This is a genomic window from Agathobacter sp., from assembly GCF_977054825.1.
In genome coordinates, this window is sequence record NZ_CDRTEH010000003.1 from 1 (window position 1) to 57,671 (window position 57,671).

Annotated in this window: 41 protein-coding genes (1 of these 41 running past the window's edge); 5 read left to right on the top strand and 36 right to left on the bottom strand. The window is 37.3% G+C overall.

Annotated elements, in window-relative coordinates:
• Positions 1-800 precede the first annotated feature (800 nt).
• The 11 genes from ACW6PM_RS04205 to ACW6PM_RS04255 all read right to left on the bottom strand — a co-directional run bounded on the left by ACW6PM_RS04205 (position 801) and on the right by ACW6PM_RS04255 (position 9,624).
• A complete protein-coding gene (locus ACW6PM_RS04205) occupies positions 801-1,406 on the bottom strand; it encodes a hypothetical protein (protein WP_456056306.1) in 606 nt (201 codons plus the stop codon).
• 11 nt (positions 1,407-1,417) lie between these two features.
• Positions 1,418-3,175: a DUF262 domain-containing protein gene (locus ACW6PM_RS04210; protein WP_456056307.1), complete on the bottom strand. Its 1,758-nt coding sequence runs from the start codon at positions 3,173-3,175 to the stop codon at positions 1,418-1,420.
• A gap of 19 nt (positions 3,176-3,194) precedes the next feature.
• Complete coding sequence (locus ACW6PM_RS04215; protein ID WP_456056308.1) at positions 3,195-3,407, bottom strand: hypothetical protein; 213 nt, start codon at positions 3,405-3,407, stop codon at positions 3,195-3,197.
• 280 nt (positions 3,408-3,687) lie between these two features.
• Positions 3,688-4,578 carry a hypothetical protein gene (locus tag ACW6PM_RS04220; RefSeq protein WP_456056309.1) on the bottom strand — a complete coding sequence of 297 codons (891 nt, stop codon included), beginning with the start codon at positions 4,576-4,578 and terminating at the stop codon, positions 3,688-3,690.
• Between the two features lie 27 nt (positions 4,579-4,605).
• The gene (locus ACW6PM_RS04225) at positions 4,606-5,373 is read right to left on the bottom strand and encodes a hypothetical protein (RefSeq protein WP_456056310.1); all 768 of its coding nucleotides are present in this window, start codon (positions 5,371-5,373) and stop codon (positions 4,606-4,608) included.
• Entirely contained in the window at positions 5,366-5,689 is a 324-nt protein-coding gene (locus ACW6PM_RS04230) for a hypothetical protein (protein ID WP_456056311.1), read from the bottom strand. The genes ACW6PM_RS04225 and ACW6PM_RS04230 overlap by 8 nt, the downstream gene beginning before the upstream one ends.
• Before the next feature lie 37 nt (positions 5,690-5,726).
• Entirely contained in the window at positions 5,727-5,978 is a 252-nt protein-coding gene (locus ACW6PM_RS04235) for a hypothetical protein (protein ID WP_456056312.1), read from the bottom strand.
• Between the two features lie 198 nt (positions 5,979-6,176).
• A complete protein-coding gene (locus ACW6PM_RS04240; RefSeq protein WP_456056313.1) occupies positions 6,177-7,337 on the bottom strand; it encodes a spermine/spermidine synthase domain-containing protein in 1,161 nt (386 codons plus the stop codon).
• A 615-nt stretch (positions 7,338-7,952) separates the two neighbouring features.
• Positions 7,953-8,210: a hypothetical protein gene (locus ACW6PM_RS04245; RefSeq protein WP_117997632.1), complete on the bottom strand. Its 258-nt coding sequence runs from the start codon at positions 8,208-8,210 to the stop codon at positions 7,953-7,955.
• Entirely contained in the window at positions 8,207-8,740 is a 534-nt protein-coding gene (locus tag ACW6PM_RS04250) for a hypothetical protein (RefSeq protein ID WP_456056314.1), read from the bottom strand. The genes ACW6PM_RS04245 and ACW6PM_RS04250 overlap by 4 nt, the downstream gene beginning before the upstream one ends.
• Before the next feature lie 191 nt (positions 8,741-8,931).
• The gene (locus ACW6PM_RS04255; protein ID WP_456056315.1) at positions 8,932-9,624 is read right to left on the bottom strand and encodes a Crp/Fnr family transcriptional regulator; all 693 of its coding nucleotides are present in this window, start codon (positions 9,622-9,624) and stop codon (positions 8,932-8,934) included.
• Between the two features lie 99 nt (positions 9,625-9,723).
• Between ACW6PM_RS04255 and ACW6PM_RS04260 the strand changes: the two genes are divergently transcribed.
• Both ACW6PM_RS04260 and ACW6PM_RS04265 read left to right on the top strand, forming a co-directional pair.
• Positions 9,724-10,440, top strand: coding sequence for a 4Fe-4S binding protein (locus tag ACW6PM_RS04260; RefSeq protein WP_456056316.1), 717 nt, complete (start codon positions 9,724-9,726; stop codon positions 10,438-10,440).
• A 67-nt stretch (positions 10,441-10,507) separates the two neighbouring features.
• A complete protein-coding gene (locus ACW6PM_RS04265; RefSeq protein ID WP_456056317.1) occupies positions 10,508-11,086 on the top strand; it encodes an HD domain-containing protein in 579 nt (192 codons plus the stop codon).
• A 142-nt stretch (positions 11,087-11,228) separates the two neighbouring features.
• Here the strand turns inward: ACW6PM_RS04265 and cobI are convergent, their stop codons facing one another.
• From cobI to purM, 9 genes are all read right to left on the bottom strand, one after another.
• On the bottom strand, positions 11,229-12,032 hold the full coding sequence (cobI, locus tag ACW6PM_RS04270) for a precorrin-2 C(20)-methyltransferase (protein ID WP_456056318.1): 804 nt from the start codon (positions 12,030-12,032) through the stop codon (positions 11,229-11,231).
• A gap of 19 nt (positions 12,033-12,051) precedes the next feature.
• Complete coding sequence (locus ACW6PM_RS04275; RefSeq protein WP_456056319.1) at positions 12,052-12,513, bottom strand: hypothetical protein; 462 nt, start codon at positions 12,511-12,513, stop codon at positions 12,052-12,054.
• A 78-nt stretch (positions 12,514-12,591) separates the two neighbouring features.
• Positions 12,592-14,292: a Y-family DNA polymerase gene (locus tag ACW6PM_RS04280; RefSeq protein ID WP_456056320.1), complete on the bottom strand. Its 1,701-nt coding sequence runs from the start codon at positions 14,290-14,292 to the stop codon at positions 12,592-12,594.
• A gap of 372 nt (positions 14,293-14,664) precedes the next feature.
• On the bottom strand, positions 14,665-16,095 hold the full coding sequence (locus ACW6PM_RS04285) for an NCS2 family permease (RefSeq protein ID WP_308669302.1): 1,431 nt from the start codon (positions 16,093-16,095) through the stop codon (positions 14,665-14,667).
• 94 nt (positions 16,096-16,189) lie between these two features.
• On the bottom strand, positions 16,190-19,255 hold the full coding sequence (locus tag ACW6PM_RS04290) for a bifunctional diguanylate cyclase/phosphodiesterase (protein ID WP_456056321.1): 3,066 nt from the start codon (positions 19,253-19,255) through the stop codon (positions 16,190-16,192).
• A 45-nt stretch (positions 19,256-19,300) separates the two neighbouring features.
• Positions 19,301-19,957, bottom strand: a complete 657-nt coding sequence (locus ACW6PM_RS04295; RefSeq protein ID WP_308669300.1) for an HAD family hydrolase — start codon at positions 19,955-19,957, stop codon at positions 19,301-19,303.
• Positions 19,947-21,221 (bottom strand): phosphoribosylamine--glycine ligase, encoded by a 1,275-nt coding sequence (purD, locus tag ACW6PM_RS04300; protein ID WP_456056322.1) that lies wholly within the window; start codon positions 21,219-21,221, stop codon positions 19,947-19,949. The genes ACW6PM_RS04295 and purD overlap by 11 nt, the downstream gene beginning before the upstream one ends.
• Before the next feature lie 42 nt (positions 21,222-21,263).
• On the bottom strand, positions 21,264-21,890 hold the full coding sequence (purN, locus tag ACW6PM_RS04305) for a phosphoribosylglycinamide formyltransferase (RefSeq protein ID WP_308669298.1): 627 nt from the start codon (positions 21,888-21,890) through the stop codon (positions 21,264-21,266).
• A gap of 35 nt (positions 21,891-21,925) precedes the next feature.
• Positions 21,926-22,951, bottom strand: a complete 1,026-nt coding sequence (purM, locus tag ACW6PM_RS04310; RefSeq protein WP_456056323.1) for a phosphoribosylformylglycinamidine cyclo-ligase — start codon at positions 22,949-22,951, stop codon at positions 21,926-21,928.
• Between the two features lie 300 nt (positions 22,952-23,251).
• Here purM and ACW6PM_RS04315 point away from each other — a divergent pair, with 300 nt between their 5' ends.
• Positions 23,252-24,097 carry a YitT family protein gene (locus ACW6PM_RS04315; protein ID WP_456056324.1) on the top strand — a complete coding sequence of 282 codons (846 nt, stop codon included), beginning with the start codon at positions 23,252-23,254 and terminating at the stop codon, positions 24,095-24,097.
• Between the two features lie 125 nt (positions 24,098-24,222).
• Here the strand turns inward: ACW6PM_RS04315 and serS are convergent, their stop codons facing one another.
• Both serS and glyA read right to left on the bottom strand, forming a co-directional pair.
• A complete protein-coding gene (gene serS / locus ACW6PM_RS04320) occupies positions 24,223-25,512 on the bottom strand; it encodes a serine--tRNA ligase (protein WP_456056325.1) in 1,290 nt (429 codons plus the stop codon).
• A gap of 55 nt (positions 25,513-25,567) precedes the next feature.
• The gene (gene glyA, locus ACW6PM_RS04325; protein WP_015516939.1) at positions 25,568-26,809 is read right to left on the bottom strand and encodes a serine hydroxymethyltransferase; all 1,242 of its coding nucleotides are present in this window, start codon (positions 26,807-26,809) and stop codon (positions 25,568-25,570) included.
• 270 nt (positions 26,810-27,079) lie between these two features.
• On the opposite strand from glyA, the gene ACW6PM_RS04330 reads away from it, so the two are divergent.
• Complete coding sequence (locus tag ACW6PM_RS04330) at positions 27,080-27,541, top strand: SpoVA/SpoVAEb family sporulation membrane protein (RefSeq protein WP_456056326.1); 462 nt, start codon at positions 27,080-27,082, stop codon at positions 27,539-27,541.
• Positions 27,542-27,570: 29 nt separating this feature from the next.
• Here the strand turns inward: ACW6PM_RS04330 and ACW6PM_RS04335 are convergent, their stop codons facing one another.
• From ACW6PM_RS04335 to ACW6PM_RS04400, 14 genes are all read right to left on the bottom strand, one after another.
• Positions 27,571-28,692, bottom strand: a complete 1,122-nt coding sequence (locus tag ACW6PM_RS04335; protein ID WP_456056327.1) for a YibE/F family protein — start codon at positions 28,690-28,692, stop codon at positions 27,571-27,573.
• Complete coding sequence (locus ACW6PM_RS04340; RefSeq protein ID WP_456056328.1) at positions 28,680-30,911, bottom strand: metallophosphoesterase; 2,232 nt, start codon at positions 30,909-30,911, stop codon at positions 28,680-28,682. Before ACW6PM_RS04340 ends, ACW6PM_RS04335 begins: the two co-directional genes overlap by 13 nt.
• A 141-nt stretch (positions 30,912-31,052) precedes the next feature.
• A complete protein-coding gene (locus ACW6PM_RS04345) occupies positions 31,053-31,280 on the bottom strand; it encodes a hypothetical protein (protein ID WP_308651345.1) in 228 nt (75 codons plus the stop codon).
• Between the two features lie 62 nt (positions 31,281-31,342).
• Entirely contained in the window at positions 31,343-33,376 is a 2,034-nt protein-coding gene (locus ACW6PM_RS04350; RefSeq protein ID WP_456056329.1) for a dockerin type I domain-containing protein, read from the bottom strand.
• 17 nt (positions 33,377-33,393) lie between these two features.
• Positions 33,394-36,117, bottom strand: coding sequence for a dockerin type I repeat-containing protein (locus ACW6PM_RS04355; RefSeq protein WP_456056330.1), 2,724 nt, complete (start codon positions 36,115-36,117; stop codon positions 33,394-33,396).
• 393 nt (positions 36,118-36,510) lie between these two features.
• Entirely contained in the window at positions 36,511-39,345 is a 2,835-nt protein-coding gene (locus ACW6PM_RS04360; RefSeq protein ID WP_456056331.1) for a dockerin type I domain-containing protein, read from the bottom strand.
• A 31-nt stretch (positions 39,346-39,376) separates the two neighbouring features.
• On the bottom strand, positions 39,377-41,032 hold the full coding sequence (locus tag ACW6PM_RS04365; protein ID WP_456056332.1) for an O-antigen ligase family protein: 1,656 nt from the start codon (positions 41,030-41,032) through the stop codon (positions 39,377-39,379).
• Positions 41,033-41,187: 155 nt separating this feature from the next.
• Complete coding sequence (locus ACW6PM_RS04370; RefSeq protein WP_456056333.1) at positions 41,188-42,966, bottom strand: dockerin type I repeat-containing protein; 1,779 nt, start codon at positions 42,964-42,966, stop codon at positions 41,188-41,190.
• Between the two features lie 147 nt (positions 42,967-43,113).
• A complete protein-coding gene (locus tag ACW6PM_RS04375; RefSeq protein WP_456056334.1) occupies positions 43,114-45,930 on the bottom strand; it encodes a dockerin type I domain-containing protein in 2,817 nt (938 codons plus the stop codon).
• An 82-nt stretch (positions 45,931-46,012) separates the two neighbouring features.
• Positions 46,013-49,036, bottom strand: a complete 3,024-nt coding sequence (locus ACW6PM_RS04380) for a dockerin type I domain-containing protein (RefSeq protein ID WP_456056335.1) — start codon at positions 49,034-49,036, stop codon at positions 46,013-46,015.
• A 163-nt stretch (positions 49,037-49,199) separates the two neighbouring features.
• The gene (locus ACW6PM_RS04385) at positions 49,200-51,791 is read right to left on the bottom strand and encodes a leucine-rich repeat protein (protein ID WP_456056336.1); all 2,592 of its coding nucleotides are present in this window, start codon (positions 51,789-51,791) and stop codon (positions 49,200-49,202) included.
• A gap of 16 nt (positions 51,792-51,807) precedes the next feature.
• Entirely contained in the window at positions 51,808-53,505 is a 1,698-nt protein-coding gene (locus ACW6PM_RS04390; protein WP_456056337.1) for a lectin like domain-containing protein, read from the bottom strand.
• A gap of 52 nt (positions 53,506-53,557) precedes the next feature.
• Positions 53,558-54,484, bottom strand: a complete 927-nt coding sequence (locus tag ACW6PM_RS04395) for a cohesin domain-containing protein (RefSeq protein WP_456056338.1) — start codon at positions 54,482-54,484, stop codon at positions 53,558-53,560.
• Between the two features lie 22 nt (positions 54,485-54,506).
• Positions 54,507-57,356: an Ig-like domain-containing protein gene (locus ACW6PM_RS04400; RefSeq protein ID WP_456056339.1), complete on the bottom strand. Its 2,850-nt coding sequence runs from the start codon at positions 57,354-57,356 to the stop codon at positions 54,507-54,509.
• Positions 57,357-57,586: 230 nt separating this feature from the next.
• Here ACW6PM_RS04400 and ACW6PM_RS04405 point away from each other — a divergent pair, with 230 nt between their 5' ends.
• Positions 57,587-57,671 carry the beginning of a helix-turn-helix domain-containing protein gene (locus ACW6PM_RS04405; RefSeq protein WP_055224894.1) on the top strand. It continues 287 nt past the right edge of the window, so the window shows 85 of its 372 coding nt (coding positions 1-85); the start codon lies at positions 57,587-57,589; the stop codon falls past the right edge of the window.

A 57,671-nucleotide genomic window follows, 5' to 3' on the forward strand; every position in this document is an offset into this window, starting at 1 on the left:
CAGTCACCGCCCTGGGAACCACCTGCGCGTACACCGGTTGGATTCTCTGCGGAAAATGCAAACGTTTTGGAGTTCTGGATCATACAATAGTTGTTCATATTCTTCTCCTCTCTGATCAAACCTGGATTATCTGAAATTATTGCTTACTACGCTATCGCGTTTCTCTATTCACTATAAATTCACTATAACATTTATCTCCCATGAAGTGACGGAATTACAGAATCATTTCGTCTGCGCCTTCTCATTTTCTTCCCGGATAATCTCCTTTATTCAAGCGCTTAAACTGATTATACCATAAATCTATGAACAAAGTTTATCTGTAAAGAAAATTGATACAGAGTTTTTCAAAATCGGTCCATCTGCTCCCCGCAGGAACTTCTTTCACCACAAATCATATTCATTTTTATCGAGGACAGTCCGGTTAACAAATTCCAACCCGAAAGCTTTGATTTTAGGTTGTCGCGGTACACTCGCGCAAAATAGGGGGACAATGGGGGGGGTACAAATACCATTCTCATTCCCCAAAAGCCTTGATTTTAAGCCATTTCAGACAAAAGTACGGATTCTGCCGTGGCAGATGAAAAGTACGCGTATCATAAAAATCTCCTATCCTAAAATGCCGAGTTTTGCAAGGTTTTATCGGTTTTTCCAGGCATTCATTATTTTTAAGTGTAAACTACACAATCGGCATATCTTTGCAAGGATTAGCATTTCACAGCCGTGTGTAGTAGTAAAATCGTAGTAGAAATCACGGTGTTTTACTAACACAATTTTAGGGGTTCATTTGAACACCCTTTTCCTCAAGATTTCTTTGGTAATTTAACATTAAAATTGCCACCAAGAGCAGCCGCTCCAATTCCAACTACGGTAACAGCAAACATACTTGCTATACCGATTGTTTTCCAATTAAATGCTCTTTTTTCAGAATCCTTCTTATCCGCAGTATTAACAATTTCCTTTTCCTGCTCTCTAATCTCTGTGTCCTTCTCACCAACCATCTTTAACACTTCAATTTCCTGCGTTCTTATTTTACTCTTTTCTTCTTCTGAAAGATTGGGGTTAGATAACCCTTTACTTAAGTCATCCAAAACTTGACTTGCTAATTGCGAATATTCTTTTCTACTTTCAGCTGCCGAATCTAATTCCTTATCCAGAATTCCATATACTTGCTTAATGCTTTCATCATCACTTGCAATGATTGTTTCTAGCATACCTTTGTATTCGATAGCTGTCGATTGAATTAATTTTGCAAGTTCTGGGAACTGAGCAATTACTTCTTTTGCAACTTCTGGTCTTAATTCATTTAATTTTGATGCATATCCAATCAATTCATTTTTGGAAATATTCTTAAAATCTGTTCTATCAAATAAGGATAGAACAGATTTTTCCATCGGTGTATATTCCATTTCTATTCCCCCTACATCAATTCCTTCTTTAATGCTTCAACAATCAATTCTTCTCTCGCACCCAAAAACTCCTCGAAATTACCAAATGATAAATCAACATCTGGAATAAAATGTTTCTCTTTATATACCTTAAGCTGATCTGGATTTGGGAATGCCTCTTTCAACCACTCGTCAAAGTCTTTGTTATTCTTCTCCTCATTAGGAGTGGCCTCCAACAACTGAAGATTTCCAAGATAATTAACATTCTCAATGTAATATGAAATCTTATCTTCTGGAATACCTTTCTTGGCAAGTTTCTTCGTTGTAAACTTGCTCTTTGGATAGATATGGTCGATATGGAAGTTGTTCTTTAAATCTGCCCAAGGATATAAAACAGATAACACAATCAGTAAATCGCCTGTACCATACTTTGTCCATAACAAGTTATCAATACTATCATCAGTAAACAAAATATCTCTGTTAGTTCCACGGAAGTAATCGGCAATTTTCTCATATGGAAACTTACCAGGATTATTATCAATAATGGTTCTCACAGGTTTTAATAATCCGTCAGGCATAAAACTAAAGACTCTATTAAGTAATGAAGCAATAAACCATTTCTTGACAAGTCTTCTATCCTCCGCATAGACACTTGATGTCACAAAGTTTGCCGGACTATCAATTGATTTAATGTAGTAGGCAATCGGAATAATCAAGTTATTTGATGTAATATTCTCTCTACTATATCCAAATGAAGATATCAGTTCTACCGCCATTCTGAATGCATTTGTAAGTTCATCCCAATTCTGCTCAATGACCAGCATATTAGAACGATTGAAATTATCGACCTTGAATGAAATATCTGAAAATCCGCTTAAAACAAGACAAGCTTTCAGAATGATATCCTTTCCTACATTAAATCCACGTCCAATCATATTAACTTCATCCATGAATTTATTTAGTTCTTCACGTGCGTCCCTCTGCTGCCATTGTGCAGTTGCAAATGAAAGTAACAAATCAGAATAACTTAATGTAGTACCACCACTATTTACTCGAATAAAAATATTCAAAACCTTATCGAGTTCTGTGCTTTCTTCCAAATAATAACTGATTGTTTGATTCTTCTTGATTACTCCATAGAGTTTAAATAAGGCTTTATTTGCAAAAATGAAATTAGGATGGGCATTCAGTCCATTTTTTATCAGAATCTCATTTACTTCATATTCTTCTTGAACATCAAGAATTTCCCCTACTTTATACCAAAAATATTTAGCATTTCCATTTGAATCCTTTTCTTTATTCATATTTTTAACTTCAGTATCAGTTAAAAAACTGAAATCATATGTCAAGTCGTTATCTTCCGATTCTGCTAAAACATTTAAGTATAGTTTTCTTGGTGGATATGCCTGTGGGTTATCCCACCTCTTATATGAAAGTTTATATGCATATGATCCCTTCAATCCAATATAAAGAGAAGTCATTCTTTGCTGTCCATCCAGAATTGCAATAATATCATCTGAACCGCTTATATTTGCCTTTGGATTGTGTCTACCTGTTCTCTGATGATAATCTCTCAGAAATTCATAAAAACTAAATTCCTTTGCTTTCTCCTTTGGTACTTTCCAAAAAAGAAATGCATTGATGGGATAGTCCATCATAAGGCTGTCAAAAAGTTTCTCTATCTGCTTTGTACTCCATACAAATTCTCTCTGAATCGATGGTAACAAATATTTCTTTGCATCAATATCTTTTATAACACTCTCTATAGTTAGAGCTGTCTGATATGCCATAACTGTACCTCCTAAACTTTTAATTCGAATTTATCATAATCTGTCTAACCTGGGCATTCGAAACACTCATTCGAATCTCGTCAGAAAGATTAATCTTCTTTACTTCTATTCCAAACTGCCGAACGCTTTCTGCAATAAATGATTTTCCATGTAAGTACTTTTCTACTTTATCATCTGCAACAACAATAATTTTTCTATATTGAAAACCTTTAGTTTTCTCCAATAATAGCATTTTCAAAATATCCTACGTTATCTTATGCTGGTGACCAACCTTCAAAACACCTATATGTGCAAAAATCTCACATATAATTCTTTCATCTTCTGAATATAAATCCGGCTCAATATGTATTCCAGAATAAAGTACCACTTTTGCATTTCACTCCATTTGACAGCCTAACCATCCTTCAACAATTGCTGCAACATAAGTTTCTGCATTCTGTTGTTCAAAAGAACTTGATTTGCAAGTATCTACCATTTTATTAACTCCAACTTTTTAGCGGTTTTCTGCGTAATTAATCTCTCCTGTTTCTATTATAACAGTTCCATATTCCATCAGAAATAACATTATCATTATAATCACTCAACGCAAAAGCTTCTTCGAACCATTGGTTTTGTATATCATGGAATTGTGTTATAGGATCATAATATCCAGATATATCACCGTTATTAAAACTATCCATAATCACTGCAACTCTCCTTTTCCGTTCCAACTTTTGGTTTTTATATAAGTAATCGATTATATGTATCATTGCTGCACGTTCATCTGATTCACAAAATTCAAATCTAAAATCTTCCAACTTGGAAACATAATCAATTAAAACATCATGTATATAATCATTCATTCCATATTTTATCACCAATGCATATAGCAAATAAACCGAATCACTATATTGTTTAATAACTAAATCTTGTGGAGACTGAAACAAAAGTACTTCCTTATCTTTCTCAGGAGATGCTAACCTCTTTCTACCGACTCCTGTAAATTTTAATAAATAAGAATCTAACAACTTGTTGTCTGATACATCAATCACAAAATTTGTTAATATTACTTCTTTGTTTTTATTTTCAATTTCCAAATCCATAAGTGCATAATCAAGACTATATACTTCAAACTCTGCTTTTTGCAATTTGCATTCATAGTATGTTATATAATCAAAAACGGATTCACCATTTAAATGTATTTCATTATCAGCATATTTATTATACTTCAGAAGGCAAATTCCCAATGATTTGGAATAACTTAGTAAGCGCCTATTATTTGCTCCATTTACTTCTTTTCTTATCTCATCTGCTATATATACTTCAATTTCAGACATAGGCATTGTAGGTAAATCCTGTGGTAATATGCTATACTCTCTGTGTACTCCATCTTCATTTTCACTATCTTCTATGCGAAATAACATTTTATATTCTCCCTGCTAACATCAGTATTATTCCTGTTCGTCCATATATTCCTTACGAATTTGAGACAAACTCTTACCAGATTCCTTATGAATCGCAAACTTATATGTTTCTACAGACTTCCAACCTGTAATTCTTTTAAGCCAATCCTGCATGGACATCTCTTCATCATTGATGGAAACATGACCATTTTCAAGAAGAGTCGCTTCTTCGTCGGTTCCTTTTGCAATAAGAACATCACCAGCTTTTACAACGCTCCACTCAAGCATATCTTTTATCTTCGGAAGAACAGTTCTCTCAATGGATCTGGAAGGCTTTTTCATTTCCTTAACCCAATTGTTAGGTTGCTCAATAATCTCAAACTTTGGTGCTGGTTCAGAATTTCCAATTCTAAACACCTTAATCTCGCAGAGAATAAATCCAACACCTTCGTCCGTATGATTATTGAGCCACTCAATTGCAGCACGATGTTCTGGTCTTGCTTTTCTTACAAGCCAAATTACCAAATCAGCAGACTTCCCGGATGCATAAGTAATTAACTTACCTAAATGGTCATGGTCAGTTTCTTCAAGCTGATTCTCAATAATAATCTTCTTACCTGTGTCTGCATCTATGGCAAATATATCTACATTAAAATCACCAACTGATGATTCTGTTTCTTCTATAGTAATGTCAATACCTACTTCATCACCTAGAATAGATATATTTTTTGTCAACCAAGGAGTAAAGTCATGCGCCTCGTGTGGCCATACTTCTCTTATATCTATTATTTCCTGTAATGTACCAAGGTTAATCATCGTATTCCCTCTCTAGCTTTATTTTTATTTCTGGGATAGTGTAAAGAAAATCTGTGACTGTTTTATCGACAGTTCCTCCGCCTAAATCTCCATGCATTTTCTTTTTTCTATTATCTTTGTATGTAATTGTCAGTTCATAGCTACAGCCATCACACACCTTGCATTCAATAATCTCCGTCCAAGGGCGATACAGCCATATTACATTCTGATAAAAATCAGCAACCCTATCCTTCTCAATATGTACTATTTCTTTATCAAGAACTCGTCTACTTGCTCTTGGATAAGCAAAATACTTAATCGTGCCGTTGGGGAACACTTCAAATGCCCATTGGTCTTCCTCTATTGATTCTGGATCATAGCATCCCCCAGTTTGACCAATAACGAAATCGTATCTTTACTATATCTTCAACAAGAAAATTCTCTATGCACCATTCATGCTCACAGTCTTTACGGAAACGATCTGGCTGTACACCACCAATAAATACTTCACAACCACCAAGTTTGAGATTACCTTTTTCCGCCTCTTCCATAGCTTCTGGAGCAGGATATCCATACATGATGGGAATAACATTATTCGATTTACACTTTGGACATATACATCCCATTGCGTCTCCTCCAATCAAAAAACATCCAGAACTCGCCCGAATGCCTATAAAACTTCGGTATGAATACGGGATGAATTCTTTATTTTACAATACTTTACCTCTTAAAAATGGTTACAAAATCACTGAATTATATTATATCATCCAAGCCTTATTTTTACCAGTAAAAAAGCACCCAAGCCTATGATTTATGCTTATTAGTTAAAATATAATATCTGTTCTGTCTATAAGTGAAATAATATTTTGCGGTTTCATGTAATAATCTATGTGTTCCGGCTTGGATATTTCTACATCACTTAATAGTCTGTGAATATAATTTTCTTTCCTTTTATCTGATGAAGTAAGTTTACTCTCATCTAACGGAGGAATTTCCATTTTGTTAGCTTCGGAAAATGCTTTCATTATCTCAATCCAAACACTACTTGATAACAATATTGCAAATGAATCTTCTATCCAATACTCGATTTTTGTTTTTCGAAGATTTCGTCCTATCTCTTTTACAGCAAAATATGGTGCAATGTCTTCTATGCCAATCCATATATCTACGAAACAATAATCATAAACTCCATCTTCAATATTGCGAAGATACTCAACTGCATCAGCTTTTACAATCGTAATCTTATCTTTGTTTTCGAACTGAGGCAAAATACATTTTTCAAATAAATCAATTACACTCTGTTCCAATTCAATTATGGTAATTGACTCAACATCTTCTTTTATGGATGCCATATAAGCAAAATATCCCATTCCACATCCAAGAGTAAGTACTTTTCCTTTTGCATTTTTTATTGGTTTCTCCATTGTAAACACTTCATTAGGCGACACCGACATCCAAGTGCTATTGATACTTTTTTGGAAGATAACTGGATATTTAAACTCCTCTGTAAAGCAACTTACTCGCGGTATGTCAACACAAAGTTCATCAATTCGCTTTGGAATATTATAAATATCCAATTCATAAGGACTCAAATCATGATATCTCAATTCATAATCGCCATTTGATTGATTAGCAAAATCAATGTTTTTTATATACGAATTTTTATTAAATTCTGCTACATCAAACACTTTACTCTCTGCTGCAATCCAGTTCATAAAGAATTCCATTACTTCTGGTTGATGCTCTAGGTGTGGTCCAACCATTGCTTCTATCATAAGCAGCATCATCACTCTATCAACAGAATACTCCGGCATTTCCTTTTGTATCACTATAGCTTTTTCCCTTAGTGCATCTGGATCCTCTGGTATAATTGAATTTGCTGCAATGTTATTTGTAATAATCACATTAACCATAGATGATACTTCTTTTATCTGCATTATCTGCATAAGTTTCTCAGCTATTCGTCTTGTATTTGAAACTTTCAAACAATCAACTCCTAACAGTTTTTTTCTATTTTACCACTAGGAGTCTTAGTTTTCCATCAAAATCTATCGAAGTCTTCCTGTGTTGCCAGTTCCTTATATACGCCCAACTATGTAATCCATGAAAAATCGCCCAGCCGACAGACTTCCACGTTGTTTTATTAGAAAAAAGGATATTAAAGAACTTTCTTTTGAAGTAATTCGAAATCGTATCCCATTAAAAAAACTCTAAAGAAAATATTTCAGCAACTTTATTTTTTTTGTCAATCAATTAGTCAATCAAAACTACAAGTTGGATTGTCGTCATATTTTAGAACCTGAAAGTAAACAAAATATTTCTATAATACGTCAATAAGTAATGCTAAATAGCCCACAAGCATAGTATTGTTGTCGCTTAACCATTGCAGGCAATCCACCATTAGCAGAACAGATTCTTCGGTTATTCCTGAGACGAAATGTCAAGGACTTTTTAGTATTCCCCTCATTTTGTTGCATGAAAAAAGCCACTGTAGATTTCAATTTCTACAATGGCTCTTAGGTCATTTGTATTCAATTCATTTTATATAAACTCAGGTACAACCTTGAATCTGTCGAGTTCGTTACATAGATGAAATTTTACTAGCCCTCTCCATATAATTCCGTACGATTCAATCTCGCTGTTTCCATAAACTTTTCTGGATTTATTTCTTCTGCAAAAGCTTTATCCATTGTTTCAGCAATAATTCTTGCAATCTCCTCAACTGTGCAATTCTCTGAGATAACATCTGCAAACTTGTGTGAATAACTATCAAATTCATCATTTGGTGCACAACTAGCAAGTAATCCGTAATAATCAAACTCATCAATATATTTTTTAATTACATCAAATTTATTCATTCTAAGTCCTCTTCTAAAATTGGAAACTGTTCTTTTTCTTCTACTGGCAAGGCTGCAATCTGTTTTTCATAAATTTGAAACGCAATACGTGGTAAAGTTTGGTTTGTATTCCGTTTCTCACCTTTCCCATATTTTCTTTTGATAACAGTTCCATCGGCAGAAACAAATGATGCATCCAAAGGCTTGAACACATCTCCTGCACTAATATTATCCATAGTGAATGAATCATCAGTAGAAGTAACAGACTCTGATGTTATAGTAATCTCATATTTTGTCTGCTTAATCTGAATCTCATATTCTTTTGCAGTAAGATAGTTTTTTGCTTCGACAGCATTATATCCGGATACATCTATCTCTGCACCATTTTGCAAATGATTTGCTACTGCGATGACATACTTTGGTGGATAGGTATTACCGTTTTCCCATACAAGCTCATACTTGGTACTCATATTGTGCCAAGGAACTCCATTCTCATCAATATATTTAATAGCCTCTGCTATAAATTGTCCGTCAACTTTTGGGACTGCCATAATAAGCACCTCCATTTAATGAATATACAGAGTTTATTATATCACTAAACGGGTGTTTTGACATCCACAATCATTAAGTGGCGCTAACACAAAAAATAGTCCTCTTGGTGCTATCCGGTGCGGCTCCATGTCAGTACTTAACACCTGTAGGAATATTGATGCAGTCACCTGGCTTCATTTCTACAGCTTGCCTAAATTGTATAGTTCTTCTTTTTGATTATACTCAATTGCAATTCGAAATGATTTCGATTTGTTTTTATAAAGCCCTCTTTTTGTAACTTTGATATCTCTGTAGACATTGCTGCACGGTCAATACAAAGATAATCTGCCAGCTGCTGCCGGTCAAAAGGAATATCAAAGGATAGCGACGAATGTCTGATAGATTCTGCCGACAGATATGATAATATTTTATCTCTCGTTGTTCGCTTTCCAACATGCGTGATCTTATCGTTCAGAATCAGTATCTTATTTGCCAGGACACTGACCAGATTACGGATAAGCCTCTGATGATGCTCACATGCATTTGGACAAGTAACCATAAGTCTTTTGACATTTAATAGAATAATCTCACAATCCTCATCTGCTACCACACTGATATTTAAAACGGCTCTCCGGCTTGCTGCATACGGCTCACCAAAAAAATCTCCTGCGTGACATTTTGACAAAATATTTCGATGTCCCCAGATGTCTTCTTGAATAATGAGGACGCAGCCTGACACCACAAGCCCCATTACTTCTGTAATATCCCCTGCTCTGAAAATATATGAATCCCGTTCTTTAGAAATTACTGTTGCGTTTACACAATGTAATATGGATAATATCTCGTTATCAGTTAGCCCTTTAAAAAATGGACAGTTTCTTAGAATAGGTAAATATTTTTCCAAAATAGTTCCTCCCTGTTGGAAATCAAACATACTAGTTGTATTTATAATACTATAATTCTAGCATAAACAAACGCTAAATACTATTGACGGAGGTTAAAAATGATAAGAAAGATTATAAAGATTGATAAAGAAAAATGTAACGGCTGTGGTGCCTGTGCATCTGCCTGCCACGAAGGCGCCATTGATATCATTAACGGAAAAGCAGAATTGGTAAGAGAACATTTCTGCGACGGGCTAGGAGATTGTCTCCCTGAATGCCCTACTGGAGCCATCTCATTTGAGGAGAGAGAAGCACCTGAATATGATGAAGAAGCCGTAAAAGAAGCACAAAAGAAAATAGCTGCCAAAAACCGGGCAATGACCTCTCACTCCGGCTGTCCTGGATCTAAAATCATGCAGATCAGACGGACAGAAACCCCTGAGCCTGCAAAAGCTTCTTCAACCGCAGATTCAGGATCAAAGCTTCAAAACTGGCCGGTACAGATCAAACTGGCTCCTGTTAATGCACCATATTTTAACGACTCAAAGCTTTTAATCGCAGCTGATTGTACTGCTTACGCTTATGCCGCCTTTCATCAGGATTTTATTCGAAACAAGGTAACTTTGATTGGTTGTCCTAAATTAGATCAGGTGGATTATAGTGAAAAGCTGACTGCTATTATTCAAAATAACAACATTCAAAGTGTAACTATTGTCCGAATGGAAGTTCCTTGCTGTGGTGGCTTGGAGATTGCGGCCAAAAAAGCTCTTCAAAACAGTGGAAAATTCATACCATGGCAGGTTGTAACAATAAGTATTGATGGAAAAATCATTTGACTTTTTCCCGTTAAAACATTAAAATAGTATAAATCATACAATACAGCTAGGAAAAGAGGAATATACAATGGAACACATCTCAAGAGAACAGGCCTTCGACCTACTTAAAGAATACAATAAAGACCCATTCCATATACAGCATGCTCTCACTGTTGAGGCTGTCATGAAATGGTATGCAACCAAGCTCGGATATGGCGATGATGCTGAATATTGGGGTATTGTAGGATTACTCCATGACATTGATTTCGAGCTTTATCCTGATCAGCACTGCATAAAGGCTCCGGAGCTTTTGCGAAAAGGCGGCGTTAGTGAAGATATAATACACGCCGTTGTATCACACGGCTACGGCATCACAGTAGATGTCGCACCTGAGCACGAAATGGAAAAAGTGCTTTTTGCCGCAGATGAGCTTACCGGTCTTATATGGGCCACAGCCCTTATGCGTCCATCAAAGAGCACAAAGGATATGGAGCTTAAATCCTTAAAGAAAAAATACAAGAGCAAGGGTTTTGCTGCAGGCTGCTCACGTGAGGTAATTGAACGTGGTGCCACACAGCTCGGCTGGGAACTTGAAAAGCTTCTTACAATGACTCTCGATGCTATGAAGGCTACTGAAGACGATATCAAAGCTGAAATGAATGAATAACCTATAAAGCCCGGGCTCTATGCCTCCCTGCCTTGACAGGATTTTTTGCGCTTCCTCGCCTAAATACAATCACATTATTTCAAAATGAATTTGCTTACCATTTCCAATCTTGCAATCGCCATAAATTATTGGTAACTTAATACTACAATTTCACTATAACTATTGTCAGATATCCTTTTGCTTCGCTAAGCTCATCCAGCCCTCTGTATACACGCTCAGACTCCATGCCACAGTTGGTCACACCGTACACTGTCATTTTCTTTTTTCTGATACCGCCTTTAGAATTCACGTCTGATAAGCACATATCAGCTTCTTCATCTGTCTTTGTATCGCTCCCATCAGTTGTACGAAGCACCTCTATCAGCTCTGCAAGCTTCTTTCCCGATTTCATATAGACACAGGTACCACCATATCCCATGGTATCCCTCACATCATACGAAGCCGGTATGATATGTATCTCGTCCCTCATCTCACCGAGCGAAATCCCAAGCCGCGCTGCCGCCGCACAAAAAGACGGCACCCCGCTTATCATCACTGCCGTAAAGCCTGCCTGAATGACACGCTTATGGATATACATATATGTTGAATACACGCTCGGATCGCCGATTGTAAGCATTGCCACATTTTTTCCTGCTAAAAGCTCACAGACTATGTCACTGTATATCTTATTGTGTGATATAGCCAGCTTTTCCTTGTCCTTTATCATGGGAAAAGGAGTGCACATAATCTGTTTTTTCTCTATCTCCGGTAAAACAGCCTGCACTATGCTGTACGCATAGCATTCCTCTTTTGAAACTGCAGGGATTGCAATGATGTCACATGCTTTTATTCTATTAATAGCCTTTAACGTCATAAGCTCGGGATCTCCCGGCCCCACACCGATGCCATATAACACACCAATATTATTTTTATTGTCATCCCCTGTTCTTTCTATCTGCTTGTCCATCTTTAAATTTTCCTGCTTTCTATACAATATCATATATCCATTTGGTATCTATTATCGTCTCTATGCCATTATCATCCACAATAATCATACGCTGTCCTATGCTGTCGAGCTTTTTAAGATACCCTGTCACATGCTCATAGCTGCCCCCCTCCTTGTGCTCATCCGGCACAAAGTATGTCACTTCAAAATAAATTTCAGCTCCGGTATTTATAGCAGTTTCGTCATATAAACTTCCTGAATTAAAATTACGCTTTCTATAAAGCATCATGAGCTCATTCATTTTCTCATCAAGCTCTCTTTTTTTGTCCTCATCCGGCTCATGCCACTCGTTTGTGAGTCTTGCTGTCTCTGCAATGGCCTCCTCATGACCTGTAAGTGCTGCAAAAGGTGCAAACTGTGCCGAGCGGTCCCATACAGACATCTGCGGATGTACCTTTGACACGTGATGCGGCAAATCTATAATATCATCGTATTTTCCCATGCCATGCTCCTTATATACTTTTTCGTAACTATTTTAAACCACTAAGAAAAATCCGATTAAGAACCACAGCAGTTGCTGCTATGCCTTGTGTCCGCCAATCTGGTTGTTTCTCGAAATAGTTGTGGCACCCTCCTCAAGATTCATACCCTTTAGCATGGCATTCTTTCCATATTTCTTCTTGACGGAAATCATAGCCTCCTGAAGCTTTCTCTCCTTGGAAAGCGCCTCATCCTCTTTCTTCTTTTCCTTAGCCTTTGCCTGATAATCCGTAAATAAATCAAGTTGCTCAAACTGTTCACTTTCCTGCACCTTACTCTCATCACAAACCCTGTTTGCTACCACAGTAATCCTGCGTGTCAGAAGAGAAGGATCTATGATACGGTCATAAAGCTCCATAACAGCATCCATGATGATGCGCGTGGATGACGTAAAACGTCCTAAGTTAGCCGTGCCATGAGCATGCTTTGGAACCTTTCTGCCGTAGCGGTCTATGGTAATCTCGCCTGTATAAGCTCTGTGTGTGCTTTTTTTACTGCCATTGCGGTCTTTGTCTTTATTGTTTCCTACGTGGTCATAATTATTGCCGGAACAGCTATCCGCCTTATTAGACAAATTCGCAATATCATATCCGATAGTGAGTACTATCTGGTCTGTAACCAGCCTCTTGTCCACCAGATCAAGCACAAGAAGGTCCGTCATCTCACGCACAATGAGCTTTGTCTTCTCGTAATCATAAGGCTCCTGCAGCACCTGCCCAGAGCTGATGCTGTTAGTCTGCGGTCTGTAGGCCTTGATATCCGCTATCGTGACAGGCTCATACCCCCATGCATGGTCTATGAGAAGCTCCGCATTGATGCCAAACATCTTATACAGCTTTTCCTCATTGTAAAAATCATTCGGTCCTCCGAGCGAGCACCTGGCCACATCGCCCATGGTATACATGCCGGCTGCCTCAAGCTTTTTGGCATATCCTGCTCCCACTCTCCAGAAATCGGTAATCGGCCGGTGATCCCACAGCTTTCGCCTATAGCTGCTCTCGTTGAGCTCTGCTATACGCACTCCACGCTCATCAGGCATAGCATGCTTTGCCATAATATCCATGGCTATCTTGCATAGATACAGATTGGTTCCAATACCACAGGTTGCTGTGATACCTGTCTCCTTAAGGACATCATCTATCATCTTTGACGCAAGCTCCCTTGCCGTCATATGATAAGTGCGAAGATAGTGTGTCACATCCATAAAAACCTCATCTATCGAGTAAACGCTGATATCCTCAGGAGCGATATACTTAAGATAAATATTGTATATACGTGTACTGTAATCCATGTACAAGGCCATACGCGGTGGGGCAACAATGTATGTAAGCTCATACTCCGGATGTGCGTCAAGCAGCTTCGCATTATATGATGCATACTCAAAGCCTGCCATTGTGCTTTCTGTTATATCATTTTCTGTTACATATTTTTTTCTTTCATCCGGATTACCCTCAGCCTGAATTCTATTTTGCTGTTCACCTGCCAGAAGCTTCGACAGACGTAGCTTATTTACCTCCTTCACACGCTGTACCACCTCAAAAAGGCGCGCCCTACCCGGTATGCCATATGCCTTAAGCGCAGGCGATACAGCAAGACAGATGGTCTTCTCCGTGCGGGTTGGATCTGCCACGACCAGATTAGTGGTCAGAGCATCCTTTCCCCTCTCTCTGCACTCTACTGATGCGTAAAATGATTTTAAATCTATTGCCACATAAATGTGCTCTTCATTATGCTTGTCCATACTGCAATTCTACATTGATTACGCTTAATTGTCAAGAACATATGTTTGCATGTGTAAATTATTGTCACTACGTAAGAAAATGCCGCTACAGTACAGTTTAATGCATCAGTAAGCCTTACGCAGTCACTTAGTGGCTGTTAGAATTATTTCCTCACACAACAATGCCCCGCCAAGGATGGCGGGGCAAGGCGTTATATGCCATGGACGGCATGTAAAAGCCGGTTGTGTCATGGTCTATAACAATCTGAATATATAATTCTTACAGCCTCTTAGTGACGCAGTACCGGCTTACGGATGCATTAAACTGTGCTGTAGTGGCATTTTCGTGCTATAACCATTATGAACCACTATGAGTCACTAAGCCTTAAAGCACTACACTACAAGGAAGAACTTCACAAGGAAAAGAAGCGAAATAGCATAAGTGAGGACAGAAACCTCCTTAGCTTTTCCTGTAAATACCTTGAGTACAGTATATGTGATAAGTCCAAGACCTATACCATGTCCGATAGAGCCTGAAATAGGCATTGCAATAAGCATGAGCGCCACAGGAGCAACCTGTGACAGGTCCTCGAAATCCACCTTCTTAAGACCGCCAAGCATCAGAATACCAACATAGATAAGTGCTGATGATGTTGCTGCGGCTGGAATGATTGCTGCAAGCGGTGCGATGAAGATACATGCAAGGAACAGGATACCTGTTGTGAAGGCTGTAAGACCTGTTCGTCCACCTGCCTCTACACCTGATGCAGACTCAACAAATGTTGTTACGGTAGATGTACCTGTTACGGCACCAACCATTGTGGCAACTGAATCGGAAATCAAGGCCTCCTTCATGTTTGGCATATTTCCCTCTTTGTCAACCATTCCTGCTCGTGATGCAGTACCAACGAGTGTTCCGATGGTATCAAACATATCGATGATACAGAAAGTGATGATGAGTGAAACTGCTGTAAACCATCCAATGCTGATAAAATCCTTGAAATCGAACTTGAACAGTGTGGTATCTGCCATATCCTTAAACTGTGGCACAAATGAAGCTGTTGCAAGTGATGCAAATGGGTTTGTTCCGAAGAAGATAGCCTCTCCTGCCCAGTAAACCACGCAGGCTGCAAGCATACCAAAAAGTACTGCTCCGTTGACGCCCTTGTGCGCTAAAATAATGATAACAAAAAGTCCGATGAACATGGTCACAACAGTGAGCACCATTGAAGAATATCCATCTGTCATATTTGTTTTGGCAAGTCCCGGTGTGAGTGCACCGAAGAAATCCTTCATCACATAAAATGGTCCACCGTCCTTTGAGTAAACACCGGCATTTGAGCCAAAGCCGATATTTAAAAGCATAAGACCGATAGCCGGTGAAATACCCATGCGGACACCATAAGGAATGGCATCTACTATCTTGTCACGGATATTGAATATTGAAAGTATGAAGAATAAAATACCCTCAATAAGGATGATACACAGTGCAGCCTGGAATGAATCAACATATGACAGGCCTGTGATACTTACGATATTGGCAACTACTACAGCAAAAAAGCTGTTGAGTCCCATACCCGGAGCCAGTGCGAATGGCTTGTTGGCAAGAAATGCCATGACAAACATACCGACTGCCGAAGCAATACAGGTTGCCAAAAACACTCCGTTCCATAATGCTTTTGTTCCCTCAGCACCGAATCCGGTGAGGAGGTTTGGGTTAAGAGCAATGATGTATGCCATGGTCATGAATGTTGTCAGACCGGCAAGAATCTCTGTCTTGACCGTTGTGTTGTTTTGTTTGAGTTTGAAGATTTTCTCTAACATTTTTCTTCCTTTCCTTTTATCTTTTTTTGCAGCTGTTATCCGCTTTCCTGCTATAGGTGCCTGTTAATAGCTGCACTATATATAAAATTGTGAATCACAACTGATTCCTTGTTTTTTCCACGAACTCATTCGTGAAAACATCAAGTGTAACCGGCTTTGAATAGAAATAGCCCTGAATAATATTACAGCCAAACTGCTGTAATAGACTTACCTGCTCCTCATTCTCTGCACCCTCGGCAACACACTCTATGCCAAGCTCCTTAATCATGGATATGAGGTGCTTTAACATAATCCTGCTCTTTTCATTGCTCTCCAGGTTCTTGACCAGGGAACGATCAATTTTTGCAATACTGAACGGAAACTTAAAGAGCATCTCAAGATTAGAGTACTTCGTACCAAAGTCATCCATCGAAAGGCGAAAGCCCATCGAAATAAGAGACTGGGCGATATTATTTATCAATGCAACGTCCATATCACCTACAGACTCTGTTATCTCTATCTGAACAAGCCCCTCCGGAAGATCATACCTGTTCATTATCTCCTTCACCTGCTCCAAAAGACCTGCATATTCCAGCGTATTCTTTGAAAAATTCACTGAAACAGGAACCACTCTCTTTTCATTTATACAGCGATGCTTCTGCGCTTTACAAACCTCATCGAGCACAAATAAATCAATAAGATGCGAGCATCTGTTTTCTTCTAAAATCTCAATAAAATGAATTGGTCCTACAATGCCATGAGCCCCATCAAAAAATCTGATAAGGGCTTCTGCCCCGACGGTGATACCTGTTCTGGAATCAACCTTCGGCTGATAATATACCATAAAGCTTCCCTTATCAATCTCAGAAACCACGTCCTTAAATACCTTATTTCTCATTGTACTGTCAAGACTCTTAAGCTTTGTATCCTTTTCAATATCGTACATTAAGCGAACCTCTGAGAGCTGCCTTGCGATATCAGGCTTATCCGTCCAGCTAAAGCCTGTCGATACTGAGACATCCAGATCATCAAGGCTTTCCCTTACTATCCTGACAAGCCCCATAAATGATTTTTTATCAATATCCTTGCAAAAAACAACTATCTCATCCTGCTCGTACCTGTATATATCATAGCCTGTAAAAACGCCGCTGATCACATTTGCAACCATCCTAAGACGCGCATTTCCTGCCATATACCCAAATTTATCATTTATATCCGAAAGCCTTATGATATCTGATGCAAATACTCCCATTGAGCTACAGTCATACTCTACATAGCTCTCCCCGAGATTATTAAAGGTCTCCCTCTTTCTTAAGCCCGTGACCTGGTCAAAATTGAGTCTGTACTCATACTCTGCCCTTGCCTTCTCATAAAACAGACTATTCGATATTGAAATACCAACCATATCAATCAAATCCAGACTTCCTGAATTGGCTCTTGGATTCATAACTACGATAGCACCAAAGCATTGTTCCCTCTTGTTTAGCAAAACAGCAGATGCAGACCATATTCTGACATCAGCCATACGCTTGAATAAATTCCCGTATTCACTCTCAATTGACTTAATATCACCTATGAACACACGGCCGGCGTCATTGAACAGAGCGAGAAAATCTGCAATTGCACCACTTGAAACAGATTCATTAACAACCTTTGCCATAATCTGGGCACTTGGTATATGTATCTCTTCAATTGTATCCCACTCACTCTCTCCATTATAAATAACAGCCACACAATCTGCATTGTAAAACTCTCTAAGCAGCCGTAAATAGTTCTTATACCCCAAGCCTTCAGTGGTATCATTAATAGCATCAATGAAATTCTGCATAAAAGACCTGTAGCTGCTTATCTGTCTCATAACAGCATTCAGCTTTGACTCATTACTCAAATCTATCATCTTGAGCAGTCTATAGCCATTATAATCCTTATGAGTCAGCTTGACTATGAGCTTCTTTTCGCCTAAGAGCTTTGCAACTATATTGTCGGGATGATCCTTTCCTGAAAAAACCGATACTCTGTTTCCCTGCTCTTTTTTCCGTAAAAACAAATCAATGAATCCATCATCAAACGGCTTTGAAATAAATTCATCAATCTGAGTTGCTGTCATAATGCTTGAATTTCTGATAGCCTTATTTACAAATACTATTCTACGGCTCTCCTCATCTACTGCAAGTATATAGTCCGGCACTTCATCATACGAGAATATCTCCATATCTGACAGCTTGCAGGATACACCTGTATGGGAAAGAGCGCCTGAATTATGCGGAATGCTTACATCATTTTTCCTGATGGAATCGAAAAATGATATGCGATTCTTTCCCTGCCTCTTTGAGTAATACATGGCCTGATCCGCCTCATAGTACAGATCCTTAAAGGTCAGCTCTCTGTCATCGCCTGTAGTCATGCCGATTGATGCAGAATACTCCATATCAAAAATAATATTCTTCAGCTTGCCTGACAGCTTTACGCAGAACTCGTCCACAGCATCACTGTCCTCTAATCCAAATACAATCGCAGCAAACTCATCACCGCCAAGCCTGCCAACTATACCATTGGCTCCAACTGCTTCCTTAAGCACCTGTCCTGTCTGGCTTAATACCCTATCCCCCACATTGTGTCCCAAGGTATCATTTACTATCTTGAAATCATCCACATCAAGCATCACAAACAAAAGCTTTGTTCCCTTTTGCCTGATAAGCGATGTGCATTTATTCTCAAATGCGAGGTGATTGTATGTGCCTGTCAGGGAGTCCAAAAGACCTTTTTCATCCCTGATATCAAACATCACTCCGGCTACCATACATACCTTTTTATCCAGATCAGGTATGCTGACCATGTACATCTCGACAGGCTTACTCTTGCCATCCTCTGATATAAAGTTAAGCTGAAATGCAGTACGCATAGGCCGAAGCAGACATTTATCAAGCTGCTTTTTGAAGCTTTCGATACTGTCTGCCGGACACTCTGACATGTATGTGTCGATATTTTGTTTAAAACATGGATATACTGTCTCCTGAGCCGGAGAAGAGTTTGCTATTTTGAAAATATATGCCTCGTCAGCTTCCACATAGTACTCAAACATGCGCTCATGGTTGTTTTCTGCAACAATCTTCATCAGCTCATAGTAAGCCTCCATTGTTCTATCTGTAATTCTTCTCCCTCTGTTACGCTTATCTGCCATGTGGAAACCCCGTTATCTACATATTCATAAACTTAAAAATAAAAATCAATTCTCATCAGAGCTGTTTAATTCATTAAACACTCCTGAAGCCACCTGTGGCAGCTCAGAGAATCTGTGAATTGCCGGCACATCGTCATCTATTGTGCCAAAACCATATGCTGCATGGATGAACTTTACTCCTGCCTTTTTGCTGGAATCGTAATCCCCCTGAATGTCACCGACATACACTGCCTCATCTATATTATTGCGCTCTACAATAAGCTTTATGTTTTCTGACTTCTCAAGCTCATTGTTGCCGTAGCACTCAGTATCCTTAAAATACCTGCCAAGTCCGTGGTACGCAAAAAAAGACTCGATATAGCCACACTGGCAATTGCTGACTATATACAGGTCATAGCTTTTTGACAGCTCATCAAGTGTCTTTTCAACATCCGGATAAACCTCTCCTCCGTGAGCTGTCAGGTAATCGTTTTCTTCCTTATAGCATACATTAATTAACTCGTCTCTGCAAGCACAATTAGGAAAGATAATGGATGCCAATACATCCATTGTCTTTCCCATTACTGAATACATGTCCTCTTTTGTGATAGGTGCCCTCTCATATCCATAATCAGCTATGGCCTTATTCCATGATTTTGCCACGTTCTCTGCTGAATCCCAGAGAGTTCCATCCATATCAAAAATAATACCCTTATGCTTCATCTATTGCCTTTCCGATATCATGTCTCATGTATTTATTATCAAACTGTACCCACTCTGTTGCCTCGTAAGCCTTGGCTCTGGCCTCCTTGAGTGTAGCTCCTGTTGCTGTGATACCGAGCACTCGTCCACCGTTTGTGACGATATTGCCGTCAGCATCAAATTTGGTACCGGCATGATAGCAGTAATAATCCTCTTTGCCGTCAAACTTCTCAAAACCTGTCATCTTAAAGCCCTTCTCATACTTGACAGGATATCCGTCTGATGCCAAAACTACACATACGCATGCATTGTCCTCAAACTGCAAATCTATTGTGTCAAGAGTTCCGTCTACACAGGCCTCCATCACATCGATGATATCATTCTTCATACGAGGGAGCACCACCTGAGCCTCAGGATCTCCGAATCTTGCATTGTACTCAAGCACCTTTGGTCCATCCTCAGTGAGCATGAGTCCGAAGAAGATAACTCCTGTAAAAGGTCTGCCCTCTTTAGCCATAGCATCTACAGTTGCCTGATAAATATACTTCTTACAGAAATCATCGACCTCTTTTGTATAGAACGGACTAGGTGAGAAATTGCCCATGCCGCCTGTATTAAGACCAGTATCTCCATCGCCTGCACGCTTATGATCCTGCGCAGATGACATAATCTTGATAGTCTTTCCGTCTACAAATGAAAGCACAGAAACCTCACGGCCTGTCATGAACTCCTCAACTACCATAGTGTTTCCGGCTGTTCCGAATTTCTTATCCTCCATGATGGTTCTGACACCCTCTTTTGCCTCCTCAAGAGTATTGCAGATAAGCACACCCTTTCCGAGAGCAAGTCCGTCTGCCTTTAACACGATAGGGAACTTTGCCGTCTCTAAATATTTAAGAGCCTCTTTGGCATCAGTAAAATTCTCATATGCCGCAGTTGGGATATTATACTTTTTCATGAGGTCCTTTGAAAATGCCTTTGAGCCCTCAAGAATAGCTGCATTCTTCTTTGGTCCGAAGCACTTGAGACCTGCCTTTTCGAACTCATCAACGATACCACCTACAAGCGGATCATCCATGCCGATGATTGTGAAATCAATGGCATTATCCTTTGCAAATGATACAAGCTTATCAAACTCCATCGCACCGATTGGCACACACTCTGCAAGTGCAGCTATACCTGCATTGCCCGGTGCACAGTATATCTTGTCAACGCGCGGGCTCTTTGCAACAGCCCTGCATATTGCATGCTCTCTTCCGCCGCTTCCTACTACTAATACCTTCATTTTTGCCTCCTATAACTAAGCTATATAAGCTTTTCATTGTCATTACTTCTCATCTATAATAACATGTCCGTCTTCTACTGACACCCTTCCATTCGCTATCAAATCGATAGCGCGTGGCATGATTTTCCACTCAGCCTGCTCCATCACCCTGCGCTGAAGCACCTCAGGTGTGTCTCCCTGCTTTACCTCGACTGCCTTCTGTAAAATAATAGGGCCTGTGTCTGTGCCTTCATCAACAAAGTGGCAGGTGGCACCTGTCACCCTCACACCGCGTGCAAGCACTCCCTCATGCACCTTAAGTCCATAGTAGCCTGTGCCGCAGAAGGATGGGATAAGCGATGGATGGATATTTATGATTCTGTTTCTGTACTGCTTTATCATCTCCGGTGGAATCACCACCAGAAATCCAGCCAGTACGACTAAATCCACATGATATGAGTTAAGCTGCTTTAGGAAATCCTCATTGAAGGCAGCTCTGTTTTCATAGCTCTTTGGCGAGATGCATACTGCCTTTATTCCTGCTTTTTTTGCTCTCTCAAGTGCATATGCATCTGCGTTGTTGCTGATAACAACCTCTATCTGTGTGTTTGTAATTGTTCCGTTATCTATTGCATCTATGATGGCCTGAAGATTGGTGCCGCCACCCGATACACATACTGCAATTTTCATTCTTTTTCCTCGCAACGATGTCAATTGTCTGTAATTTATACGAGATCTACACCCTTCTCGCCATCAATAATCTTTCCGACTACGTATGGTGTATCTCCGGCAGACTTCATAGCCTCCATAGTCTTGTGCACGTCTGCAGGGTCAACTGCAACAATCATTCCAAGTCCCATATTGTAGGTATTGTACATCATCTGCTCCTCGACATTTCCCTCTCTTGCCATCATTTTAAAGATTGGTGGAACAGGGTAGCTGTTTTTCTCGACTACGGCACGCTTGCCATCGATGAGCATACGTGGGATATTCTCATAGAAGCCTCCACCTGTGATATGGCTGCAGGCCTTTACTGTAACTCCTGCGTCCTTTACAGCCTTAAGAGCCTTTACATAGATTCTTGTAGGGGCAAGAAGTGCCTCTCCAAGTGTTGTGCCAAGCTCCTCATGGTATGTATTTAATGTCTCCTTGTCCATCTTGAAAATCTTTCTGACAAGTGAAAATCCATTTGAATGTACGCCTGTTGATGCCATTCCGATAAGTACATCGCCATCCTTTAAGCCCTCGCCTGTGATGATGTCCTTTTTGTCAACCACACCAACTGCAAAGCCTGCAAGGTCGTACTCGTCCTCAGGCATAAGACCCGGATGCTCTGCTGTCTCGCCACCAACAAGTGCACAGCCTGACTGCTTACAGCCCTCTGCCACACCGCTTACGATTGTAGCAATCTTCTCCGGATAGTTCTTGCCACATGCTATATAATCAAGGAAAAATAATGGCTCACCGCCTGCACATGCCACATCATTTACGCACATGGCAACTGCATCGATTCCGATTGTATCATGCTTGTCCATGATGAAAGCAAGCTTCACCTTGGTTCCGCAGCCATCTGTTCCCGATAAAAGCACCGGATCCTCCATATCCTTGATGGAAGCAAGTGAGAACGCTCCTGAGAAGCCTCCGAGACCACCTAACACCTCCGGTCTCATAGTCTCCTTTACATGCTTTTTCATAAGCTCTACTGACTTGTAACCTGCCTCGATATCAACACCTGAATTCTTGTAATCCATTATTGTTCCTCCTAATAATCTGCAATTCGTTCAATACCTATAGTATACCTTCATAGTGCTAAATTTTCCAATTATATATTGTAATTATTCTTATTAGTTTTACTAATATAATATATCTTTTATAGAAATAATACTTATAATTTATTTCACGTATTATATTGACATCAGACATTCATCGTCCTACACTATCCATACAATTAATATTAAGATTTGAACGATTAATAATACAAAAGAAAGCTATGATACACAGCACTGAAATAAATACCTTATAAGCTGTCAGATCATAAAGGAGAACAACAAATGCTTAAACAGATAAAAAATTTTCTGATAATGACACTCAGTATCACCATCATGGCAATCGGTGTATACTATTTCAAGTTCCCAAACAACTTTACCTTCGGTGGCGTAACCGGTGCTGCAGTTGTGTTTGCAAAGATAACGCCGCTCTCAGCAAGTATGTTTTCTACTATTGTGAATATGCTTCTGCTTGTAGTGGGCTTTTTCTTCCTCGGCAAAGGCTTTGCTATTAAGACCACCTATGCCACAGTACTTTTGTCTGTTGAGCTTCTGGTGCTTGAAAAGCTTGACCCACTCACTCATCCGCTCTCAAACGAGCCAATGCTTGAGCTGATTTTTGCCATCGCGCTTCCTGCAATCGCATCTGCACTGCTTTTCTATGTGGGGGCTTCAAGCGGCGGAACCGATGTCATCGCCATGATTGTAAAAAAATATACACAGGTTGAAAATATCGGCATGGCTTTATTTCTCACTGACCTCGTCATGATTATCATTGCCTGCTTTGTATTTGATATAAAGACTGCTCTGTATTCATTTGTCGGACTTGTTGTGAAATCATTTATGATTGATGCAATCATCGAAAACATTATGCTCAGAAAATCCATAATGCTTATCTGCGATGACAAGGATGTGATATGCGATTACATCACCAACACTCTTGAGAAGAGCGCCACATATGTGGAGGCCAGAGGTGCCTACACCGGAGAACCAAACTATATCGTTTTCAGCACTCTTACAAAGAAGCAGGCCATAGAGCTTAGAAGCTTCATACATCAGAATAAGCTGCATGCTTTTATGTCTGTGATGAGCACCAGTGAGGTGTTTGGTAAGGGATTTTCTTCTCTGTAAATATCATTAAAAAGCTTATCTTTTATCACAAAACAGCCGTAACCGCGATTTCTTTTTCAATCGCAGCTACGGCTGTTATATTTACATGTATTAAATTATCTGCATGAACTAATTTATTTCAAAAACTAGTGCTTCGGAATAAGCTTCTCTGTACCACCCATATATGGCTGAAGTGCCTTAGGGATATTTACAGAGCCATCTGCATTCAGGTTGTTCTCAAGGAATGCGATGAGCATACGTGGTGGAGCAACAACTGTGTTGTTAAGAGTATGTGCAAAGTATTTCTTGCCATCCTCGCCCTTCACACGAATCTTGAGACGTCTTGCCTGTGCATCGCCTAAGTTAGAGCAGCTTCCAACCTCGAAGTACTTCTTCTGTCTTGGTGACCATGCCTCTACGTCGCATGACTTAACCTTGAGATCTGCGAGGTCTCCTGAACAGCACTCGAGAGTACGGACAGGCACATCGAGACTTCTGAAAAGCTCTACTGTGTACTTCCACATCTTCTCATACCATTCCTTTGACTCCTCTGGCTTGCAGACAACAATCATCTCCTGCTTCTCAAACTGGTGGATACGGTAAACACCTCTCTCCTCGATGCCGTGTGCACCCTTTTCCTTACGGAAGCAAGGTGAGTAGCTTGTGAGTGTGTATGGAAGCTTTGACTCATCGTTTATTGTATCGATGAACTTACCGATCATAGAGTGCTCAGATGTGCCGATGAGGTAGAGATCCTCTCCCTCAATCTTGTACATCATGGCATCCATCTCCTCAAAGCTCATAACGCCTGTTACAACGTTTGAACGGATCATGAATGGCGGGATACAGTATGTAAAGCCCTTTCCAATCATAAAGTCACGCGCATATGCTGTCATGGCTGAGTGAAGACGTGCGATATCTCCCATCAGATAATAGAAACCGTTTCCTGCAACCTTTCCTGCTGCATCGAGGTCTATTCCGTCAAATCTCTCCATGATATCTGTATGATAAGGAATCTCGAAATCAGGAACAACAGGCTCGCCAAACTTCTCGTTCTCCACGTTGAAGGTATCATCCTTTCCGATTGGAACTGATGGATCGATGATGTTTGGAATCTTCATCATATCCTCAAGCACCTTGTCCTGATACTCCTTCTCGAGCGGCTCAAGCTCTGTGAGGCGCTTTGAAATCTGTGCTACCTCAGCCTTTACAGCCTCAGCCTCTTCCTTCTTGCCCTGTGCCATAAGAGCACCGATCTGCTTAGAAACCTGATTCTTCTTTGCACGAAGATCATCAGCCTCCTGCTGTGCCTCTCTGGCCTTCTTGTCATACTCGATTACTTCATCAACGAGTGGAAGCTTGTGGTCCTGAAATTTCTTTTTAATATTTTCTTTTACGAGATTCGGATTCTCTCTTAAAAACTTTAAGTCTATCATAATTCCTCCAAAGTATTATGTTTTTATAACTTATAACATTTTACTCTGAAAACCCTTAAAATGCAAGAGGATACTTGTCAGTAAGTGTCTTGATGATAGCCTTTGCAGGCTCAACTGCGCTCTCACCCTCTTTGATGATCATGGCAATTGCCTCTGCAACCTTGTCGAAATCATCCTCCTTTAAGCCTCTTGATGTGGCAGCAGGTGTTCCGAGACGGATACCGCTTGTGACAAATGGCTTCTGTGGGTCGTTAGGAATAGTATTCTTGTTGGCTGTGATATGAGCCGCATCGAGAAGCTTCTCGATAGACTTTCCTGTGAGACCAAACGGAGTTAGGTCTACGAGCATGAGGTGATTGTCTGTGCCGTCTGATACAATCTTGATGCCACGACTCTGAAGACCCTTGCAAAGTGCCTGTGCATTCTTTACAATCTGCTTCTGATACTCCTTGAACTCAGGCTGTAATGCCTCCTTGAAGCAGACTGCCTTTGCAGCGATAACGTGCATGAGAGGTCCACCCTGGATTCCAGGGAAAATAGCCTTGTTGAAATTGTACTTATCCTGCATCTCCTGACTGCAGAGGATCATTCCTCCACGAGGTCCACGGAGAGTCTTGTGTGTAGTGGTTGTGGTAACATGTGCATATGGGATTGGGCTTGGATGAAGTCCTGCTGCTACAAGACCTGCGATATGAGCCATATCAACCATGAGCACTGCGTCTACCTTGTCTGCAATCTCCCTGAAACGCTTGAAATCTATAGTTCTCGCATATGCAGATGCACCTGCGATGATCATCTTTGGCTTGCACTCAAGGGCAATCTCCTCTACCTTATCATAGTCGATGAAGCCCTCGTCATTTACTCCGTAAGGCACTACATGGAAATATGAGCCTGAGAAGTTGACCGGTGAACCATGTGTGAGGTGTCCGCCGTGGTCAAGGTTCATTCCCATGATTGTATCGCCCGGCTTTAAGATGGCGAACTGAACTGCCATGTTGGCCTGTGCACCTGAGTGTGGCTGTACATTTACATACTCTGCGCCGAAAAGCTCCTTGGCTCTTTCTCTGGCAAGCTCCTCTACCTCGTCCACGCACTCGCAGCCGCCGTAGTATCTTCTTCCCGGATATCCCTCAGCGTATTTATTAGTGAGGATGCTTCCCATGGCTGACATAACAGCAGGGCTTACCCAGTTCTCAGAAGCAATAAGCTCGATATGGCTGTTCTGGCGCTCAAACTCGTCTGTGATTGCGCTTGCAATCTCCTGATCTTCTTTCTTGATGTCGTCAAGTGTATACATATATGTGTCTCCTTTTCTTTATTGCAAAATGCTTGCATTATTTGTCGCAATTATATGCTTTGCTGTGATTTATTACTTTGATGCGCTACCGCACAAAAATAATCCTTGCTACAATTCTACTATTTAAAGCAGAAAGTGGCAAGGATTATTTGATATATCCTTCATATTTAATTCTAATAAGTAACTATACCTAAATCGAATAACTAAAATCACATATATGAATACATTTAAAAAATACGGTCATCCTATAAAAAAGGAGGTCTGAAAAACATGACTACTGACCAAAAAGAAAAACGAAACGATGAATATAACAAATATGTAAAGCGCGTCACCCCTACCCACTGCCTTTCTGCAAACATGCTAAAGGCATTTATACTCGGCGGAATCATATGCACTATCGGGCAGCTCATAGTAAATACCTGCACACAATACTTTGGTTTAAGCAATGACGAAGCATCTGCCTGGTGCAGCATGCTTTTGATTCTCATAAGCTGCGTACTGACATCCCTAAACCTGTATGCACCTCTTGCAAACTGGGGAGGTGCCGGTGCTCTTGTTCCTATAACAGGCTTTGCAAACGGAGTATGCTCATCCGCATGTGAATTTCAGGTTGAGGGGCAGGTATTTGGCATAGGCTGTCAGATATTCAGGATTGCAGGTCCCGTGATACTGTATGGCATATTTTCAAGCTGGGGGCTTGGTGTGATATATCTTGTCGTAACAAGCTTTTGATTGTTTAGCGTTTTCAGCTACTCAGTCACTTATTTTTTCCTTGTCAGAAGAAAAGACATAATAAGCGATGTAATCGGCACAGTCAGGATAATTCCCATTGTGCCTGATATGCCTCGCATTATCTCGATTGCCATAGAATACATATTAAGTATCTGGTGCATCTGATACGAGTATGCATATATGATCATCACAAGCCCGAGGCTTCCTCCCACATAGGCAAGAATCAGCGTATTTGACATAGTTCCAATCATATCTCGGCCTATATTTATACCCGACTTAAATATCTCCTTTGCAGATATATTCGGGCTCTTTTCTTTTATCTCGTGAAGCGATGTGGCTACAGACATCGCCACATCCATCACAGCTCCAAGTGATGCGATGAGTATGCCGGAAAACAGCATGCCGCTGATATCGAGCTTTGAGTTCTGTCCAACATAAATCAGATTTTCAATATCATCCACATTGTAGCCCGTCACATGTCCGAAGTGTCCAAAAAGCAATGCTATTATTCCGGAGACCACAACTCCAAAAACAGTTCCAAGCATGGCACCTATGGATTTCATCTGCCAGTCCGCTATAAGTGTGAACGTGACAACCGTGATAATGACAACCGAAGCAGTTGCCGCAATAAACGGAGATGCTCCGATATACATGAGCGGAATATACAAAAATATAACAGTTGCAAAGGTAAATATAAGCGCAAGAATGGAATTAAAGCCCTTCTTTCCGCCAACCAGCCACATAAGTCCAAAAAACGCCGCTAATAGCACCCATATCTCATTTTCCCTGTCGTAGTTATAAACATTTGCTGACAGACTGCCATCGTACTCCGACAGACTCGCAATAACCCTTGTGCCTACCTTACAATTGGCACCGTATAAATATCCGTTTAAGCTGTATGCATCAACTGTCTCCCCCTTGTGGCTTCCTGACTTGATAAGCAAAACAACCTTCTGGCTGTCGCCACTGTCTAGTGAGGCTTCAGCCTGAAGGTCTTCATTGTCGTTTTGCGTAACCACCGCCCTCACAAACGACGTATTGTCATCTGCAAGAAGCGGTTTTCTTTCAACACTTCGAAAGAATATAAACATTGCCAGTGTAATAAGAGCCACAATAAGGTATTTACCATATGTGTCAATTATTTTTGCCAAAATTTACCCTTCTTTCTCATTCCAAGCACTGCTGCGAGGATTGCTGCGCCTAATACTCCAAGTGCTGCATACATGCCGCCATGGTTAACATCTCCTGTCTTTACCTTAGCGCTCTTTGAAGTACTTGCGCTATTAGAAGCCGACTTGCCTGTACCTGAATTTGATGTGCTGACATTCTGGTTTCCTGAGCCGCCTGCATTATTTCCTGCAACCTGCTGACCTGTGCTTCCGTTCTGACCTGCGTTGCCCTGTGCTCCGTTTCCGCTCTGATTTGCGCCACCCTGTGCTCCGTTTCCACTCTGGTCTGCTTTTCCGTTCTGATTTCCACTTGGAGCAGTCTGTTTAACCTGTAAAGCATTTATTGCATTTACAACTGCTTTCTTTGCCTCATCAATCCCCTTTACAACCGGAGCCTTATCAGCACTATAATCAGAAAGGTTTTCCTCCCTGCCTTCAGCTACCTGAGTATAGATTGTCTTGTCAAGAAGTGTAGAAATTCCCTTCTTGAAACGATTTTTTGCACCATCTTTATCATCATCCTTTGCTATAGAGCCATATCCCTTAACACGGTCATTTGCTGTTCCATAGTTTGTTGTGATATCACTTACCATCGGATCATCTGCTGTTGTGCCGGAAGCCTTAAGCTCCTTAAGAGAGGCAAGTGCTGATTTTAATGCTTCCATGCTCTCATCTGTGTATGCTACGTCTGTGCTGTTTACAAGAGCATCTGCTGCCGCAATCACCTCATCGGCACTCTGCGCATCTGTTGTCTTTGTGATTGTGAAATCGTCAGCATATTTATTTCCGTTGTAGTCATATGTCTTTATTGTCATGGCTCCACTTGAAAAATCTATAGTAGAGAATGAAGGCAGACATGCATTGGTTCTCTCTGCGATATAGTATGGAGTGTAATTTAACAGATTATAGTATTTTGAACCTGAACCTGAGCCTGTTGTGATATAAAGAGTTCCCTCAGGATTGTTAACTGAACCTTTGCTCAAATCATAGTCGATAACATTTCCGTCCTGTACCTGGTAGCTTCTTGAATATGTATGATCATGACCTGTAAGACACACATCGATATCAAACTCGTCCATGAGCGGTGCAAAGATAATTCTGTTTGTAGTAGCATCTGTATCTGCATGCGGCTGTCCTGAGCCATAGATATCACTGTGGAATACCACTACCTTCCAGGCTGCATCCGGATTACTTGCAATAGCCTTTTTCATAAACTCTCTGTGCTCTGCCTGGTTACGGTTGTTACTGTTTAAAGAAATGAACAATACATTTCCATTATTGAAGTAGAAATCACAGCCGGCACCGGTGCTTCCCAGATTATCCTCTGAGTTCGGATTGTTGAAATGTGCAGTGTAGTCAGAGCCGTCCTTATCATGGTTTCCGATTGTAGCTGCAATAGGAAGACTTCTGAATACTGACGGATAAAGATATCCGGCATACTCGCTCTCTCTGGTCTTCTTAGTATCTTCCGATCCTGCATTTGACTCATTTATCTGGTCTCCCGCAGACAAAAGAAATGACGCATCCGGATCAATCTCCATAGCCTTCTGCATTGTCTTGTTCCAGTTGTAGGCATCCTGTGCAACGCTCATATCGTTTGCCTCTTTATCACTTTTACTGCCTGATGCTCCAATCTGAGGATCTCCTGTCAGGATTACAGAAAATGTATCTGTAGCGTGTGTGGTGTATGTATACTCATCTGACCATACTGTATCACCATTGTCCGAATAATTGTCTGTATACTGATAAACATACTTTGTATTTGGTTCAAAAAAGCCATTGATGCTTACTTTATTTGAAGCAGCATAAGCTTCTTGCTGCCAGTTTGTGGCACTTATATCTGTTGCAGTACCCTTTACAATCTGTGCACCTGCCTTTGAGCCATCCTTCCATACCATCACAGCCGGTGTTCCCTTGGTCTTTGAATACCATGCAAAGCCCAGATCCTTGGCTGTAGAGCCCGGTGTAAGCGCAATCTGATTGGTATTGGCAAAGTCCTGTGTGCCCCCCTGCCATGTACCGGTTAACCAGCTCTGATAATCTGCTGAACCTGTTGTTGCCGCATTAAAAGCCGCCTGACCTGTTTTTGAATCTGCTTCACCATAAGCATAAGCCGGAATTGCCGGTGCCATGGTAACTACCATTGTTGAAACTGCTGCAAGGATCATGCCCTTCTTCAGTATGTTCTTGTTCTTTCTCATATTTTCCTCCACAAAATTAAGTTAGTGTGTTTCACAGCTGCTAAAATTACTATAACTTAAAGTTGTAAAGTCGAAAGGTGTGTGGAGGTAAATTGGGTGTAAAGATTAAATATATCTAATAACTGATATTTTTTCTCAAAATCATTTCTTTCTTATTTTTATAGCATCTTCTATCTCTTCTTTGGTTAATTCCACCACAATATCTGCTATCAGATCGACCGAATATCCCTCTTCATACATGTTAAAAACCATTAGTTTACGCATTTCTTTTTCAAAGCCCTTTTTATACCCTCTCAGGAAGCCCTCTGCATACGCATCGGCTCTCTCGAGCTCAAGTTGCCTGTCGAATTCATAATTTAATAATGCCATGTTTATCACCTTGCCTAATGAAAAGCCCACATTTAATTTAATCAAGCTTCATAAAAATTCATTTAAAAAGTGTCTTCACGCCCACTTACAACATGAATTTCTTTAATTAAATCCTGTATATTTACTTTGTCATCAAAATTCACATCTGCAAATCCCTGCTTAACAACATCAATATCTTCTCTTCCGCTTACATGTCTAAGACATTCCATCGCATCTCTGATATCAATCTTGCTGTCTGCATTTGTATCACCATTTATTCCATAAATGATGACTCCATCATGTCCGTTATCAATTGTAAATGCAGTGGATGCATCATTAATTTTAGCTGAATTTGTGTATTCCATGTTATCAGAATCTGATTTCTGAATCAAAACTGCTTTATCCTGTCCCCCCAGACCAGATGTGCTAACTTCAAGCTTTCCGGTAAAATTAAATCTATCACTATTTCCAAAAGCAATCTGCTCAGCCTGTCTTTTGCTTAACAGTTTGCTTATCTTATCATACGATATATTTCCGGTATCAACACTACTTCTTGTAACTGATAAATTTATATCATCACTAACATCATTAACTGATGTACCATTGATAATCCACTTAGCATTTTGATCTGCTATGGATAATACCAATGAAACATCTCTGCCTTTAAGTGCATTTAATGCAGCTTTTGAAACAATACCATCCTTTGAAAGAGTATCCTCTACATTTTCTCCGTCTTTTGCATTATTTATCTTATCTTCTAATGAATTACCTTCTAAGAATTTCTTTGAAAACCATGTAACAAAAACACTTTCCTTTGCATCCTTTGGAACTGTATATTTAGTAACATATAAAGTATTACCTTCCTCATCATATGCAGCCATAAAATAACCATCCGGAATATCCAGTGTATCTCCCGGAGCTGCTGCATATATTATTGTATCTACACTATTATCATAATTTGCCATATCCACTTCTACGACAATTTTATTGTATTTTGGTCTCATAGAATAATACACATCATCATTCATATTTGATGTAATTCTTGTTATATGCCAATTTCCTGTATACTCTAAAGCCTTCATATGACCATCAGGTATATACTTTATAGCCTCATTATAGACATCCTGCTCGCTGCTGTTTTTTGTGTTGCTTACCACTTTATCAGTTTCATGAATCTTCTGATCTTCACCGACAATCTTATAATACACTTTATTAAGTTCCACATTCTGATACTCGGCAATCAAATCAAAATCATTTCTCCAGGCACCTCTTTCATCAGCATGAACCCCTATTGTTCCCTCTTCATCAGTATAACCAGCTGGATCAAAAATGTTCCAGCCTGTAATTGTAGTATCTGTTGAGGCATCATCCGGTGTTGTCTTCAATTCAACCAATATATCCTCATATTTGCTTCCGGCCGGATAGTATTTTGTCTCCTCAACGGTTTTTACATTTCCCGTATTATCAATATAGCTTTTCTTAACTCCAACAGGATAATTATCATACGCAGCCTCTACAAGATAATACTGATCCGGATTATCATCTATTACATCCTCTCCGTATATAATATTCCAGTTTTCAAAATGACAGTAGGGCTTTACATCGCCAACAGCCGGAGCACAACTCAATATAGCATTCTTACCTGTTCCAACAGTTAAAATACATTCTTCATGTTTTTCATGCCAATCATCATTATCCATATAATAATACTTTATAAGAACAGACTTTTTTTCATATGCAGCCTTGAAGGAAATTTGTATGTAATCATCCTCTTCATAATCATACTCTATATTTACCGGTGTATTTTTTTCATATCTTTTTCCGGAATACAATCCGTAAAGACAATCACTGCTATACCAGCCGGTAAAATTACCAAGTTTAGAGTCAGCTTTCATTGTTGGGTATTGATCACCCAAAATCTGACCTAATGTTTCTCCTTGAACAATATCTTTCGTAAATGTTTTTATCGTATCTCCCTGATTGTCCTCAAATATCAGCTTAACATTTTTGTATACTTTATTTGCTGCTTTTACACTTGTCTGACTGCATATAGTTGTCATAAAAACAGACAGTACCATAAAGAGTATTAAAGTTTTTCTTGTGATTTGTTTTGTCATATGTATACCTCACCTTCTTATAAATTTGCATTTCTGCCACTGACGAAATACAGTAATCGTGTTGCATCCCTTATATCAACTTTTCCATTTTCATCAACATCCGCAGCCCAGTTTTCCGAATCCGTTAATGTGATTCTTCCTGACACACCCTGGACACACTTAACCAGATCCGACACAGTAACCTTGCCATCATTATTCAGATCTCCACGTAATCCATTTACTGTTACATTAATATTAAAACTATACTCTTTAGTATTTTCAGTTTCCGATAAAGTTACTTTCACAATTGCGGTACCCGCCTTCTTTGGTGTAATTTTTCCATCTGAAGTAATAGAAATATTCTTAGATTCAGAGTCATAAACAGGCTCTGCTTTTTTAGTTCCATACAATGCATCAATTATTCCTTCAAGCTGATATTCACCATCTGAAATATTTACCGTAACTTTATCTTTTATACTGTTAATCACTGGTAATACCTTATATTCTCCAGAATATAAATCGTCTTGTGCCAGAGGAATCATCAGTCCTTTATTCAATAAATGCTCATCTAAACACCATTTGTTTAATACATCATCACCTTTTATTCTGGATATCATATCTGAACTTTTTAATTCGTCCATTGACACAACTGTTGTATAAGATGAATTGCAATATTCTGTTGCAGAGTACACATTCGTACCATGATAATTTCCGATAGTGTCTTGATAATTATAGTCATAATATGATTTAACAAGAGAGCCTGCGTTGTAGCAATTAATTACCCTCATATTCCAATCCCTCATATCTTCGGCTATACCTGCAGTTCCTACTTGTCCGCTATTATAACAATTTGTCACCCAGCCTTCATTATTACTAACTATTCCACTTGACCCTATTACAACACCATTATTCCAACAGGAATCAATTATAGCATTTTCTGTGTTTCTACTAGCAATTGCACCCGCTGCACTACCTTCAACACTACCTTTATTTCCACATCCATAAATTAAATTTCTGTTCTCATAGCATATCCCACCGGCACATGATATATAGTATGTAGACCTCAAGCCTTGAACACAGCTAATATTCTCGCAAAATATAATCCAACCGTTATTTATATATGCAATTGACTCGCCTGTATAGGTTCCCTGTTTTAAAGAAACAGCTTTTACAATACCCTTTTCTCCTATAACTCCAAATAAACCTCCTTCTTCATTATTGATGGTATACCCATTGTAAATAGTATGTCCACTGCCATTGAAGGTTCCTTGAAATTGCACTCCGCTGCTAACACTTGCTATTGAAGACCAGACATTTTCTTTTGAATAATCATCATTTAAAAAAATATCACTCGTCAAAACAACTCTTTTTCCTTCAAAAGTATTTCCATCATTAACAAGCTTTGCCAGTCCTGCCAACTGTTGTGCTGTTGATATATCAAATTCATTCTTTCCTTCAATATACCAGCCTGTATCAACACCGCCATTCCATGGATTTATTGCTTTAACATATGTATTCTGTACTTTATAGCTACCATTGCAGCTAAAATCAGATAATCTAAAAAGTTCTGCTTTGCCATCAATATAAGATATCCACTCCAATTTACCATTATCCAATATCGGGTCACATTGAGTCAATTTAATTCCATTTACAGTTTTCAATTCACTAATTACATTTCCAGAATCATCAACCATTACATACTGCAGACTTCCCCCATATGTAAAATTGTTCCACATTACAGCATACTTACCATCGTCAATTTTAGATATTTTTGTATTACATACTCCCTCACAATCTGACGTATAATTTGTCAGCCATGTTAATTTCTTATCATTTCTACGTAAATTCTTATCTACTGATGAAATATATATATTATTACATCCATTTTTCTTTTGTGCTCCTGCCAAAAGATAACTATCTTTAGTAACCTCGAAATCAGACAAATCTGTATCTGTTTTATTATCTCCAATTTTGCCATCTATGCCTAAGATTTCTACTCTCGTCCCATATGTATCCTGAATACACACGTTCCTTGGATATGCATCCCCAATAGTTGCCAAAATAGGTTTTCCACCATCATATCTCACTAAATTTCTCATTGAATGTGACACATGTATATCCGGGAATTCGCCCATTTGTGAAGAATTCATCAGCCTCATACTATTTATATTTATTCTAAACAGAATATTTGACTGATGCCCATCATATCTATTTCTTGCAGTATATATTATTAACTCACCATTGTTTTCTGCAACAGCTATATCTCCTCCTAAAAAAGGTCTTGCCGTATAAGATAAATCATTACTGATTGATAGAGCGTCTAATCTGTTAAAGTCTTTATCATATTTTATAACTCTATATGCTTCTTTTGTCTCTTTGCTCCCAGCCTGTTGACCACAAACAACATAATTATACTTGTCACCATAAAAGAATGCCCCAAATATCGGTAATTCAAAATCAAGTTCTCTATTACCAATAACATTCCAGTTACTGTCATAGTTCACAATATAAATCTTATCACTCACAAAAACAACTTCATAACCATTATCTGTTTTGTTTAAGTATGTGTTCACCGCTTGTCCAAAATTTTCCATATATGGTAAATCACTTGAAAATTCTTCAGGATTTATATTAGTTTTAATCACTTTTTTTACTTCAAACATTTCATTTGCATTCACCATATATGACTCGCAAAACAGATTTTCTGAAATAACCATTCCTAATATAAGAAAAATACTAACTACTCTCTTCTTTATCCTCATAAGCTTCTATCCCCATCTGTAATTTTAATGTGTTCGTCAATACTTATTTCTACAACAGCCTTCTGATTGCCAAAATTGTATGACATTGCACATTCCTGTTATTTGTGATTCCAGCCTCAGTAGATTGAGCCTCAACTATCTTTCCATCACCTGCATAAATAGCCACATACCAGAAAATGCAATCGTGCATGCCAAAGTCAATGCGGATAGCTTACTTATATTGTTTTTCATATCAGAAGCCTCCTTAGTACCTACCTCTTAAATTATGTCACCATTTTTACTATTAGTCAATTACTATTTAACTATTTGTATTCATTTCTTGCATGATTATAAAAACAGGACTCACAATTTAAAAATCATAAGTCCTGCCTTGTTCAATACATCAATATTCTGTTATAAAGTAGTATTTCTTCCACTCACATAATAGAGAATCCTTGTAAGATCTGATACTGATACCTTTCCATCACCATCTATATCAGCTGCCTGTACCTGTTCATCAGTCAATGTATTTCTACCGGAAACTCCATATAACACTATCATCAAATCTCTTGTTGTTACTTTTGAATCACCATCCACATCCCCCGGCTCAATAGTGCTCTGCCCTAAGTCTAAAAGCATCTTAGGTACATCAGTAACATCCCATACAGTTCCATCTGTACGAAGTGCATACTTTTTTCCAATCCATACAGAATCCCATGTGTCTTTTACATTTGTCAATATTACTACACCGTTTCTTGTATAGTTTTCATCTTTACTCTTATTGAAATCATCTGTTTGAGAAAGAGCTCCATCAACTATGTAGTAGTATGTGCCTTGACTATTCTTAATCCAGACTGTCCAGATATACCCTCCCTTATCTTCATCATAACGGGGGGTTTCTCCTAAGTCTATAATACTTTCAGCTATTAATTGCTTATTTCCATTTTCTTCTTCATTAACTGTATATAGCTTGTTATCATCAGTTAATATACAAAATCCTCCGCCTTCAAAATATTGCCATTTTTTTATTTTTAAATTTCCAATATCTGTAAATTGATCCAAATCCAGATAACAATTTCCGTCATTCCCATAATAAAAAGAATTTACAAAATCTACCATAGCTACATTCGATGCATCTATAGTGCAATAATAATCACCATTATCTTCATCAATATATATAGACTTCAACTCTCCTGACTGTGTAAGATACATACGTCTATCTCCACTATATTGTACAACATGATCATCTATTTTTTTCCAGTCTGCCGGCTTTCTATTTTTGCTAACCTCCTCTCTAAACCATAAACTTCCATCTTCCTTATAAATTATTGTATAAGTATCACGCTCTGTCCAATCCTTAACACCTTTTACCACAGTATCATTATTATTATACAAATTAATAAGCTCATTATCATTTGTAATAGCATAATGACCATCTACGTCCTTTATATTGCTCTGTATTTTATTATTACCTGACCATAAATCGTCATTATTATCCAAACTGTAGTCCACAACCTCTGAACTGTCCTGATCTATTGTATAAATCCACTTACTAACATATTTTCTTACATTACTGCGAATCTTTTTAGCTTCCGGATATACTCTCCATAAATCACCATTATTAGTTAATATAGTATGTGAAATTCCAGCCACAGTATTAAAATCCATTATCTCTTCATCATTATTATCACCTGTTTCCGGATTTTCATCCGCACCTTTGATACTGATAACCGTTTTCACACTGGCATTTCCTAATGTCAAGGTTAATTCAACAACACCCTTATCCTTTGCCAATACCTTAACCGTATTCGAATCATTTTGTTTTATTTCTATAGACTCTATATCCCCGCCATTAACATCAATATGCAAATTTTCATTCCAATGTAAAATACTGTAAGATAATGGAATATTTATCAAATCTCCCTTTGAATAATCTTCTTTCTCCACAAAACTCCTTATGAGTTCCAATTTATCATTATCAGAGATTTGAACGCCCGTATATCTAAAGTAATATAATAAATTAGCCAAATTATATAATGGTTTAAAATTATGTATATTATTACATCCACTAATATCTAGCCTTCTTATATTTACAAATCCGCTAATTGCATCCAAATCTGATACAGCTGTATCGGATATGTCAAGTAATTCCAATTTATTATAATTTTTCAAATTCTTCAAAAAAGTCAAATCAATTATAGAAGTCTTTGCAACAGAAAGTCCCTCCAGCTCCGGCATATTTTTCAAAAAGCTAAAATCACTTATAGAAGTACCAGCAACATATAAATACTCCAACTCCGGCATATTATTTAAAAATGAAAAATCCTGTATCTTTGTACGTGAAATATTTAATCGCTTCATCTTGGTAAAATTACTAAGCCACGAATAATCATCCATTTCCTTTCCGCTAATATCCAAATTCTCTAGATTTTTCAATTTCATTATTGGTGAAACATCGTTAACTCCAGTATCGCTAAGATCTATAGTTTTTAATCCAGTCGCATACTCTAATCCGCTGAGATCTTTTATATACCCTTCTCTACATCCATAACCAAATGAAAAAAAATTTATATGGCTAAGCTCATCCTTTGATATATATCCATCCTGTCCATAATATGTCCTTGCAAAGAACCAACTTCTAATCTCAATATCCTTAATCGGTGCAGCATCCTCAGGCAGATTATCTAAGACTGTAACATCACAATTATATATCTCATCACCATCAGAAGCCTTTACACTAAACGATGTAGTCCCCGGCTTTAATGGTTCCAATCTTATAAAATTATAATCATCATAAAATGAGTCTTTAGTAACCTTACATATACTATTATCTGATACAGTAATATCATAGCCATCTGAGCCACAGGATCCATCAATAGGTATAACAATCGGATTTCCAACATAAAGTGTTCTTTTCCTAGAATTTAGATTTGATTTGTATAATTCCTCATCAAATACACCTGAATCATCGTCATCACTGGCATACTGCTGTATTTCTTCCCAATAACTATCTTCTTCATTCGCATCTGCGCTGTTATCAACATCTTTATTTTCATCATCATCTAGCATTTCCGGGTTCTGTTGTTCTGATGGAGCATATTCATTTTCCACAGCATTCATATCCTGCTGCTCAGTTTCTGTTTGCTCAGTCATTGTCTGACCAGTACCATCTGACAACTCCGTTGCATAAACATTCTGACTAAAAACCATAGTCCCAGCCAATACCATCGCCACAATTCGTTTTTTCATAAGCTTTTTACCTCCATTTTCGCTTAATGATTTAATCAGTAAATTTAATTTCTGACATTTTTTCTATATAATTTTGTATATCGTCAGTCAATTCAATCTCCGGCTTGTCATTGATACGCTGCGCAAAAATGGATGCATCTGCTTCCTTTTGCGCTATCAACTGCGGCATTTGCGTAATCTTATTCAAGATATCCCGCGTAGCTTCCATATCCTCACTGCGCACAGCTGTATCAAGGCATTTACTATAGTAAAATACAGCCTGATTATAATAATACCCATCATATCCTGCATACTTAATCATATCGTCCAAATGCCTCATAGACGCATTATAATTTCCATTATCAGCCTCATCACTTGCTACAATTTCATATGCTGAAGCAATCATGCCATTTTTTTCTATAATCATCTCCGCAACCGCCGCATCACCATTCTCATTCAGTTCATCCTGCAAAGCAAACGTATCTGCCGGATAAAGAGTCAGAGCAACCTGTGTTTTTCCAAAATACTCAAATCCTAGAGCCAGTGAAAAATAGACACTAATCACCATCATCACTGAAACTGCACCATATCCATATGCTTTCTTACATTCACACACTTTCTTTGATTCAGTGTCAAGTGTCATTAGTAAAATACAAAGCATAAAGCCATATTGCAAATCAAAATCAAAAAATGAATGTAATGCTAATACGATAAGTACCAGTCTGTTCCTACCACATATATTCTTAGAAAAAGCGCTACCCAAAACTATTACCACAAAAACTATCAAAGAAATAATTCCATTATCCAGCCCCATTTGTAAGAAGTCATTATGCACATATCTGGTAACATAATTTCCTGTCTGAAACTCCGGCTGTTTGAAGAAATATCCCATATATCCCAAGCCAAACGGATTCTTTAATAATTGCCTGATTCCATCATACCAATACAAGATTCTACCGTTTAATGTACTTGAATTGATTGTCATTTTTAAAAGTCTTGTAATGTCAAGATTCATCAAAAGCTGCAAGATAATCAATACTGCCACAGCTCCGGTAAAACCAATTCCAAAGTACTTTAATTGAATTTTCTTTTTAAGAAGCAAAAAGCATATACTGACAAGCATCAAAACAAAAACGCTTCGGCTTCCTGTCATTAAAATTCCTGCAATCAGTATGATTCCTTCCATGTAATCCGTTTTTTTCTTTTCTTCACGATATATCAGTACAATGAAACCCACCAACAATAATGCCGCATAAGTGTTGGAATACTGCAACACTCCTCCAAGACGCTTTGCACTGTACAAATATTCTCTTGATGCCGGTATGAAATACAGCATTATGGAAACCAGTGTAATTAGCGCAAGTAAATCCGGCAATATATCCCAAACAGACTCTCTCTTCTGCTTTGAAATATTACACCACAAAAGCCAAAATTCAACGATTACCAGACATCTTAAAACTCCTATAAATGCGATTCCATGATCTTTTGCTATAAATACCGATATTAACGAACACACCAGAATCAACACTAATCCTATACCTGTAATATTTGCAGGCAGCAATATTTTTCTTTTTTGTGATATGACAATGATAATACCTATTGCGAAAATGCAACCATAAATCGCCATTGTGAAATCATAAATTCCACCCCAAAGGCATAAACAAACTGCGCATATCAAAGTGATTATACATTTTTCTTTATTCTTCATCTTCATCTCTTATTAGTACCTTTTTCATATATTATTGCACTTTGTTTGCATGTAGTCAATATATTATTTACCGTTTGTAAATCATCTTTATAAAAAAGCTTCCTCCAAAATATATCTAATATCTTAGAGGAAGCTTTAATCATATCATTTTTCAACTACAGTGTGCTGTTTCTGCCACTTACATAATATAATATTCTTGTAAGATCTGATACAGTAACCTTTCCATCTCCATCAATGTCAGCGGCTGCTGTCTGATCATCTGTAAGTTCATTACGACCTGATACCCCATAGAGTACAATCATAAGATCTTTGGTGGATACCTTTTCATCTCCATCTACATCACCTGGAGTTGCACTGCTTGCATTCAAATCCATATACAATGTCGGAATATCTCTCACATTCCAAATTGTTCCATCTGTACGGAGAGCAAAATCATTCCAAACATCCTTAACATTACTTAAAATATCAACTCCATTTTTTTGAAGCATTCCATATTCAGAATTCTGTGAAGCTATTATACAATACTGGTAATTATTTTTTATAGGAGCTTTATCCGTTTTCACTAATTTCCAATCTTCAACTTTAAAGAATTCTCCATCTGTACTTACAACAATATTATTTGTACAATTATTACTTGATAATATTTTTTCAAAATTATCACCTAGCTTTGTCATATCACCTCCATCCCATGGTTTGACATACAATTCATTATTATCCAAAATAAGAATATCTCCACACAAAAGACCTCCGAATAATCTATCTTTGATTTTATGATTTTCTAAATTCACATGCCTGTTTTCAGAACAGTAATCTAATCCAAGATTACAACTTCCGTCATTATAATATAAACAATAATTAACATCATCAACCTCAGATACATTCGAGGCAGTACTATGATTCCAGCCATAACGTACATAATCACCATTATTCTTCAAATATCCATCTTTATGTAATTCCTTTACATCTTTATCAATTTGAAAATAATCTTGTCCATTATTTTCAGAATATGTAAGCTTCTCCCACAATGTGCCATCTGTCTTTAAAATAATTGTTTTATTATAGAAAAATTCATCATCATTATGACTCTCAATCCAGTCTTTAACATCAGAAATACTATCACCATTTTCATGATATATATCTACCAAAGTATTATCATTTTTAAGTGCATATCTTCCCTCAACATTCCTAACATTATCCATTATTTTTTCATTTCCTGACCAAAGTATGTTATTATTATCAAGCCTGAAATCACATACTTTTTTATCTGAATCATATTCGCTGTCTGTATTTCCCCAATATACCCATCTGCTGACATATTTTTTTACATTACTCTGCAGCTTTTTTGTCTTAGGATATGTTTGCCAAAGTTCTCCATTGCTAGTTAAAATAGCTGACGAGTTACCATCTACTGTATATTTAGCAATAATTGATTGTTCAAAATTATTTGCTCCAACAACCTGATTAGGGTCAATTCCATTTATAACAATATCCACTTTCTTTATTGCATTGTTTAATGTCAACGTCAGTTCAACTTTTCCCTCTTTTCGCATCGTAATATCATATCCTGAAGTTTGCGTATCCGGATATGTATATCCTTTTTCAATATCCACAGCATCAACATTTGAAGCCTGTACATCTGAAAGGTAAACTTTGCAAAAAGACTGTAAATACACCTTTTCCCCCTTAAAATATGTATCCTTTTCCATTAACGTCTTCATAATATCTAGTTTTTCATCATCTGATGCATTATCAGGTACCTGTGCATCATTCGCAATCACAGCTTCACTATCGTGCTCTGTTTCACTCATATTCTCTGTAATATCCGTAATATTTGCATCAGTATTTTTTTCTGTACTTGCCATATCTGTGGCATATACGTTCTGACCAAACAACATGCTTCCTGCCAAAAATAATGCCAGTGCTTTTTTCTTCATAAGCTCGTTTCCTCCTTGCGGTACTTTTTTCTTATATTATCTCACTTCATTTACAGCTAGTCAATATTTTTCTTCCTATTTGTAATGTCATAAAAATAACAGGTCATTATTCCGCTATATAGCTGATTAACGACCTGTCGTATAAATTTATAGTGTACTGTTTCTGCCACTTACATAATATAGTAATTTCATTGCATCGCTTATATTTACTTTTTCGTCACAATTTACATCAGCAACTAATAGAGCCTTATCTACAAGCTCATTTCTACCTGATACATGCTGAACACATCTCTGTAAATCTCTGATATCAACCTTACCATTAAAATCAATGTCACCTTTTGTTAAAATGTCAATTCCATCATATGTAGCATCCTGATTCAAATCTTGATATCCATCATCTGTTATCTTATACAGTTTCACATCTTCTCTACTCTGATTTCCAATGGAAACAATGTCATTTCCACTGTATTCGTACTGAATACTTGAAGATGTACTTCCAGAAGCGCCAAAAAGAATATCATCGTTTGCTCTATCGCCTATACAGATATCATATGTAGCATTATCCCCATCAATTATAACACCTTTATCATCTGTAAATGTAAGATCAGTAAGATTTTCGCCTGATACGTTCACATAATCGTCATCATCAAAAAGGCAATCCACCTCCATTTGCTCTGATAATTTAGTAAACTCTACACTATTTACATTGCCGATATTTATAATCCAGCTACTACCAGCTTCATCATCACCATTTGTAATTGCATCAAGATTTACTATATTGGCATTTCCAGAAAAATCCTCTCCATCATATGAAAGATATGTACCATCATCAAATGATGCATAGAAGGAACTGTCAGCGTCTATAATAAGTTTACAAGTGTCACCTGATGCACTTCTACTTGACTTATTACTATTTCCAGAATATGCATCTTCGTAAGTGAAGTATTTCATCTCTCTATAATTTTTTGAATCAATCTTTCCAGAATATATTGTTTGCCCATTTTCATTTTCCATATGAAAATCAGTATAATCATTTTTTATCATTAGATAATTGTATAGTTCATGATGACACTCTATTTCATCCGCAGATTTCAATATCAATCCACCATTTGGATCACAAACTGCAAGTTTATAATACCCATTCTCTTCACCTTCATATCCGCATATTAAGAGTCCATGACCACCAGACCTATATTGCACTCCCCAAAAGAATGGATTCATATAATTAGATGATTTTGCTTCGCTTACAATATTCTTTAAGAAATCTTTTAATGTACTTCCACCATTAATAAAATTTTTAAGTCCAAATTTATAAGTTATATCAGTATATGACACATCTGAACGATATTGAGACAACTGAAATGCCTCAATTAAGTCTCTAACATCATAATTCATTTTAGGATAATCCATAGCGGCATAATGTGGTTCATCTTTTCTATCCCAATTCAAATAATTTGTTATATCATATGCATAGTTATAAGCATACAAAGTCGAAACCGCAATTCCGTAACATGATCCACCCCATTCGTCATATTGTTTCTTTAGCAAATTTTGTTTAGAATTTAATTCCTGATTTGCAAGTAAACCATCTCGATATGTATCTGACCATATGTAATAATTTTTTGTTTCATTTCCCATAAAAAAATATTCTTCTGAATTTCCAAAATTATTATTATCTCTGCCTATTGTAAATTCAGGATGCTCGTAATCTAAATATGGATACTCTGTTATAGTCTTACCATTTATTGTATCTTCTCCACAATCCTCTTCATTTACAGTTTGACCATTAACTTTTTGTGTATTTATAGCATAGTTTGAATAAAATATCTGATCATAACCAGATGTCACCCCAGCTATTCGATTTGCGTAATAGTATTCGTTTCCTAGTTTAGATTCTACCACTGTTCCTAAACTGTAACAATTTTGAATTTTCCCATCACCATAAAAACCTATATTACCTGCAATTCCACCAGCACTCGGGCAAATATCAGTTTCACAATAACAATACACCTCACCATAGTTTGTAGAATCAACGACTTCCCCTGACGAACTTCCGGTTATTCCACCAGCACATATTGCCATTACTCCTGGAATGCTATTACGTCTTAATTTATTTACACATCCATTAATCTTTCCATAATTAATACATTCACGTACAGCCCCATCTTCTCCTGAAATACCACCTACATACATAAAATATGCTGCATCCGTTTCTATATTACCATAATTAATACAATTAGTAATTTTTCCATACACTGCTCCAGGAAATGCTGTTATTCCTCCAACAGATAAATTACTATCTACTGCATCAGATTTACAAAATATATCTATTTTGCTTTTACATTTATTTGCTTCTGTCATACCGGAAATTCCACCGACACACAATATCCAGCAATTATTATATTCAACATTCATTTTTCCTTCAACGCCACAATTTTCAATTGTAGAATTTGAAGTACCAGCTATACTACCAACATATACATATGAATTTGAACCTCCATATCCATCTCCATAATCAGACACATAATCAATTTTCACATTTTTTAAATTTATATTTTTTATAGCTCCATCCTCATCACCTCCAACATAACCAAACAATCCTACAAACTTATCATTTGATGATGTTATACTCAAATTATTTATTATATGATTATTTCCATTATACTGTCCGATAAAACCATTATCACCATTACCTCCAATGGGTTTCCAATTATACATCCCAGATAAGTCTATATCGGCGGTCTGAACATAGTACGCATCTAAATTATTTCTCACCTCATCAAGCTGTTTTGCATTTGATACCTGATAAGGATTTTCTTTTGTCCCAGCACCTCTTCCTGAGAATGAATGTTCCTCACTCGTTTCAATATGTTCAGCGTAAACAACCGATGTACAATCATTTACCAATATAACACTTAAAGCTAATCCTAATGTAATCAATCTTTTCTTTATATTTTTTACCATAAGCACTTACTCCATTTAATTAATTATAACGGCACGCTGTTTATAGCGTGCCGTTATTCTATTTACAATATCCAATTTTCAACTACAGTGTACTGTTTCTACCACTTACATAATATAAAACTCTGGTAAGGTCTGATACTGTTACCTTTCCATCTCCATCAATATCAGCAGCTGTCTTCTGATCTTCCGTGAGCTCATTACGTCCCGATACTCCATAGAGGACGATCATAAGGTCTTTGGTGGATACTTTGTCATCTCCATCTACATCGCCCGGAGTTGTTTCAGCATTGTTTCCATTTGAATCAATGATCATTTTAGGAACTCCTGTTACATTCCAGATTGAACCATCTGTACGAAGAGCAAATGCATCTACACAATTACACCAAATGTATTTAACATTATCCAGTATATTAACATCATTTTTATTTAAAATATCAGCTGTTTCACCCTGTTTTACTTCTAACGAATACTCGTTTCCATCCAATCTAAAACTGCTAACATCTGTAAGCTCTTCTTCTATTTTCTTCAACTCACCATTTACTAATTCATAATACTGATCATCTGTTGTTTTTACTTTCAAAGAATCCCGACCATACATAGAGACTATACCATCTGCAATAAATGTCATTGTATCGGTATATGAATAATCACTATTCTGATGATGTGTTACACAATATAGTTTATTGTCATCGAAAATGACATAATTGTTCCAAGCCCCATCTTCATATAAATATGTCCATGTTTTCACTTTATTTTTTCCTACATTTACATGGTCTCCTGTATGATAAGCATCCAAATAGCAATTTCCATCTTTACCATAGAAACAATTTCTATCATAGTCTACACTTTCCACATTCTTTCCGATAGTAAAGTATTCTCTAGACGCGTCCCAGTTGAATAATATTCTTATATAATCACCACTATAGGTAAGATAACCTTCTCCAACCAGTTCTTTTACACCCGTAGCTATCGTCTCAAAATCATTTTGTTTTGCATCTTTTTTTGCTTCTTCTACTGTCAAAAGTGTTCCATCATTTTTGAGAATTAATGTCCACTTTTCTCTTTCTCTCCAGTCTTTTACATTTGGAATTGAATAACCATCTGTATGATATAAATCTATGAGAATATTATCATTAGTTAATGCGTAATGTCCATCAACATCCTTAACATTTTCAGCTATCTTCTTATCTCCAGACCATAATCCATTATTGTTATCAATACGATAGTCAACTACCTCTGCTGCTCCCTGCGAATATATCCATTTACTAACATATTTTTTCACATTACTCTGTAGCTTTTTAGTCTTTGGATATGTCTGCCATAAATCTCCGTTGCTGGTTAAAATAGCTGATGATACCTGATTATATTCTTCTGTAAAGTAATCCCAGTCATTCACTTCACTATCAGTTATCGTGGTACTACTATCTTTTCCAACCGGCTGGCTGCTATGTCCCCCATTGACACTAATATTTAATTTCTTTTCTGTATCATTAAGCTTAAGCGTTAATTCTATTTTTCCTGCTTCAACAGCCACTACATCAACGTCTGAGCTACTATTTTTATCTATTCTTACAGAATTAACATCTCCATTTGTAGCATTAACCTGCAGATTGTCACCAGCATTAAGCATACCATGAATATCTGGTATCGCCAATTTCTCACCCTTATTATAACTTGAATTATCCTTACCACTACAAATTAATTCGAGCTTTTCACCATCTGAAACATTTGTATCTGATATCCATAATACTTTTAATTTTGAAGCCGCCGCCAAAGATTTAATGCTTGTCAATCCATTACAACCATTTAGACTAAGATACTTAAGATTCAACAGACTACTTAATGGAGTTACATCAGATATTTTTGTATTATCTGCCCTCAGATCCACGAGATTCTTTAAGTTTTTAGCAAATGATAAATTCGAAACGTTTGAATCACTTATAGTCAACTGCTTCAATTTATCCATATTTGCAATTGCAGAACAATCTGAAATCTTTGTATTACTTAAATCCAATGAAATCAAATTCACCAGATTCTTCAAACAAGAAATATCTTCTACATCCAAATTGTTAATTGACAGATTTGCGAGCTGTGTTAATTTACATAGCGGTGATAAGTCTGTAACCTTTGATTCCCCAATATATAAATTTATAAGTTGTTTCATATTACTCAGTGCAGCTAAATCTGTAATACCGTTTCCTTCTATATCCAATAACGTAAGTTGTTTTAAATTACTTATCGGAGTCAAATCTGTAACCCTTGTATCAAAAATCGTTAAACGTGATAAATTGATTGCATACTCCAATCCACTTAAATCAGAAACGTAATTAGCTGTTCTCATCATATTTTCCCTAATATCAATACTGGTTAATTGTTTCAACTCATCATATGAAACATATCCATCGTCACCGAAATTTTTCTGTTGTAATAAATAACCTTTCAATGCAGCATCCTTAATCGGAACTGCATCATCAGGTAATGCCTGTCTTACCTCAATATTTTGTTCATAATCAACTGTCCCATGTGAGTCTTTCACAGACAAGGTCACTGTTCCGGCCTTTATAGGATTTAACTGTACATATCTTGTAGCATAACTGCTATCACAATAGCTTTCTTTAAGTTCTGCTGTACATATACTATCATCAGAAACATACGCTGTATATGGATCTCCACCATAAAATACTGAAACTTCTACCATAACAGGATTTCCAACATACACAATCTGTGTTTTGTCATTTGTATAAGCAGAATATAATTTCTCAGATTGACCATTATTTGTTGTATCAATATCAGAACCAATGTTACTTTCCTGCTCTGTATTTTGCTCCACCTCATAATCTGACGCATGGCAATCTGACTCCAATTCTTTCTGTGATTCTTCTGATTTACTTATAGATTCAGTAGAATCAGTCTCTCCTGTATCCACATTTTCTGTGTTATCCACGTTTTCTGTTTCGTCTGCATTCTCTACAGTGTTTGCATTCTCTGTGGTGTCCACAGTCTTTGCAATGTCTGCATTTTCCGTACTTGCCATATCTGTGGCATATACATTCTGACCAAACAGCATGCTTCCTGCCAAAAGTAATGCTAATACTTTTTTCTTCATAAGCTTGTTTCCTCCTTGCGGTACTTTATTCTTATTTTATTATCCCACCTTTTTAACTTATCGTCAATGTTTTATTTACAAATAGAAAACCATTAGATATAAAACAACAAGTCCGATAATCAGCTTATTTCAAGCAGATTATCGAACTTGAATCCTTTATTGTCTATAGATATGAGTTTCTTCCACTCACATAATAAAGCAATCTTGTAAGATCTGAAACCGTAACCTTTCCATCTCTATCAATATCGGCCGACTTCTGTTGCAATTCTGTAAGTTGATTTCGTCCGGATACTCCATATAGTAAAATCATAAGATCCTTTGTCGTAACCTTTGAATCTCCATCAAGGTCCCCTGACTTGCTCCACTGTGCATACAAGGTAATGCTTTCACCATCTCCTACCAATGAGTTCACATTTGCCATGTCATCATATTGCAGACCTGTTCCATCCTTCTTTGTATTCCAGCCTATAAATAAATCATTATCTTTTTGATAAACACACTCTTTCAGACTATAATCCACGCCTCCCGCTGCTATATCAAAGTCCATTGTTCCTGAAGATTCCCCATTTCCATCATAATTTATTGTGTACGCATATTTTCCAATTACAAAAGATCTTAAATCACATTTTAATCCCTGCAATTTGTCTTCTGTCATGTCTGTTACAACAACAAATGTTTTATACTCAGATGTACTGGAAACTAAATCAAATGCACCCGTTCCTATGTCAACATTATCCATTGGCAAGTATAATACTTTCAAAAGAGGGAGTTCTGAAAAGGCATAATCCCCTATTGACTTAAGCGAAGCCGGCAATCTTATTTCTCCCACACTTGTATCATAATAAAAAGCATTTTTCCCTATTGAGGATATCGCTGTATTTGATAAATCAATTTTTGTAAGTTCTCCACACCATTCAAATGAATAATCTCCTATATTTTTAAGACTCTTTCCAAATTTCACCTGATTTAATTCCCAACAATATGCAAATGCGTAATCCTCTATTGTTTCAATAGCGTCTGGAAGTTCTAACTTCTTTATATTTATACAATTTGTAAATGAGTATTTGCCAATATCAGTTATTGAAGAAGGTAATTTTAATTCTTCTAATTTTTCACACCCAAAAAATGAACCATCTTTTATCTGTTTTAGATTACTACAATCTTGTAAATTAATACTTTCCAGTTCTTCACATTCACTAAATGCATCTTCACATATCTCTATAACCGAGTCTGGTAATTTAACTTTTTTCAAACTTTTACAACCATAGAAAGTATACTCTTCAATCTCACTAAGTTTTTCACAATTTTTTATATCTATTTCTTCAAGTCCTTCACAATTTTCAAATGCAGAATCATATATTTGAACTACTGAATCAGGTAATACCATTTTCTTAATACTATTACAACCACTAAATGCACAGTAACCAATTTTGTTAAGCTTTGTACATTTCTGGATATTTATATCTTTCAGTGCTTCACAATCTGCAAAAGATGAATTATCAATCTCAACAATTGCTTCCGGTAGTTCTATTTTCTCTATACTCTTACATCCGCTAAATGCACTCCATTCAATTTTACTAAGTTTTGCACAATCTTGTATATTTATATTTTTTAACGCATTACAGCCTTGAAAACATTCACCACCTATTTGTAAAATTGAATTTGGCAATATTATCTTTTTAAGTTTTTCTAAATTCGCAAATGAATGATACCCTATTTTTTCTATATTGGTATATGATGACAAATCCAGAACTTCAATTTCTGTATCAGTACATGCACCTTCACCTATTACCGTCACCGGAATACCATAAATTTCTTTTTGCATATTGTTTAAAGACTTAACTATTTCCAAATGCCATCTATCCATGTTTTCCCAATCACTCATATTTATACAGTCATCAAATCCAGATGAAAAATTATATACTGCATTTTCATAACTAATATTCGAAACTCCCACAACTTCATGATTTGTTAGATTACTAATAAACTCAATGGAAGAATCAAAATAAGCATCTGAAACACTTCCCTTATTCCAAACTACATTTTGTTGTTCATCTATATAATAACTGTTTCTTGAGCCCCATGTTGAATCAACAAATATCCATCTGCCCTCTTCCTTACAATACACTGCATTATATTCATGATTTTCACCTATAAGCTCCATAGTATGAATACCTACAAGACCACATAAGGTTGCATAAAACTCTGCATATCCTGAACAAACTGTTCTTTTATATTCATACACTTCATAAGGATGCCAATACACAGTCTGAGATTGACCATTATAATACGCATAATCATAATAAATATTATCAGCTACATAATTATATAAAGCCTTCGCTTTTTGATAGTCCGTTGTGCAATCTTTTATCTCATTTACAGCAACATTTTTTAATTCTGCTTTTTGCTCATCACTTAATCCATTCATATTATCGTAGGTTTCAAAAGCATTCGGATCAACAAGCTGAATAAAATCCCAGACTTTTTTTATAGCTTTATACTTTTGTTCATCCTCTCCTGATGTATATAGTATGTTTGGTCTTGGCACACCAACAATAACATTGTTTTCACTTTTGTTTGCAACATTGTCAGTTTCATCATTTGTTTTAGTTTTTATATCATGCCTATATATATCACTTTTTTCTGAAATACTTTCTGACGCTTTAATATCCATCGGATATATATTCCCAGATATAACAATGCATATGATTAAAAAAATCATAATTATTCTTCGCTTTAATTTATTCAACATCATATTTTTCTCCTGTTATCTATAAATTAGCATTTCTTCCACTCACATAATAAAGAAGCCGCATAGCATCCCTGATATCAACCTTACCATTTCCATCAATATCCGCTGACAGATATTCCTGTTCTGTAAGCTCTATTCTTCCAGATACACCCTGAACGCATCTATTCAAATCATTTATTCCGATTTTACCATCATTATTCAAATCCCCTTTAATAACCTGCATTGTATTGTTTGATGTAAATGCCTTTATACAGTAATTCCCATTAGGCTGCGTATAGAATTTACCGTTATACAATACAAGGCTGTTCTCTGTATTTTTACTAACTTTCCTTTCCCACACTGTTTTATTTCCGCTATTCCAGCTTGTTGCCTGTTCCTGATCTATTGCAGCTTTATCTACAATAACCACAATTGCAAAGTTTGTTCCCGGCATAATAGTTACAGAATCATTCAGCTTGATATTATATATTCCGGCAAATGTTGTCTTTCCTTTTGTCGTCGCATTCTCCTGCTTTATTCCGCTATATGGATTTCTACTATCTGTAAGATTCGTATATACATCTATCTGATATTCAACGTCCGCCGATGATGTCATTGATAATGATACCGCCTTTAGAGTCTCATATGCCACACCATCCTTAGAATTGCACTGAAATACATTTGCCAGTGTTTTGTAATATGATGGATACACCTCGATGCCACCATCCAATTGATAATTGTTATCGTATCCATCTTTGCTATTAAAATCCATCACCCAAGCTGTATTTACAATGGACTTAGTGTCATAAGACATCCAAAAATAATCACAATACGTTCCCCAGCTATTTCTGATAAGCCATGCTCCATCATTCTCCGGTTTGATTGTTCCTTCAAAATTATCCTTCGAAAAATCATCATCCCAGCCCACAATCATAATAGCGTGTCCACTTCCACTCTTGTCCGTGTCATAATATGTATAGCAATTCAAACTATCATTCCATACAAGATTTGCAATATGATTATCATGGTGCATATACATTGCTCCAACAGCGCCATTTTTCATTATGGCTCTTTTCACATCATCTGTATTCTTTTCTATATTAATTTCATAAGCATTCTCCAGATGTACCTTATCATATGAATATGCGTATGATGAATCAAAACCTGTTGTTACAGCATCATATGCTTTCGAATATGGCAAATCTGATTCATCAATCGCACCAACCCACTGCGATAATCTGCGTGTAGCGTATTCAAAATTGCCCCCTCTCTCCAAAAATGATGTTGATGTATTTTCATTGTAATATTTCGCCATATCTCCTGATGTGCCACCCAAAGGATCTTCCACAAAATTGTATGTAAAATATGCCAATTGTAATTCACTTAAATCTATATTTCTATCTGCGGATCCATCATTTATCAAATCAAATTCTGCAAGTCCCATACTTGCAAATGACCAGCACGTACCATATGGATTCTGATTTCTAGTCTCCGGATATTTTTTCTTTACCTCCTGTATATCGTTTTGGTATGCTGACGGAACTGTCTCATTATCAGAGTACCTTGCCAGTCCACTATCATAATCTGTCTCCGGCACATGCACTGGAGTGTTGCCATCAAGATTACTTTGTATGTAGCCATAAGATTCCATGTTTTCAGCCAATATACTTTCTGCATTTGCACTAAACATTGTTACTAAAATGCACATAGCTATGGCAATATTTTTTTTATGCTTCATATGTATTCTCCATATAAAATCAGGCAGCACATTACCATGCTGCCTAATTTTATTAGTGTCTGTTCTTTCTAATTTTTGCTATCACGCCTACAGCGATAACACATATAATAAGCACCGCAACTATTACGTACACTGCATAATCTCCATGCTTATCTTTGGTTTTCTTTGATTCTACGACTTTCTTATCTACCGGAGCTTTCTTATCAGATGCCAACACTTCTGTACTGCTTTCCGTGTTACTCTCCGTTGCATTTTGCTCAACTGCTTCTGTATTCTCTGAGTCTGTCACAGCCACGCTTGGCTGTTCTGCTACATCAGTCTGGCTATCACCAGCTTCAGCCGTTGAACCATTTAGATTGTTATTTCTATCAACGCTCACTGTATCCTTATACGGGTTTCCGTCTGTCTTTTTATCTTCTTTTGAACCATACTCTTTCAAAGTATCTGCTATTATTTTTTTATCTGCAATATTGCCGCTTTGATCTGTATTATCACTCCAGTTTCCATCTGCCTGCTGATATTTTATACTATATGGAATTTCATTCATTTCATTGCTTGAATCAATCAAACTGTTAATCTTCAGCTCGGGCTGATACGATTTATCTGTGCCCAACAATTTAAAATCTACTGTCATCATGATTCCATCACCAGATACTCCATCCGGATATAGCATTACATAATGAACTTTTGAATTATCCTTATCATAATTTATATCAGCATATGAACTAGAAAAAGCTTTTCCCAGACTACTGCCCTCAAATGAAACCTTTGTCGAATCAAAAAAAAGCTCTGCGTCAACACCAGCCAGATTATCTGTATCTTTCATATAAACAGATACCCTGATCATGCCATCAGACAGTGCCGCCGCTGTCTGAACATATATGGCGGCACTCTCATCAGCATATGTAGGTATTGACCCAGATTGAAAAAATAATATAGCACAGATAAAACATATGGCCTTTTTAATTATTTTCTTCATACTTGTATTTCTGACCTATTTTCTATCTTCTATTTCTTCTTATTGATTTTCCTGTAATTACTCCAATCATTGCTACTGCTGCTGCAAACATTACCAGGAACAAAATAACATTATTATTGTCTCCTGTTTTTGCTTTCTTTGTATCATTTGCTTTTGAAACTGATTTTGCTGCTGGCTTATCATCTGATTTCTTATTTGTAATAACCGGCTTTGGCTGCTCAGCTTTCTTTTCTTCCTTAACAGTGATTGTGCATGTTACTGTCTTATCACCAACTTTTGCTGTGATATCTGCTGTACCAACAGCATTAGCTGTTAATTTTCCATTCTCAACTGAAATCACATTAGGATTTGAGCTTGTCCATGTTACATCCTTTGCATCTGTTGTATCCTGTGGATTATATATGATGCTAAGTGTATCTGTAGCACCAAGCTTCATTTCCTTGATTACTTTATCAAATGCAATTGAATTAAGTGGAATGGCCTTTACTGTAAGCTCTCCTTCTGCTGTATAAACATTCTTTGAACCATCTCCGGCTATTGCTGTAACAGTTGCTGTTATTATTGTTTTTCCGGCTTTGAGACCAAACACATTTCCATCATTATCAATTGTTGCTACTGCCTTATCACTTGATGCAAACTCGACATTAATATTATCTGTGATATTGTTTTCCTTGATTAAATCACTAAGATTAAAGTAATTGTTTGCATTATCTTTTTGACCGATTAATAAATCATCAAACTCATCAAATGCAAGTTTCTTTCCGATTTCATCTGTCATATTGTTTTCTTTTACAGTTACAGTTGTTGTTGCTGTAAATGGCTTAGCTGTTGCATTATCTACAGCCTTTGTTGTTGCTGTAACATCTGCCTTTCCTGCCTTCACTGCATAAACCATACCTGTTTTCTCATCTACCTTTACAACATCACTATCTGATGACTTCCATGTAACTTCTGTATCATCATCTGTGTCTGCCGGTGCAATTGTTACATTAAGAGTTGTTGATGTGCCTCTGGTAAGCTCAACTACCCCCGGTAATGTAATGCTTGTAATATGCTTAGGAACCTTTACTGTACATTCAGCCTTTGTGCCGTTTGCTGCTGTTGCTGTGATAACTGCTGAACCAGCTGCGACACCTTCAATAGTTGCTTTATGACTATCTTCATTATCAACAACTACCTTTGCAATTTTTTCATCAGATGTTGTCCATGTTACATCCTGATCATCATCTGTATTGTTTTCCGGTTTAAGTGTAGCTGTAATAGCTTTCTTTGCTCCAGCCTCAATGATTTCATCCTGTGCACTCAGTACTACTTCATTTACAGGAATCTCGCTTACGTTTACTGTTACTGTTGCTTTAATACCATTTGCAACGGTTATGGTAACCGTTGCCTGTCCGGCTTTCTTTGCTGTAACCTTTCCATCTGAATTAACTGTAGCTACTGTTTCATCAGAAGATGTAAATGTTACATCTTTGCTGTCTGTTGTATCAGCCGGTACTACTGAGTACGCAATATTTGCTGTCTGCTTCTTTACCATATCAATTATAGCTTTTTCAGGCACAATTTCTTTTAAAGGAGCATCAACTGTTACAGCACATGTTGCCTGATAGTTTCCTACCTTTGCAGTAATTACTGCTGAACCTGGTTTAACTGCTGTTACGATTCCATTGTTGTCAACTGATGCTACTGTACTATCACTTGATGACCATGCTACAGTCTTATCATCTGTTGTATCTGTCGGAGTACACTCTACTGTAAGAGCTTTTGTGTCGCCCTTATGAATAAGAGCCTTTTCTTCCATTTTAATTCCTGTAAGCTTTACTTCCTTTACAGCAATATCATATGTACTGCTCACATTTCCTACTGTTGCTTTAATAGTTGTTGAGCCATCCTTTAATGCTGTTACAAGACCTGTCTTGCTGACTGTTGCTACAGATGTATTGCTTGATGTCCATGTTGCAGCTACACTATCTGTTGTATCTGCCGGATCATATGTAAGTCCAAGCTGTGTTGTCTGTCCCTTTTTAATGCTATGTGTTGTTCCTGTAATTGTAATTGCCTTTAAAGGATTAATAACAGTAACCTTTGTCTGTGCAGATAAATCACCGCATTTTGCTGTTACTGTAGCTGTACCATTCTTAACTGCTGTTACTGTTCCATCACTTGAAACAGTTGCTACTGATGAATCACTTGTTGACCATGTGATTGTTCCATTTGCATCTGCCGGAACTAATGTAGCTGTAAGTTTGTCTGTCGCACCCTTCACGATTGTTGTAGCAGTTTTATCAACTGTGATACCTGTCGCAAGAACTACAACTTTAATTTGTGCATCATTTTCTTTTGTGACACTGATTTCTGATGTTGGAATATCTTCTGAATTCACATCACAGAACTCCAGATTTTTAACCTTTAATCCAATGTCACCCTTTGCAGTATCCTTTACCTTAAAAGAAATCTTAGCAACATTACCATCTGCTAATTTATCTTTGTCATTATCATTTAAAATGGCAACAATACCAATTCTTCCATCTGTGTTGACATAAAAATCACCAAATGTTCCCTCGCTTACATTTCCCTTCTTAACTGCATTTTTAACATAACCTTTTGCATCTACACCATCACCTACTGCTTCAAGTACATCAGGATCAAATGTAAACTGTGCTGTAATTCCAGCAATCTTTGCATTCTTTGCTAAGTCGATAGAATATGTAACAATATCGCCTCGTTTAACCTCTGTTTTGTCCGGTAAGAACGTAAATCCTGAGTTTTCAGTCGCATCTACATGCTGAAAACCTAATGTACCTGATAATCCCAATACCATGACTAATGCCAGTATTGTGGACATCAGCTTTTTCCACATACCTTTTTTCATCTTTTGACCTCCTTATAGTCCTTATTTCTTACATTGTGCCACTATTTTTTCTATATGTCAATATATTATTTACTAATTGTTAATATCTTTAATATTATTTGCTGACTCCACTTTTTTTACACATTGTAAAATGTCTTTTTTCATAATGAAAGTTAATAATTTTAATATCATATACAATAAGTCATAATATTTTTTACTTATAGCAACATATTTGTTATGGAGGATTTTACATGAACAACATTATTTTAAACCCACAGGAGTTAGGTGAACGAATACGAAAATTAAGATTAAAAAGGAATAAAACACAATCATACT

What these genes read in the sequence shown, in the direction of transcription:
- glyA (WP_015516939.1), bottom strand. Translation starts at nt 26,809, where the DNA reads ATGTATACACTTGACGACATCAAGAAAGAAGATCAGGAGATTGCAAGC.
- ACW6PM_RS04205 (WP_456056306.1), bottom strand. Translation starts at nt 1,406, where the DNA reads ATGGAATATACACCGATGGAAAAATCTGTTCTATCCTTATTTGATAGA.
- ACW6PM_RS04245 (WP_117997632.1), bottom strand. Translation starts at nt 8,210, where the DNA reads ATGAATAAATTTGATGTAATTAAAAAATATATTGATGAGTTTGATTAT.
- ACW6PM_RS04315 (WP_456056324.1), top strand. Translation starts at nt 23,252, where the DNA reads ATGCTTAAACAGATAAAAAATTTTCTGATAATGACACTCAGTATCACC.
- ACW6PM_RS04250 (WP_456056314.1), bottom strand. Translation starts at nt 8,740, where the DNA reads ATGGCAGTCCCAAAAGTTGACGGACAATTTATAGCAGAGGCTATTAAA.
- ACW6PM_RS04220 (WP_456056309.1), bottom strand. Translation starts at nt 4,578, where the DNA reads ATGTTATTTCGCATAGAAGATAGTGAAAATGAAGATGGAGTACACAGA.
- ACW6PM_RS04400 (WP_456056339.1), bottom strand. Translation starts at nt 57,356, where the DNA reads ATGAAAAAAGGTATGTGGAAAAAGCTGATGTCCACAATACTGGCATTA.
- ACW6PM_RS04225 (WP_456056310.1), bottom strand. Translation starts at nt 5,373, where the DNA reads ATGATTAACCTTGGTACATTACAGGAAATAATAGATATAAGAGAAGTA.
- ACW6PM_RS04280 (WP_456056320.1), bottom strand. Translation starts at nt 14,292, where the DNA reads ATGGACAAGCATAATGAAGAGCACATTTATGTGGCAATAGATTTAAAA.
- cobI (WP_456056318.1), bottom strand. Translation starts at nt 12,032, where the DNA reads ATGGACAAGCAGATAGAAAGAACAGGGGATGACAATAAAAATAATATT.
- ACW6PM_RS04295 (WP_308669300.1), bottom strand. Translation starts at nt 19,957, where the DNA reads ATGAAGCATAAGGGTATTATTTTTGATATGGATGGAACTCTCTGGGAT.
- ACW6PM_RS04375 (WP_456056334.1), bottom strand. Translation starts at nt 45,930, where the DNA reads ATGGTAAAAAATATAAAGAAAAGATTGATTACATTAGGATTAGCTTTA.
- ACW6PM_RS04365 (WP_456056332.1), bottom strand. Translation starts at nt 41,032, where the DNA reads ATGAAGAATAAAGAAAAATGTATAATCACTTTGATATGCGCAGTTTGT.
- ACW6PM_RS04290 (WP_456056321.1), bottom strand. Translation starts at nt 19,255, where the DNA reads ATGGCAGATAAGCGTAACAGAGGGAGAAGAATTACAGATAGAACAATG.
- ACW6PM_RS04235 (WP_456056312.1), bottom strand. Translation starts at nt 5,978, where the DNA reads ATGGGATGTATATGTCCAAAGTGTAAATCGAATAATGTTATTCCCATC.
- ACW6PM_RS04340 (WP_456056328.1), bottom strand. Translation starts at nt 30,911, where the DNA reads ATGAGAAAGAACAAGAACATACTGAAGAAGGGCATGATCCTTGCAGCA.
- ACW6PM_RS04210 (WP_456056307.1), bottom strand. Translation starts at nt 3,175, where the DNA reads ATGGCATATCAGACAGCTCTAACTATAGAGAGTGTTATAAAAGATATT.
- serS (WP_456056325.1), bottom strand. Translation starts at nt 25,512, where the DNA reads ATGATAGACTTAAAGTTTTTAAGAGAGAATCCGAATCTCGTAAAAGAA.
- purN (WP_308669298.1), bottom strand. Translation starts at nt 21,890, where the DNA reads ATGAAAATTGCAGTATGTGTATCGGGTGGCGGCACCAATCTTCAGGCC.
- purM (WP_456056323.1), bottom strand. Translation starts at nt 22,951, where the DNA reads ATGGATTACAAGAATTCAGGTGTTGATATCGAGGCAGGTTACAAGTCA.
- ACW6PM_RS04385 (WP_456056336.1), bottom strand. Translation starts at nt 51,791, where the DNA reads ATGATGTTGAATAAATTAAAGCGAAGAATAATTATGATTTTTTTAATC.
- ACW6PM_RS04355 (WP_456056330.1), bottom strand. Translation starts at nt 36,117, where the DNA reads ATGAGGATAAAGAAGAGAGTAGTTAGTATTTTTCTTATATTAGGAATG.
- ACW6PM_RS04395 (WP_456056338.1), bottom strand. Translation starts at nt 54,484, where the DNA reads ATGAAGAAAATAATTAAAAAGGCCATATGTTTTATCTGTGCTATATTA.
- ACW6PM_RS04360 (WP_456056331.1), bottom strand. Translation starts at nt 39,345, where the DNA reads ATGAAAAAACGAATTGTGGCGATGGTATTGGCTGGGACTATGGTTTTT.
- ACW6PM_RS04370 (WP_456056333.1), bottom strand. Translation starts at nt 42,966, where the DNA reads ATGAAGAAAAAAGCACTGGCATTATTTTTGGCAGGAAGCATGTTGTTT.
- ACW6PM_RS04345 (WP_308651345.1), bottom strand. Translation starts at nt 31,280, where the DNA reads ATGGCATTATTAAATTATGAATTCGACAGGCAACTTGAGCTCGAGAGA.
- ACW6PM_RS04285 (WP_308669302.1), bottom strand. Translation starts at nt 16,095, where the DNA reads ATGTTAGAGAAAATCTTCAAACTCAAACAAAACAACACAACGGTCAAG.
- ACW6PM_RS04380 (WP_456056335.1), bottom strand. Translation starts at nt 49,036, where the DNA reads ATGAAGAAAAAAGTATTAGCATTACTTTTGGCAGGAAGCATGCTGTTT.
- ACW6PM_RS04350 (WP_456056329.1), bottom strand. Translation starts at nt 33,376, where the DNA reads ATGACAAAACAAATCACAAGAAAAACTTTAATACTCTTTATGGTACTG.
- ACW6PM_RS04215 (WP_456056308.1), bottom strand. Translation starts at nt 3,407, where the DNA reads ATGCTATTATTGGAGAAAACTAAAGGTTTTCAATATAGAAAAATTATT.
- ACW6PM_RS04275 (WP_456056319.1), bottom strand. Translation starts at nt 12,513, where the DNA reads ATGGGAAAATACGATGATATTATAGATTTGCCGCATCACGTGTCAAAG.
- ACW6PM_RS04265 (WP_456056317.1), top strand. Translation starts at nt 10,508, where the DNA reads ATGGAACACATCTCAAGAGAACAGGCCTTCGACCTACTTAAAGAATAC.
- ACW6PM_RS04390 (WP_456056337.1), bottom strand. Translation starts at nt 53,505, where the DNA reads ATGAAGCATAAAAAAAATATTGCCATAGCTATGTGCATTTTAGTAACA.
- ACW6PM_RS04330 (WP_456056326.1), top strand. Translation starts at nt 27,080, where the DNA reads ATGACTACTGACCAAAAAGAAAAACGAAACGATGAATATAACAAATAT.
- purD (WP_456056322.1), bottom strand. Translation starts at nt 21,221, where the DNA reads ATGAAGGTATTAGTAGTAGGAAGCGGCGGAAGAGAGCATGCAATATGC.
- ACW6PM_RS04260 (WP_456056316.1), top strand. Translation starts at nt 9,724, where the DNA reads ATGATAAGAAAGATTATAAAGATTGATAAAGAAAAATGTAACGGCTGT.